We start from the raw sequence: 55,918 nt of genomic DNA, 5'->3' as shown, positions 1-55,918 counted from the left end.
CACCATGCATCGGCTGGGTAAAGTTGTTCCGCCGAAGCGGGAAATCCTGAAAAACATTTCGCTGTCGTTCTTCCCGGGCGCCAAGATTGGCGTACTCGGCCTTAACGGTTCGGGTAAGTCCACGCTGTTGAAAATCATGGCGGGCGTCGACACCGAGTTCGAGGGTGAAGCCCGTCCGATGCCGGAGCTGAACATCGGCTACCTGCCGCAAGAGCCGATCCTGGACCCGACCAAGACCGTGCGTGAAGTGGTCGAGGAAGCGGTCAGCGTGATCAAGAACGCCCAGGCTCGCCTGGACGAGGTCTACGCGGCTTACGCTGATGAAGATGCCGACTTCGACAAACTGGCCGCAGAACAAGCCAAGCTTGAAGCCATCCTGCAGGCCAGCGACGGCCACAACCTGGATCGCCAACTGGAAGTCGCCGCCGATGCGCTGCGTCTGCCGGCGTGGGATGCCAAGGTCGAATTCCTGTCCGGTGGTGAGAAGCGTCGTGTGGCCCTGTGCCGCCTGCTGCTGTCCGCCCCCGACATGCTGCTGCTCGACGAACCGACCAACCACCTGGACGCCGATTCCGTCGCCTGGCTGGAGCACTTCCTGCACGATTTCCCGGGCACCGTGGTTGCGATCACGCACGACCGGTACTTCCTGGACAACGTCGCTGGCTGGATCCTCGAACTCGACCGCGGCGCCGGTATCCCTTACGAGGGCAACTATTCGGGTTGGCTTGAAGCCAAGTCCAATCGTCTGGCTGCCGAATCCAAGCAGCAGTCGGCCCACGAAAAAGCCATGAAGGAAGAACTGGAGTGGGTGCGCCAAGGCGCCAAGGCCCGCCAGTCCAAATCCAAGGCTCGTCTGCAACGCTTCGAAGAAATGCAATCGCAGGAATTCCAGAAGCGCAGCGAAACCAACGAGATCTACATCCCGGCCGGTCCACGCCTGGGCGACAAGGTCATCGAATTCAAAAACGTTTCCAAGGGTTATGGCGATCGCGTGCTGATCGACAACCTGTCGTTCTCCATGCCTAAAGGCGCCATCGTTGGCGTGATCGGCGGTAACGGTGCCGGTAAATCGACCCTGTTCCGCATGCTGATGGGCAAGGAAACACCGGATTCGGGCAGCATCGAAGTCGGCGAAACCGTGCAACTGGCGTGCGTCGATCAGAGCCGCGAAGACCTGGACGGCAGCAAGACTGTGTTCCAGCAAATCTCCGACGGTTCGGATCAGATCCGCATCGGCAACTACGAGATCCCGTCGCGCACCTACGTCGGTCGCTTCAACTTCAAGGGCGGCGATCAGCAGAAGTTCGTCAAGGACCTGTCCGGTGGTGAGCGCGGTCGCTTGCACCTGGCCCTGACCCTGAAAGAGGGCGGCAACGTCCTGCTGCTCGACGAACCGTCCAACGACCTCGACGTTGAAACCCTGCGTTCCCTGGAAGAAGCCCTGCTGGACTTCCCGGGCGCCGCCATTGTGATCTCTCACGATCGGTGGTTCCTTGACCGCGTCGCGACTCACATCCTGGCGTACGAAGACGACTCGCAAGCGGTGTTCTTCGAAGGCAACTACACCGAGTACGAAGCCGATCGCCGCAAACGCCTCGGCGAAGCCGCGACTCAGCCGCACCGTGTACGGCACAAGAAACTGGCCTGATTTCAGGTTGGTTGCATGAAAGAACGGAGCCTTAGGGCTCCGTTTTTTTTGGTCTTTCAGTGGCACCGCGGTGCGACATTCGCGAGCAAGCCCGCTCCCACATTTGATTTTCAGTGGACTTCGGATTCGTGATCACCACAGATCAAATGTGGGAGCGGGCTTGCTCGCGAAGGCGATATCCATGACGGTGCAGCATTCAAATTGTGAATCCCTATTTGAGTGCGAATCTCGTCGAGATCCGTATTAATTTATATCTGACGCACCATTTAATTTCATAATTGCGACATTTTGTTCTGTCATGGTGCGCAATCAGTTTGCTAAAGTCCGGCCCAATCTCTTCCTGCGACAATAAATTTGCCGAGACTTTTCCATGATCGAATCCGTTGAATCCTTCCTTGCCCGCCTGAAAAAACGCGACCCTGACCAGCCGGAATTCCATCAGGCCGTGGAAGAAGTCCTGCGCAGCCTGTGGCCGTTTCTTGAAGCCAATCCGCACTACCTGACTTCCGGCATTCTGGAGCGGATTTGCGAGCCGGAGCGGGCGATCGTTTTCAGGGTTTCCTGGGTCGACGATCAAGGCAACGTGCAGGTCAATCGCGGATTCCGCATCCAGATGAACAGCGCCATTGGTCCGTACAAGGGTGGGTTGCGTTTCCATCCTTCGGTGAACCTCGGCGTGTTGAAGTTCCTTGCCTTCGAACAGACCTTCAAAAACTCGCTGACTTCGTTGCCGATGGGCGGTGGCAAGGGTGGTTCGGATTTCGATCCCAAAGGCAAAAGCGACGCTGAAGTCATGCGGTTCTGCCAGGCCTTCATGAGCGAGTTGTACCGTCACATCGGTGCAGACGTTGACGTTCCGGCCGGTGATATCGGCGTCGGTGCCCGCGAGATCGGTTTCCTGTTCGGCCAATACAAGCGCCTGAGCAACCAGTTCACCAGCGTGTTGACCGGCAAGGGCCCGAGCTATGGCGGCAGCCTGATTCGCCCGGAAGCCACCGGTTTCGGCTGTGTGTACTTCGCTGAAGAAATGCTCAAGCGCAGCGGTGAAACCGTCGAAGGTAAACGTGTGGCCATTTCGGGTTCCGGCAACGTGGCCCAGTACGCGGCGCGCAAGGTCATGGACCTGGGCGGCAAAGTGATTTCCTTGTCCGACTCCGAAGGCACGCTGTACTGCGAAAGCGGTTTGACCGAAGAGCAGTGGCTGGCGGTGCTGGAGCTGAAAAACGTCCAGCGCGGGCGCATCAGTGAACTGGCCGGCCGTTTTGGCCTGGAGTTCAAGGCCGGCCAGCACCCGTGGGCGCTGAGTTGCGACATTGCGCTGCCCTGCGCGACACAAAACGAACTGGACGCCGAGGCGGCGCGCACGTTACTGCGTAACGGCTGCATCTGCGTGGCGGAAGGGGCGAACATGCCGACCACCCTTGAAGCCGTAGACCTGTTTATCGAGGCGGGGATTCTGTTTGCGCCGGGCAAGGCTTCCAATGCCGGTGGTGTCGCGGTGAGCGGGCTGGAGATGTCGCAGAACGCCATGCGCCTGCTGTGGACCGGTGGTGAAGTGGACAGCAAACTCCACGCGATCATGCAGTCGATCCACCACGCTTGCGTGCATTACGGCGAAGAGAATGGCCGGATCAACTATGTCAAAGGCGCGAACATCGCCGGCTTCGTCAAAGTTGCCGACGCGATGCTCGCCCAGGGCGTGGTTTAAGCCGGTTCGATACGGATGATCTCGATCAGATGATCGCCCGCCGGACGTTGCCACAGCACCTCGTCGCCGAGTTGCGCCCCGAGCATCGCCCGGCCCAGCGGTGAACCCCAGTTGATCAGGCCCGCCGCCGCGTTGGCCTGGTCTTCGCCGACCAGTTGCACGGTTTGCTCGGTGCTGTGTTCGTCGGCGAAGGTCACACGGCTGCCGATCTGCACTTTTTGCGTTGAGTTGGCGACGGTCACAACCTGAGCGCTTTGCAGACGCTGGTTGAAATACCGCAAATCCCGTTCAAGGTCCGCCAGGCGCTGCTTGTCGGCGTGCTCACCTTTGGCCGATTGCTCGCTGTGCAGGTGTTGCAATTCGGCGACTTTCACCTGCAACTGGGCCAGCCCCGTGGGCGTGACGTAATTGGGTTGTGTACTGATCTGCCGTTCGACAGGCTGATCGGCTTGCGCGGCGGCGTTATCTTCATTGACGAAGGCGCGACTCATGGTTTTCTCCCGTTATAGGGTTTGGGCCATGGTCGCAGGCTTTTAGTTTCGACAGATGTCTGTGGGCGACTTATTGCGAGCGAAAAGCACGAGCGGCGTCCTGATCCTTCTGCTGCTGCCAGGCTTTGTCCCGGTCGTCCCAATGGTGGCTGCGATAATCCTCACGGTCCTCGCTTTCGCGCATCGCCTGACACTGACGGAAGCCATCGCCCCAGCCCTCGGCGTACTGCTTGTCCTTGAGGTAACGCGGAACGTTTTTACGAAACTCTCCGGTGATTGCCCCCGCCGCTTGCCGGCCACTGCTGCAACCGTCATCGAAGCCATCGGCGAATGCCGGTGGATAACCCTTGGCGATCAGATCCTCGTGGGTCGTCTGGCAACCCGCGATCAACATCAGCAAACCCGCCACACCCACGCAACGCCACATCTCAGACTCCCAGACCGTCAACGGCCTATAGGAGAAGTCTAGGAGTGGATTCGTGAGGTGTTTGTGAAAGGCCTGTGATTAATCTGTTGGCGCTTTGGCCAGGCGCGCGTGTTCAGACAATTCCTGTTCGATGAACGCAGCGATCATGGCGCGGTAAACCTGCTCCGTTACCGCTGGGCTGGCGCCTGCGTCCTCAGCCAGTGCTCGAACTTTGGCGATGACCTGCTCGACCCGCGCCGGGGCTTTCACCGCGTCGGTGTCCTTCTTGAAACGAGCCGCCTGCGCCACGTAAGCGCCGCGCTCGGCCAGCAGGGTGACCATCTGACGGTCCAGTCGATCAATATTTTGGCGAACGTCTTCGAGGGAGTTGCAGGTAACGACCATGTTGTTCGAGCTCCATTTTTCTACGGGGGGGGGCGGATCAATAGTGATACCACTTCAGCTCAAGCATCACTTCGTTCTCGGGCGAAGCCAGATGGCTGAATTCGCGCTGGGCACTCAGGCGTAAGCCCAGGTTGCGCGACAATTCCCACTGCTGATTCAGACTCACGCTACGGCGCACTTCGCCATTGGTGAAAAAATCGCCCTTGGCCTCCAGGCTGAAGTTGCCCAATGGGTTTTTCCACAGCAAGCCGCTGTTGAAGCCCGCCGCCGGTGCGATGAAGCTCGCGAAGTCGTTATTGTGTTCAACGCGCACGGTGCCCAAAGCAAAGCCAAGCATGTCGTCGCCCAGTTGCCAGGTCCCGCCGCCACCGCCATTGACGTGGCTGACCAGGGTTTCGTCGTCATGCTTGCCCGGCACGCGCTCCAGGCCGCCGGTGACTTGCCACGAGAGTGGTTGCAGCAATTCATTGCGCGGGGTCAGGGAGCGGATGGTCGCCAGGTCCAATTGCTGCAACTGCCAGTGATTGCCTTCGTACTGGCGCAGTTTCATTTGCAGGATTTCAATCTGCGCGCCGAGGGGGAAGCTCTCGGCGTTGTCGTTGAGGTCGTGATACGCCATGCGCAGGCCATATTCGCCAAAGGCCTTGTCGCCCCGAGTGCCGATACCGGCCTGCCAGGTGCGCGATTCATGGCCGTCCTCGGGCAAGCCGGGTTGCGGGATGTCCAGTTCCGGTGCCGGGTTCTGGTTGATCGCCCGCAGCAATTCGAAGCTGCGCTGTGCCCGTTGCGGGTCGCGTTCCTGGCCGTTGGCGCGGTAGCGCTCCAGGCGATAGGCCGCGTCGATGATCAGCGCCTGACGATCCTTGGGTTGAGCCTTGAACGCCGGTTCTTGCAGTTGCTTCTGGTCGGCGCTGACTTTCAGCACCCATTCCTGTTCTTCATGGGTCAACGGCTCGGCGCGGCTCAGCAGTTCACGTTCGCGAGAGGGTCGATACTGAATGGATTCCACCAGTCCGGCTTCTTTCACCGCTTTGACGGTGTCCGTAGGAATCGCGGTCAGCGGGAACTGTTCGGTCAATCGCAGGCTCGGGCGGGCGACTTGCAGCAATTCCAACAGACGATAAGAGCAGTTTTCGTCGAAGAAGAAATAGTCGAACTGGATCTGCTTGAGCTCCCAGACGTGCTCGACCATGCGTTCGGTTTCTGCCTGGGTCAGGTTCAGACGGTATTCCCACAGATCGCGGTTCTCGAGACTGCGGTACTCCGAGAGTTTTTCCTGATAAGGCACCAGAGCAAACAGACCAGGATAGCCGCCCATCAAGCCTTTCCAGGCATACAGGATGCTGTTGTCCGAGCCTTCGATATACGCGCCGAAGTTGATCGCATAACTGAGCAGGGCAGTTTGATCGCTCTGCACATTGGCCTGGTCGATGCGCAGCAACGTGTGGCCGAACATCGATGACGGACTGTTCAGATACGCCGCCGGGAAAATCATCACCGCACTGTGGGGCGAAACATCCTTGAACCATTGCTTGAATTCAGTGCAGGGAAGCGTCGGCAGATCGCTCAGGTTGAGCTGCGCCTTCAGCCAGCGGGTGCGGGCGGGATAGACGCATTGCGCATGTTTTTCACCAGCACTGACCGGGGCGTACAGCGCTTGCACGGTCGCCGCCAGCTCGCGGTCAGGATGTTCATTGCCGTCGGCGGCGAGGAAGAATTTCTTGTCGCTGACATAGCTGCGCCAGCCACCGAGTTTGGCGGTTTCGTAGTGGCCCAGGGAAATCCAGAAGGGGTCATTGGCCAATTGCTGCAAACGTTGATTGTCGATTTTGGGCGTGGCAGACAGCGGGGCGCAGACACAGAGCGCCAGCCAGGCAAGGCGTTTGAGCATAGTGAGCAACTTAAGTCGAAAGAAACAAAGACCCAAAGAGGGCCAGGCTCAAAAAATAAAACCCGCTCCCCGAAAGGAGCGGGCGGGTCGAGCTTAAGCTTGAGTGGCGTACTTGGCCAGACGAGGATCGCTCTTCAGAACGGCCAGGGTATTGGTATGCACGTCGTCAGCGGTCACGTCAGCCTTGCTGAAGATCTGCTGGAAGTGCTCATGAGTGACAGCGGCGAAATGCGCACGGTCTTCCGGCGCCACGCCCAGTACCACAGCGTAAGTGGTCAGCGCTTCGCCCTGACCTTTAGCCATGTCTTCAGAGAGCTCGTTCATCATGCCATTCATGGCAATCCAGGATTTGCCGCCATAGGTCAGCGACGCATTGGTCGAGCAACCGTTGGTACCCGAGGTCATACCGAACGTTGCGTTGCCGGAAGTGCCGTTGGTGGTGGATGCCAGGAAGTGCGCCGGGGTGCCACGCTGACCTTCGAACAGCATGTTGCCCCAACCGCAATCCGGGCCGCCTGGGGCCTGTGCCATGGCGTTGATGGATACAGCGGTGAAGAGAGTACCGAGAAGAATCCGTTTCATAGCTATGTTCTCTTTGTGTGCATACCAATGGACAAGGTGCTGGCCCCTAAAGGTGCCAGTGGGCCGGTTATTCGTTCCAGCCGCGCAACAGGAGTTTAAGCATTTTCCGGGCGTTCCGTAATCTTTTGCGAAACATTCCTTGAAAACACTGATTTTGACCCGATCGGCCCGGGGCTGATGCTTTGTCTAAACTTTGGCTTGAGGCGCGCCTTGCCAGTGAGGTACGGGCAGCGCCAGAATGCCGCTATCTGCCCCGCCTGATGTAAGGAAGCCCGATGCCTGATCCTGTTGCTGCCAGCTTGCGTCTAGCGCCCGAAGCGCTGACCCGTCCGTTTTCCGCTGAACAGTTCAGCTTCTCTACCACCAATGATTTGGAGCCCTTCCGCGGTGTGCTTGGCCAGGAACGTGCGGTCGAAGCCTTGCAGTTCGGTGTGGCAATGCCACGCCCCGGTTACAACGTCTTCGTCATGGGCGAGCCCGGCACTGGCCGGTTTTCGTTCGTCAAACGCTACCTGAAAGCCGAAGGCAAACGCCTGCAGACCCCGGCGGACTGGGTCTACGTCAACAATTTCGATGATCCTCGCGAACCTCGCGCCCTGGAGTTGCCGTCGGGCACCGCTGGCGCCTTTATCGATGCCATCAGCGGCTTGATCGACAACCTGCTGGCGACTTTTCCGGCCGTGTTCGAGCACCCGTCCTACCAGCAGAAGAAGAGCGCCATCGACCGCGCCTTCAATCAACGCTATGACCGCGCGCTGGATGTGATCGAGCGCCTGGCGCTGGAGAAGGACGTTGCGCTGTACCGCGACAGCACCAATATCGCCTTCACGCCGATGAGCGAAGGCAAGGCCGTGGACGAAGCCGAATTTGCCCAGTTGCCGGAAGTCGATCGCGAGCGTTTTCACGAGGATATTGCGTGGCTGGAAGAGCGGCTGAACGAAGAACTCGCCAGCTTGCCGCAATGGAAGCGTGAGTCGAGCAATCAACTGCGCCAGCTCAACGAAGAAACCATCACCCTGGCCTTGCAACCCTTGCTCGCGCCGCTGTCGGAAAAGTACGCGGAAAACGCCGGCGTTTGCGGTTACCTGCAAGCAATGCAGGTGTATCTGCTCAAGACCGTGGTCGAGCAACTGGTGGACGACAGCAAGACGGACGCCATCGCCCGCAAGCTGCTGGAAGAGCAATACGCGCCGAGTCTGGTGGTCGGTCATCCGTTCAGCGGCGGTGCGCCAGTGGTCTTTGAGCCGCACCCGACTTACGAAAACCTGTTCGGCCGCATCGAGTACACCACCGATCAGGGCGCGCTCTACACCACGTATCGACAGTTGCGCCCGGGTGCGCTGCACCGCGCCAACGGCGGCTTCCTGATTCTTGAAGCGGAAAAAATGCTCAGTGAGCCGTTCGTGTGGGATGCGCTCAAACGCGCGCTGCAATCGCGCAAATTGAAAATGGAATCGCCGCTGGGCGAGATGGGCCGTTTCGCCACCGTGACCCTGACACCGCAACATATTCCGTTGCAGGTCAAAGTGGTCATCATCGGCGCCCGACAGCTCTACTACACGCTGCAGGACCTCGATCCGGACTTCCAGGAGATGTTCCGTGTCCTGGTGGACTTCGACGAAGACATCCCGATGGTCGACGAGAGCCTGGAGCAGTTCGCCCAGTTGCTCAAGACCCGCACCTCCGAAGAAGGCATGGCGCCGTTGACCGCTGATGCGGTGGCGCGCCTGGCGACTTACAGTGCTCGCCTGGCTGAGCACCAGGGGCGTTTGTCGGCGCGGATCGGTGATCTGTTCCAACTGGTCAGCGAGGCGGATTTCATTCGCCAACTGGCCAGTGATGAAATGACCGACGCCGGGCACATCGAACGTGCGCTCAAGGCCAAGGCCACGCGGACCGGACGCGTCTCGGCGCGAATTCTCGATGACATGCTGGCCGGGATCATCCTGATCGACACCGCAGGTGCGGCGGTTGGCAAGTGCAACGGGCTGACAGTGCTGGAGGTCGGTGACTCGGCCTTCGGTATACCGGCGCGGATTTCCGCCACGGTCTACCCGGGGGGCAGCGGCATCGTCGACATCGAGCGCGAGGTCAACCTCGGTCAGCCCATTCACTCCAAAGGCGTGATGATCCTCACGGGGTATCTGGGCAGCCGTTACGCTCAGGAATTCCCGCTGGCGATTTCCGCGAGTATCGCCCTGGAGCAGTCCTACGGTTACGTCGATGGTGATAGTGCATCGCTGGGCGAGGCTTGCACCTTGATTTCGGCGCTGTCGAAAACCCCGCTCAAGCAGTGTTTTGCGATCACCGGTTCGATCAACCAGTTCGGTGAAGTGCAGGCGGTGGGCGGGGTCAACGAGAAGATCGAAGGCTTCTTCCGACTCTGCGAAGCGCGCGGGCTGACCGGTGAGCAGGGCGCAATCATTCCCCACGCCAACGTTGCCACGCTGATGCTCGACGAGAAAGTGCTGACGGCGGTGCGCGCGGGGCAGTTCCACGTCTACGCCGTGCGCCAGGCTGATGAAGCCCTGAGCCTGTTGGTCGGCGAGCCGGCCGGTGCGCCGGACGCCGATGGCCAGTTCCCTGAAGGCAGCGTTAACGCGCGGGTGGTGGAACGCTTGCGGGTCATCGCAGAAATGATCAGCGAAGAAGACCTCAAGGAAGCTGAGAAAGAGATGGCGCAGGAAGCCTTGGTGGAAACCAAGCCGGCCTGATACAAACTTGAGATCACCTCAACCCCTGTGGGAGCGAGCTTGCTCGCGATGAGGCACTGACATTCAACATCTCTGTTGGCTGACAGTCCGCTATCGCGAGCAGGCTCGCTCCTACATTTGAATTGGGTGAATCATGAAAAAGTGCCATCACTCTGACGTCAATATTCACACAATGACCATTCGGCGCCTTCTGGTCTCACTTGACGTGCTAGTCAAACTTTTCTTCTATTCTCAGGTCAAGGATATCGACAGTAATCACTGGATCGAGACAGCCCTCCCGTGGGGGCTGAATACCGGATCTACCGAGGGTCGCCGCCATGTCGCGCAACCTCTGCCTCACCCGTCAATGCCTGGGCCTTGTGACCCGTATCGAGTGTGCCATCCGCCCATTGGCGGGGGATACGGGCATGTGGACCTTACTCTTCGCCGCCGGAATGGCCGGCGAACAACCTTCTGCAATTAAAGCCCAGGGCCCGTTTCATGGCCCCTTTGTGGCTGAGTCGATCCTCGACACCATTGTTGAAAGTCTCACACTGCACGGCTATGAACTGGCCGATGATCCGCAAATCTGGTGCCTGCACCTGCAAGCTCAGCTGCGGGAAATCAATGGTGGCCGCTGCCGCAACACTGGAGGTTTCGAGTTTCGGCCCGAGCACTGAACAGGCTATTGAGCAAGGTTGGATGTGTCCGCCTTGTCGAGTTTGACCTCGAAGCCATATTGCACGGTGGAGAGATCGGTTCGTTGATAGGTTTCCAGACGGGCAGGCTGCCCGTAGAAGTAATGCACCCTCAATAATGCCGGGCCTTCTGCGCTCGCATCGTGGCTGACCGAAAGAATCTCCTTCAGATAATTGCCGCTGTCGTCCTTGGCGAAGAAACGCCAGTCCTGGGCGGGAAACTGCTTCAGATCAACCACCAGCGCATTGCCCTTGAGTACCAGCCCTTTGGGCAACTGGTGGGCGTCGATGGTTTTCTTTTCGACGGTGGCGAGAAACAGCGGCATGGAACCCACCGCGTAAGCCGGGGTTTCTGGAAACAGGTTCAAGTCGTAGGTGATGGTGCCGCGCAGGGGGTCGACCTGGTAAGCCTCAGGCGGCAATTCGATCGGCTCATCGCGTTTGCCGTTACCGTCCTCGGTAAAGAAACTGACCGGGCTTTCGCCGGGGCTGAAGGAAGTGCCGAGCAGCTCATCATTGAAGCTTTTGGGGTGATCGAACTCGATACGTGCGGCGCTGGGGTCTTCGACCGACTGACTGATGCTGACACTCTTTTTCAGTTGTTCCTCGCCAAGTGTGGCGCCCTTGAGCCAGATCGGGGCCTGGTCGTCGTACACCACCACTGGCAGCGTCAGTGGCTGGATGGTCTTTTGCGTGGTGTGTGGATCGAAGCGAAGTACCGGCAGGTTCAAGTCCTTGCGGGTCACCGTGGCGGTTGAAAAGTCCAGTACGCTGACCTCAAGAGTTTCGATCGGCCCGTTGAAGTACACCTTGGAATAATGGTGGCTCTGTTGCTTCTCGAAGGCGCGCTGCTCTTCATTGATCTGTTTCTCGAAGCTCTCGCTCCAGGCTTTCTGCTTTTGCATTTTCGCCAGTTGCTTTTGATAAAAGGCAATTTGTGCGGCGGTTTCGTTGATCGAGCCTGCGCGCGCGAGAAATTGCCCGGTGCTGTCCTTGGCCTGGACGATCAGCGGGATCAGCGGTGTTTCGCCGACCTCGGGGGCCTGTGGCGCGCTGTTGTTGAATTCGATTTCGGCGTAATTGTTTGCAAGGTTCAGCAGGGTGACGCTGAGGTTGTCGTTGGTGCGAGTCTGGCCAACGTCCTTTTTCGTCAGGTCGAAGCTGTAGAGTCGGCGCGGCGCGATCACTTCTACCTTGCCTTGCAGGCTCACCGGTTGTGGCTGGTTTTTGTTTTCTACACCCAGCCCATCGATGAAGGGGTAGGTCACCGTCAGGTCGTCGGGGTTGGTCAGGTTTGAACTCGATGGGCTCAGTTGAATTCCAGGATCGGTTTCTGACCATTCCGGCTGAAACGGGATGACGCGTTTGTTGCTCAAAGTCACCGATTGCCATTCAAGGCTATAGGGAAAGAGAAACGCGACCGGAATGTTGAAGTTGAAGGGGAACACCGGTTGCAGATCGGTCAGATAGTCGGAACTGGAGTCTTTGTGCAGCACGAACAGACCGTTGATGTACGTGTCGACCAAGGCTTGGGGCGTCGGATAGTGCTTGAGGACGGCGAGGGCGTCTTCGCCATATTCTGTTTCCACCGGTTTGCTGTCGAGCTTGAGTTGCGCACGCTCGAGCAGCAACAGTGAGCCGCCGAGTTCAGCCACGGCATCCTTGAGTTTTGGGTCCTGAATCGCATCCAGAGATTTCTCGAACTGCGCCATCTTTTCCTCGAGGCTGACCTGGCGCTTCTCATCGCTGGGTGAGCAAGCGCTCATCAGCAAAGCCAGGCAAATGCCGGCGCTCGTTAAAGGCAATCGCACATCCATTTCCCGTCTTCCTGTCCGATGTCGCTGAGCTTTCGATGCTTTGGACACTAGCAGAAAAACCTTGTCACACACGCGCAGGTTGCGGATTTCCCGACGGTTTCTGGCTGCTTCTGGGTATAGACAGGCGGCTGGTATACTCGCCGCCATTTTCAACCCCACGTGTGAGAGTCAATGGAACGCTTTATCGAAAATGCAATGTACGCCAGCCGCTGGCTGCTGGCGCCGATCTACTTCGGTCTGTCCCTTGGGCTGCTGGCCCTGGCGCTGAAATTCTTCCAGGAAGTCTTCCACGTCATCCCTAACGTGTTCTCGATGGCCGAGTCGGATCTGATTCTGGTGCTGCTGTCACTGATCGACATGGCGCTGGTAGGCGGTTTGCTGGTGATGGTGATGATTTCCGGTTACGAGAACTTCGTTTCCCAACTGGATATCGACGACGACAAGGAAAAGCTCAACTGGCTGGGCACCATGGATTCCTCTTCATTGAAGATGAAGGTGGCCGCTTCCATCGTGGCCATTTCTTCCATTCACCTGCTGCGGATTTTCATGGACGCCAAGAACGTCGATCCCGAGCATTTGAAGTGGTACGTGGTCATCCACATGACCTTCGTGATTTCGGCGTTTGCCATGGGTTATCTGGATAAGCTGACCAAGCACTGATCGCCTTGTACCGCTATACCAAACCGCCCGTCTGTTGCGAAACAGACGGGCGGTGTCGTTTGTGGCTTGTACTTTGATGCGCCGAGGCCTATGCCTGTAAGGATCTTGGCTCGCCATTGCGTGAGGTGTGTTCATGAACCTGCAAGAGTTGAATGCCTATGCCATCGCCGGGAAGATCGATGAGCTCAACCTGATCTCGATGGAAGGCGGGATCTACCTGCTGGAAGCACGGATGCACGGCGCGGCGTATCCATTGAGTGATGCTCGCGGCGAGACGTTTCATCTGCGATCGGTCGAGCATGCGCGTGAATTGCTTCATTCCTTCCCCAACTTGCCATTCAACCTTGTGCACACTTCGGTTCATGACGAAATGTGCGGGATGGGGGGCAGCACCGAAGAGAGTCTGAAGGTCCCGATCGGGTGTCAGCACTGACGCCCCTCATCAACGCAATGGCATCTGTGCTAGTCTGCTGGCCCTTTTGGTTCCGGGCGCTCCGGGACGCGCTGTGTACGCACGGCAAGTTCCAGGGCCGTCCGCACAGCGGAGCAGTGTCATGTCCGAAGTAAATCTGTCCACCGACGAAACCCGCGTCAGCTACGGTATTGGCCGTCAGCTGGGCGATCAACTGCGCGACAACCCGCCACCGGGCGTTAGCCTGGACGCGATCCTGGCAGGTCTGACCGACGCTTTCGCCGGCAAGGAAAGCCGTGTGGGTCAGGAAGAAATGTCCGCGAGCTTCAAGGTCATTCGCGAAATCATGCAAGCTGAAGCAGCCGCCAAAGCTGAAGCCGCTGCTGGCGAAGGCCTGGCATTCCTGGCTGAAAACGCCAAGCGTGACGGCATCACCACCCTGGCTTCCGGCCTGCAATTCGAAGTACTGACTGCCGGTGAAGGCGCCAAGCCAACCCGTGAAGATCAAGTGCGCACTCACTACCACGGCACCCTGATCGACGGCACTGTGTTCGACAGCTCCTACGATCGTGGTCAGCCTGCAGAATTCCCGGTTGGCGGCGTGATCGCTGGCTGGACCGAAGCCCTGCAACTGATGAATGCCGGCAGCAAATGGCGTCTGTACGTGCCGAGCGAACTGGCTTACGGCGCTCAAGGCGTTGGCAGCATTCCGCCGCACAGCGTACTGGTATTCGACGTCGAACTGCTCGACGTTCTGTAAGACCGTAACCCTGTAGGAGCTCTGCCCCTACAGGGTTTTTCAGCGTTTCTCATATTTCGATCTTGTGGTGCAGTTCGCTTGTCGGGCGCAATGCCCGGGCATAGCAGAACAGAAACAGATTGCGCACCAGTTCCTTGAGCACCACCGGCTCGCTGGAACTCAAGCCGTTGACGTCCAGATCACCCTGATCCTGCAGCTCATTCAAGGCTTCTTCTTCAAGCACCGCACAGACTTCCCCGGTTTCCCGATGCAGGATCTTGAGGTAAGGGTGTGGGCGGTCCAGCCAGGCATCGATCAAATAAGTCATGGGGCTCATCTCCATTGATGGGTTTCAATGAGAATAATTCTTATTCATGAAATAGCAAGGACCTATTGGTGGTTTGTGTTTTTTTAAGGGTAAAGGTTACGTAAGGTCAAAACGTCTGGCGTTTGGCTATTGCGAGGGATTGTTGGGCGAAGCGGGGGAGGGCGAAGCACCATCCCACGCAGGACGCGGGATGGAATACAGCAGATTCAGACTTTTCTGACGAACTCGGATTTGAGCTTCATCGGGCCGATGCCGTCGATCTTGCAGTCGATGTCGTGATCACCATCGCACAGGCGGATGTTCTTGACCTTGGTGCCGACCTTGACCACCAGCGACGTGCCTTTGACCTTGAGGTCCTTGATCACGGTGATGGTGTCGCCGTCCTGCAGGACGTTGCCGACCGAATCCTTTTTCACGTTGTCATCGGACACTGCTTCGGCTTCGCCGCTGGCGGACCACTCGTGTGCGCACTCAGGGCAGATCAGCTGGGCGCCGTCTTCGTAGGTGTATTCGGAATTGCATTTTGGGCAGGGTGGCAACGTGCTCACTAAAGCTCCTTGGATTCAGGATCGCTAAAAAGCGCATATTATATAGGGTTTTATCGGAGGAGGGGCACACAGCAAAAAATCGCAGCCCCATAGGAGCTGCCGTAGGCTGCGATCTTTTGATCTTGCTGTAAAAATCAGTGCGTACGGGCGACCGCAAATTCGCTCAACTCGACCAGAGCATCGCGGTATTCGCTGGCAGGCAGCGCATCGAGGCACTTGATCGCACGGGCCACGTAGTCACGGGCCAGTTGGGCGGTGTAATCCAGCGAACCTGAGGCTTCCACGGCTTCGCGGATGCTTTCCAGGTCTTCAATGCCGCCTTTCTGGATCGCCTTGCGCACCAGTGCAGCCTGCTCCGGCGTGCCTTCGCGCATGGTGTAGATCAGCGGCAGGGTCGGTTTGCCTTCAGCCAGATCGTCACCGACGTTCTTGCCCAGGGTTTCGGCGTCGCCTTTATAGTCCAGCAGGTCGTCGACCAATTGGAACGCCACGCCCAGATGATCGCCGAATGTACGCAGGGCTTCTGACTGTTCCGATGTCGCTTCGCAGAGCGCTGCAGCACTGTGTGTCGAGGCCTCAAAGAGCATCGCGGTTTTGCCGCGGATGACTTCCATGTAGGTTTCTTCAGTGGTGCTGGCGTCGCGGACCTTCGACAGCTGCAACACTTCGCCTTCGGCGATGATGCGCGTGGCTTGCGAAAGGATTTTCATCACCGGCATGGAGCCCAGTTCGACCATCATTTCGAAGGACCGCGAATACAGGAAGTCGCCCACCAGCACGCTAGGAGCGTTGCCCCACATGGCGTTCGCGGTCGAGCGGCCACGGCGCATGCCGGACATGTCGACCACGTCGTCGTGCAGCAAGGTCGCGGTGTGCAGGAATTCGATGGTTGCCGCCAGCAGGCGCAGGTCATCGCCTTCGCGACCCAGAGCCTTGCCACACAGCAACACCAATAGAGGGCGCAGGCGTTTACCGCCAGCCGAGGTAATGTAATCGCCGATTTTCGATACCAGCGGCACTCGGGAAGTCAGCTGCTTCTTGATGATGCCGTCGACGGCGCTAAAATCGTCCGCCACCGCGCGGTAGAAAGCTTGGGGTTGCATCAGCGACAGTTGCTCCAGAAGGGTTGCGCGGCATGCTAGGACCCACGTCGGCGGGTGTCAAGGTACGATGGACGGCCTCTTGCATCGCCCCGGCAGCTTGCGTACAATCGCGCACCCTGAACTTCCTGGGCAGCACCTGCCTTACGCAATTGCAAACAGGCCTTCCAGCCCAATGCAGCCATGCCAGCCAATACCTCTTCTTATAAAGAGCTGGGTGAGCAGGATTATCGGAGAAATACCATGTCGTACGCAGTAATTGTTACTGGTGGCAAGCAGTACAAAGTCGCCCCAGGTGAATACCTGAAGATTGAAAAACTGGAAATCGCTACCGGCGAATCCGTTACTTTTGATCGCGTTCTGTTGGTCGCCAATGGCGATGACGTGAACATCGGCGCTCCAGTTGTTGCTGGCGCTACCGTTGTGGCTGAAGTGATCTCCCAAGGTCGTCACGATAAAGTCCGCATCATCAAGTTCCGTCGTCGTAAGCACCACATGAAGCGTATGGGCCACCGCCAGTGGTACACCGAGATCAAAATCACCGGTATTCAGGCTTAATTTCAGCCTAATTCCTCACTAGGAGAATTGACTCATGGCACACAAAAAAGCTGGTGGTAGTACCCGTAACGGTCGCGACTCAGAAGCCAAACGCCTTGGCGTGAAGATGTATGGCGGCCAGAAAATCATTCCGGGCAACATCATCGTGCGTCAGCGCGGCACCCAATTCCACGCTGGCTACGGCGTTGGCATGGGTAAAGATCACACCCTCTTCGCGAAAATCGAAGGCGTGATCAAGTTTGAAGTAAAGGGCGCGTTCAACCGCCGTTACGTGAGCGTTGTCGCAGCTTAATTGCGAGATCGCTGGAAAAGCCCTGTCTTGCGACGGGGCTTTTTCGTTTGTGGGGTGAGTCTCTTGCAAAGCTGTTTGTGATGGGCTCCGGCGCTGGATTTGCGGTCGTTGATTGAGGTCGCTGCGCTCATTTTTGCAAGAGTCTTATGTCTTAGTGTTTTTCGGCTCGTCCGTATGACGAGAGGCGTTTTGTTATGAAGTTTGTTGATGAAGTATCGATTCGAGTAAAGGCCGGTGATGGCGGCAACGGTTGCATGAGCTTCCGTCGCGAAAAATTCATTGAAAACGGCGGCCCGAACGGCGGTGACGGTGGTGATGGCGGCTCGGTCTACATGATCGCCGACGAAAACCTCAACACCCTGGTGGACTACCGTTACACCCGGCACTTTGATGCCGAGCGTGGTTCCAACGGCGGCAGCACTGACTGCACCGGCAAGAAAGGTGAGGAGCTGGTGCTGCGTGTTCCGGTCGGCACGACTGTTATCGATTCCGCTACTCAGGAAGTGATCGGCGACCTGACCAAGGCTGGCCAGAAACTGCTGGTGGCTCACGGCGGCTGGCACGGTCTGGGTAACACCCGATTCAAGTCCAGTACCAACCGTGCTCCGCGTCAGACCACTCCGGGTAAGCCGGGTGAGGCGCGTGATCTGAAGCTGGAAATGAAGGTGTTGGCTGACGTCGGTCTGCTGGGCTTGCCGAACGCTGGCAAAAGTACTTTCATTCGTTCGGTGTCGGCCGCCAAGCCGAAAGTCGCCGACTACCCGTTCACCACGCTGGTACCGAACCTGGGTGTGGTCAGTGTCGATCGCTGGAAAAGCTTCGTGGTCGCGGACATTCCGGGTCTGATCGAAGGTGCTTCCGATGGCGCAGGTCTGGGGATTCGCTTCCTCAAGCACTTGTCGCGTACCCGTCTGCTGCTGCACCTCGTGGACATGGCGCCGCTGGATGACGCCAGCGCCCCGGATGCTGCGGAAGTGATCGTCAGCGAACTGACCAAGTTCAGCCCGTCCCTGGCAGAGCGTGATCGTTGGTTGGTGCTGAACAAGTGCGACCAGATCCTCGAAGAAGAGCATGACGCTCGCGTCAAGGAGATCGTTGATCGCCTGGAATGGACTGGTCCGGTCTACGTGATCTCGGCCATCTCCAAGCTGGGCACCGAGCGTCTTTGCCACGACATCATGCGTTACATGGAAGACCGTGCTGATCGCCTGGCTAATGACCCGGTTTACAAAGAAGAATTGGCCGAACTCGATCAGCGCATCGAAGACGAGGCCCGTGCTCAGTTGCAGGCCCTGGATGACCAGCGTGCCCTGCGCCGTAGCGGCGTGAAGTCGGTCCACGACATCGGCGACGATGATTGGGACGAAGAAGATGTGGATGACGAAGACGGTCCGGAAATCATTTACGTGCGTGACTGATTCGTTGCGATAAACTAAAACGCCGCTCACTAGAGCGGCGTTTTAGTATCTGGAAATCGGTAGTCACGAATAACGTTACGGGCAGCGCTGGGTCGCGCTGTCCTCAAGCTAAGGTTGAAGATGATGCGGAGCAAGGTGACAGGTGCGCAGCGTTGGGTCGTGAAGATCGGCAGCGCTTTGCTGACGGCGGACGGCAAGGGCCTGGATCGCGCGGCAATGGGTGTTTGGGTTGAGCAGATGGTGGCTTTGCATGAGGCTGGCGTCGAGTTGGTGCTGGTGTCCTCCGGAGCGGTGGCGGCCGGCATGAGTCGCTTGGGCTGGACCGTGCGACCCAGTGCGATGCACGAGTTGCAGGCCGCTGCCGCCATCGGTCAGATGGGGTTGGTGCAGGCCTGGGAGTCGAGCTTTGCCGAGCATGGCCGGCATACCGCGCAGATTCTCCTGACCCACGATGACTTGTCCGACCGCAAGCGCTACCTGAACGCCCGCAGCACCTTGCGCGCGTTGGTCGAGCTGAAGGTTATTCCGGTGATCAACGAGAACGACACCGTGGTCACTGATGAAATCCGTTTCGGTGACAACGACACGCTCGCGGCGCTGGTAGCCAACCTGGTCGAAGCTGACTTGCTGGTGATCCTTACCGATCGCGATGGCATGTTTGACGCCGATCCGCGCAACAACCCTAACGCCAATCTGATTTACGAGGCGCGCGCCGATGATCCGGCGCTGGATGCGGTGGCGGGCGGTACGGGTGGTGCGCTGGGGCGTGGCGGCATGCAGACCAAATTGCGTGCTGCTCGGCTGGCGGCTCGTTCCGGTGCGCATACCATCATCGTTGGTGGGCGTATTGAGCGCGTGCTGGATCGCCTCAAGGCGGGCGAGCGCATCGGCACCTTGCTGTCGCCTGAGCGCGGCCTGTTGGCAGCGCGCAAGCAGTGGCTGGCCGGGCACCTGCAAACCCGCGGCACGCTTGTGCTGGATGCTGGCGCGGTGACGGCGCTGTCCAAAGGCAACAAAAGTTTGCTGCCTGTGGGTGTCAAGCTGGTCCAGGGCAGCTTCCGTCGTGGCGAGATGGTGGTTTGCGTGGCGCCGGACGGTCGTGAGATTGCCCGAGGCCTGGCCAACTACAGCGCGCTGGAAGCACAAAAAATCATCGGTCAGTCGTCTGAGGCGATTGTCGGTCTGTTAGGTTATATGGCGGAGCCGGAACTGGTTCATCGCGATAACCTGATCCTGGTCTGAAGGAATACCTGAATGCGCGTGGCAAAAGGATTGTTGGGTCTGCTGTTGGCGATGCCGCTGCTGGCCTCGGCTGAGGAGATTGGTCAGGTGTCGACGGTGTTCAAGTTTGTCGGTCCGAACGACCGCATCGTCGTTGAGGCGTTTGATGATCCAAAGGTTGAGGGTGTGACCTGCTACCTGTCGCGGGCCAAGACGGGTGGCGTGAAGGGTGGTTTGGGGTTGGCTGAAGATCGTGCAGAAGCGTCTATCGCTTGTCGTCAGGTCGGGCCGATCAGCTTCAAAGGCGAGTTGAAGGATGGTGACGAGGTGTTCAAGGAGCGCACGTCACTGGTGTTCAAGACCATGCAGGTGGTGCGATTCCTCGACAAGAAGCGCAATACGCTGGTGTACCTGGTCTATAGCGATCGTGTGATCGAAGGCAGTCCGCAGAATGCGGTCACCGCCATCCCTATCCTGCCGTGGGCGCAGGCTCAGTAATCCAAAGAAGATCAAAAGTATGGGAAGGGGCTGCCCCTTCCCATTTTTTTTGCGCTGGGTTTACTAAATCGCAGGCAATAAAAAACCGACCCTAGGGTCGGTTTTTTAACAAGCTTATCGCTTATGCGGCAACAGCAAGGTTCAGAGCCTTGACGTGACCGTTCAGGCGGCTCTTATGACGAGCAGCCTTGTTCTTGTGGATGATGCCTTTATCGGCCATACGGTCGATAACTGGCACGGCCAGAACGTAAGCAGCTTGAGCTTTTTCAGCGTCTTTTGCGTCGATGGCCTTAACTACATTCTTGATGTAGGTACGAACCATGGAACGCAGGCTGGCGTTGTGGCTGCGACGCTTCTCAGCCTGTTTTGCACGTTTTTTGGCGGAAGGTGTGTTGGCCACCGTCGAGCTCCTCGAAAGACTTTTTAGGAAATAGCAAACAAAATAGGCCGCGAATCATGCCGATGAGTTGATGTCTTGTCAAGGGCGGTTGAGACGTTCCGCTAAGTGGTAGGTATAAAGAGGCGGGATATTTATTTCCGGCGCTTGACCTGTAAACTCGCGAGCTTTGGCTCTGTGCTGCTGCGGCGCGGAGTATCGCATAAGTAGGCGCTTTGTTCGCCTGCTGTTTATCGACAGGCACAAACTCTTTCAATGAATCTGCTCAAATCGTTGGCCGCCGTCAGCTCTATCACGATGCTTTCCCGGATTCTGGGGTTCGTTCGTGACACTCTCATTGCGCGCACATTTGGCGCCGGGATGGCGACTGACGCCTTCTTTATCGCCTTCAAATTGCCCAATCTGCTGCGGCGGATCTTCGCCGAAGGGGCTTTTTCCCAGGCATTCGTGCCGATTCTTGCTGAATATAAAAGCCAGAAGGGCGAGGAGGCGACGCGAACCTTCATTGCCTACGTCTCGGGCCTGCTGACGCTGGTGCTGGCGTTGGTCACCGCGTTGGGCATGATCGCTGCGCCGTGGGTCATCTGGGTGACCGCGCCGGGCTTCACCGACACGCCGGAAAAATTCGAGCTGACGGCCAGTCTGTTGCGGGTGACCTTTCCTTACATATTGCTGATCTCCCTGTCTTCATTGGCCGGGGCGATCCTCAACACCTATAACCGCTTCTCGGTGCCGGCCTTCGTGCCGACCCTGCTCAACGTCAGCATGATCATCTTTTCGGTGTTCCTGACGCCGTACTTCGATCCGCCGGTCATGGCGCTGGGCTGGGCAGTACTGGCGGGTGGTCTGGCGCAATTGCTCTATCAGCTGCCGCACTTGAAAAAGATCGGCCTGCTGGTGTTGCCACGACTGAACCTGCGTGACAGCGGCGTCTGGCGGGTCATAAAACAAATGCTGCCGGCGATTCTCGGTGTGTCCGTGAGCCAGATTTCGCTGATCATCAACACCATTTTCGCCTCGTTCCTGGTCGCCGGTTCCGTGTCATGGATGTACTACGCCGACCGTTTGATGGAATTACCGTCCGGTGTGCTGGGCGTGGCGCTGGGTACGATTCTCCTGCCGACCCTGGCCAAGACCTACGCAAGCAAGGATCGCCAGGAATACTCGCGGATCCTCGATTGGGGTCTGCGTCTGTGCTTCATGCTGGTGTTGCCGTGCTCCCTGGCACTGGGGATTCTCGCCGAGCCGCTGACGGTTTCTTTGTTCCAGTACGGCCAGTTCAGCGCGTTTGACGCCTCCATGACCCAGCGGGCGCTGATCGCTTATTCGGTCGGTTTGCTCGGGATTATCGTGATCAAAGTGCTGGCGCCGGGCTTTTATGCGCAACAAAACATCCGCACTCCGGTAAAAATCGCGATTTTCACCCTGATCGTTACCCAATTGTTCAACCTGGTGTTGATCGGTCCGCTGGCCCACGCCGGCCTGGCACTGGCCATCAGCATCGGCGCGTGCATTAACGCCAGCCTGCTGTTCTATCAGCTGCGCAAGCAGCAGATGTATGAGCCGCAACCGGGTTGGGCGAAGTTCGGCTTCAAGCTGGTGATAGCAGTGTTGGTGATGTCTGCTGTGTTACTGGTCGGAATGCATTTCATGCCAGCCTGGGATCAGGGGCATATGCTGGAGCGGTTCTTGCGTCTGGGCGCATTGGTCGTTGCCGGTGTGGTGGCTTATTTCGGCATGTTGCTGTTGATGGGCTTCCGTTTGCGAGACTTCAATCGCAAAGCGCTGAGCTGAGGTCACGACCTCGATAAACACGGGCGAATCGACGGTTTTGTCGGCTCGATCACTTTGGGTTACGGTGTTGCCTGTCGTCGGCCGCCGGGTGTGGTTATAATCGACCACTTTATGAGCAAGAAGCGCGTTATGCAGCTGGTTCGAGGCCTCCACAACTTGCGCCCCCAGCATCGGGGCTGTGTCGCCACTATTGGCAACTTTGACGGTGTTCACCGTGGCCACCAGGCTATCCTGGCGAGGCTCCGTGAGCGTGCGCTCGAGTTGGGCGTGCCCAGCTGCGTGGTGATTTTTGAGCCGCAGCCGCGAGAGTTCTTCGCGCCGGACACGGCGCCGGCCCGTCTGGCCCGGCTGCGGGACAAACTGCAGCTGCTGGCCGAGGAAGGTGTCGACCGGGTCCTGTGCCTGGCCTTCAACCAGCGCTTGAGCAAGCTCAGCGCCGCCGAATTCGTCGATACCATTCTGGTGGACGGCCTCGGTGTACAACATCTTGAGGTCGGTGACGACTTCCGTTTCGGCTGCGACCGGGTAGGGGATTTCGATTTCCTGCAACAGGCAGGCGTCCTGCAAGGCTTTACCGTCGAAGCGGCGCAAACCGTGGAGCTGGACGGTATTCGCGTCAGCAGCACCCAGGTCCGCAATGCCCTGGCCGCTGCCGATTTTGCCTTGGCCGAGCGACTGCTCGGGCGTCCGTTCCGGATTGCCGGGAGGGTCCTGCATGGCCAGAAGCTGGCGCGTCAGTTGGGTACGCCCACGGCCAACATACAACTCAAGCGTCGTCGCGTGCCGCTGACCGGGGTTTACCTGGTCAACGTCGACATCGACGGCAAGACCTGGCCAGGCGTCGCCAACATTGGCGTGCGGCCAACCGTTCAAGGTGATGGCAAAGCCCACCTCGAAGTGCATCTTTTAGATTTTGCCGGCGATCTGTATGACCGGCGTTTGACGGTGGTTTTCCACCACAAGCTGCGTGAAGAGCAGCGTTTCGCCTCTCTGGAGGCGCTTAAGACGGCGATCAATGCGGATGTTGCCGCCGCCCGTGCCCTGTCGCACCTAGCGCCAATCGCTAATGAAGAGCCTTAAATGACCGACTATAAAGCCACGCTAAACCTTCCGGACACCGCCTTCCCAATGAAGGCCGGCCTGCCTCAGCGCGAACCGCAGATTCTGCAGCGCTGGGACAGCATTGGCCTGTACGGTAAGTTGCGCGAGATTGGCAAGGATCGTCCGAAGTTCGTACTTCACGACGGTCCTCCGTACGCCAACGGCACGATTCACATCGGTCATGCGCTGAACAAGATTCTCAAGGACATGATCATCCGCTCGAAAACCCTGTCGGGTTTCGATGCGCCTTATGTTCCGGGCTGGGACTGCCACGGTCTGCCGATCGAGCACAAAGTCGAAGTGACCCACGGCAAAAACCTGGGCGCGGACAAAACCCGCGAACTGTGCCGTGCCTACGCCACCGAGCAGATCGAAGGCCAGAAGTCCGAATTCATCCGTCTGGGCGTGTTGGGCGATTTTGCCAACCCGTACAAGACCATGGATTTCAAAAACGAGGCCGGTGAAATCCGCGCCTTGGCAGAAATCGTCAAGGGCGGTTTCGTGTTCAAGGGCCTGAAGCCTGTGAACTGGTGCTTCGACTGCGGTTCGGCCCTGGCTGAAGCGGAAGTCGAGTACGAGAACAAAAAGTCCTCGACCATCGACGTAGCGTTCCCGATTGCCGACGAAGCCAAACTGGCTGCCGCTTTCGGCCTGCCGTCGCTGGGCAAACCCGCTTCGATCGTGATCTGGACCACCACCCCGTGGACCATCCCGGCCAACCAGGCGTTGAACGTTCACCCGGAATTCAACTACGCCCTGGTCGACGTCGGCGACAAACTGCTGGTGCTGGCTGAAGAGCTGGTCGAGTCGTGCCTGGCCCGTTACAGCCTGGAAGGCTCGGTCATTGCGACCACCACCGGTAAAGAGCTGGAACTGATCAACTTCCGTCACCCGTTCTACGACCGTCTGTCGCCGGTATACCTGGCCGAGTACGTTGAACTGGGCGCTGGCACCGGCGTGGTTCACTCCTCGCCAGCCTACGGCGTGGACGACTTCGTGACCTGCAAGAAGTACGGCATGGTCAACGACGACATCCTCAACCCGGTACAGAGCAACGGCGTTTACGCGACGTCGCTGGAGTTCTTTGGCGGCCAGTTCATCTGGAAAGCCAACCCGGCCATCGTCGACAAGTTGACCGAAGTGGGTGCGCTGCTGCACACCAGCATCATCGAACACAGCTACATGCACTGCTGGCGTCACAAGACTCCGCTGATCTACCGCGCCACCGCGCAATGGTTCATCGGCATGGACAAAGAACCTGTGACCGGCGAAACCCTGCGCAAGCGGGCGATCAAAGCCATCGAAGAGACCAAGTTCGTCCCGACCTGGGGCCAGGCGCGCCTGCACTCGATGATTGCCAACCGTCCGGACTGGTGCATCTCCCGTCAGCGCAACTGGGGCGTGCCGATTCCGTTCTTCCTGAACAAGGAAAGCGGCGAGCTGCACCCACGTACTGCCGAATTGATGGAAGAAGTCGCCAAGCGCGTCGAAGTCGAAGGCATCGAGGCCTGGTTCAAGATGGACGCCGCGGAGCTGCTCGGTGACGAAGCGCCGCAATACGACAAGATCAGCGACACCCTGGACGTCTGGTTTGATTCGGGCACCACGCACTGGCACGTTCTGCGCGGTTCGCACCCAATGGGCCACGAGACCGGTCCACGTGCCGACCTGTACCTGGAAGGTTCGGACCAGCACCGTGGCTGGTTCCACTCGTCGCTGCTGACCGGTTGCGCCATCGACAACCACGCGCCATACCGCGAGCTGCTGACTCACGGCTTCACCGTCGATGAGTCCGGCCGCAAGATGTCCAAATCCCTGGGCAACGTGATCGCGCCGCAAAAGGTCAACGACACCCTGGGCGCCGACATCATGCGTCTGTGGGTGGCTTCCACCGATTACTCGGGTGAAATGGCGGTTTCCGAGCAGATCCTGCAGCGCAGTGCGGACGCCTATCGGCGTATCCGTAACACCGCGCGTTTCCTGCTCTCCAACCTGACCGGCTTCAACCCGGCCACCGACATCCTGCCGGCCGAAGACATGCTGGCGCTGGACCGTTGGGCCGTGGACCGCACCCTGTTGCTGCAACGCGAGTTGCAAGAGCACTACGGTGAATACCGCTTCTGGAACGTCTACTCCAAAATCCACAACTTCTGCGTGCAGGAGCTGGGCGGTTTCTACCTCGACATCATCAAGGACCGTCAGTACACCACTGGTGCCAACAGCAAGGCCCGCCGTTCGGCGCAAACCGCGCTGTACCACATCTCCGAAGCGCTGGTGCGCTGGATCGCGCCGATCCTGGCATTCACCGCTGACGAACTGTGGGAATACCTGCCGGGCGAGCGTAACGAATCGGTAATGCTCAACACCTGGTACGAAGGCCTGACCGAGCTGCCGGAAAACGTCGAGCTGGACCGCGCCTACTGGGAGCGGATCATGGCGGTGAAAGTCGCGGTCAACAAGGAAATGGAAATCCAGCGTGCGGCCAAAGCCGTCGGTGGCAACCTGCAAGCCGAAGTGACGCTGTTCGCCGAAGAGGCGCTGAGCGCCGACCTGGCCAAGCTGAGCAACGAACTGCGCTTCGTACTGATCACCTCGACCGCTACCGTTGCACCGTTCGTTCAGGCGCCGGCCGATGCCGTGGTCACCGAAGTCAGCGGTTTGAAACTGCAAGTGGTCAAGTCGAGCCACGCCAAGTGCGCCCGTTGCTGGCACTGCCGTGAAGACGTCGGTGTGAACCCGGAGCATCCGGAAATCTGCGGTCGTTGCGTCGACAACATCAGCGGCGCTGGCGAGGTTCGTCACTATGCCTAATGCGGCTGGCCGTTTCGGACGGCTGAGCTGGCTCTGGTTGAGTTTGCTGGTCCTGGTCATAGACCAGGCCAGCAAGTTCTACTTCGAAGGCAAGCTCGAGATGTACCAGCAAATCGTGGTGATCCCCGATTTGTTCAGCTGGACCCTGGCCTACAACACGGGCGCGGCGTTCAGCTTCCTGGCCGACAGCTCCGGCTGGCAGCGCTGGCTGTTTGCCCTGATCGCGGTCGTGGTCAGTGCGGTGCTGGTAGTGTGGCTCAAGCGTCTGGGGCGCAACGAAACCTGGCTGGCCGTCGCTTTGGCGCTGGTGCTGGGTGGCGCGCTGGGTAATCTGTATGACCGCATTGCCCTGGGCCATGTGATCGATTTCATTCTGGTGCATTGGCAGAACCGCTGGTATTTCCCGGCGTTCAACTTTGCCGACAGTGCAATCACTGTTGGTGCCGTAATGCTTGCGCTGGACATGTTCAAAAGTAAGAAGACCGGAGAAGCCGTTCATGACTGAACAGGTATTGGCTGAGCAACGCATCCGCCAGAACACGGAAGTCACTTTGCACTTTGCACTGCGCCTGGAGAACGGCGACACCGTCGACAGCACCTTCGACAAAGCCCCGGCGACCTTCAAGGTCGGTGATGGCAACCTGTTGCCAGGGTTCGAAGCTGCGCTGTTCGGCTTCAAGGCTGGCGACAAGCGTACGCTGACGATTCAGCCGGAAAACGCTTTTGGCCAACCCAACCCGCAGAACGTACAGATCATCCCGCGCTCGCAGTTCAAGGACATGGAACTGTCGCCGGGCTTGCTGGTGATCTTTAACGATGCGGCCAATACTGAGTTGCCCGGTGTGGTGAAGGTATTCGATGACGAGCAAGTGACCATCGACTTCAACCACCCGCTGGCCGGCAAGACATTGACCTTTGACGTCGAGATCATCAACGTCAAATCGTTGTAACTGACCGAACACGGTCAAAATGTGGGAGTGAGCCTGCTCGCTCCCACAGTAAGAAGTTTTTTACTGTTTTCGCTATTTCTTGCGCGCAAGACACGAGGCACAGCATGCAAATCAAACTCGCCAACCCCCGTGGCTTCTGCGCCGGTGTGGACCGGGCGATCGAAATCGTCAACCGCGCCCTGGAAGTCTTCGGGCCGCCGATCTACGTGCGCCACGAAGTGGTCCACAACAAATTCGTCGTCGAAGACCTGCGTGCTCGCGGGGCGATCTTCGTCGAAGAACTGGATCAGGTACCGGACGACGTCATCGTGATCTTCAGTGCCCACGGTGTTTCCCAGGCCGTGCGTACCGAAGCCGCCGGTCGCGGCCTGAAGGTGTTCGACGCCACCTGCCCGCTGGTGACCAAGGTACACATCGAAGTTGCACGCTACAGCCGCGACGGCCGTGAATGCATCCTCATCGGCCACGCCGGTCACCCGGAAGTCGAAGGCACCATGGGCCAGTACGATGGCAGCAATGGTGGCGCGATCTATCTGGTCGAAGACGAGAAAGACGTCGCCGCCTTGCAGGTGAACAACCCTGAAAAACTGGCGTTCGTGACCCAGACCACCCTGTCCATGGACGATACCAGCCGCGTCATCGATGCCCTGCGTACACGCTTCCCGGCGATCGGTGGCCCGCGCAAGGACGACATCTGCTACGCCACGCAAAACCGTCAGGACGCGGTCAAGCAACTGGCCGACGAGTGCGACGTGGTACTGGTGGTCGGCAGCCCGAACAGCTCCAACTCCAATCGCCTGCGTGAACTGGCCGAGCGCATGGCTACCCCGGCCTATCTGATCGACGGTGCCGAAGACCTGCAAAAGAGCTGGTTCGACGGAGTCGAGCGAATCGGCATCACTGCTGGCGCCTCCGCACCGGAAGTGCTGGTGCGTGGCGTGATCCAGCAGTTGCAGGCGTGGGGTGCTACCGGCGCCGATGAACTGGCCGGTCGCGAGGAGAACATCACCTTCTCCATGCCTAAAGAGTTGCGCGTCCGCTCCCTGCTTTAACGCTTTTGCCTCCAGGGCACAGCGCCTGCTCAGCCTTATGGCTGCGCAGGCTGACGCGGCCGGTCGCGGCCAGCACCACCTGGAGCTGAGTGACCGGTTCGCGGGCTGCGCAAATGTGCAATGTCCCCGCTTGAAAGGCCCGTCCGGGCATCTGTGGCTCGCCAATACTGTTGAAACGTATGTATCGCCTGACCGGCCAATTGCCGACAATCGGCACCCGAGTGCCACTCGCGCGCTCAACCAGCAGCGGATTGCTGTTGTCCTCCGCGCCTTTACCACTGATATCCAGAATGATCCGCCAGCCCTGACTCCAGTCGTCGTTGATTCCGTGAATCACGACGCTCTGGTTGCGTGTGATGGCAACGGTTCTGGCGTTGCGTATACCGCTGATAAGCGACTGTGCCACCTGCTCGCGATGGTTCGATTCAGTCAGTGCAGCAAACGCCGGACTGACCAATAGCAGAACAATACCGACAATTGTCAGTCCCATGAGCAGTTCGATCAGGCTGAAACCTCGCTGATGCATGTCATCTCCCTCCCTGGAGTACTGCGGCTCGCGCGATCCCTGCGCGAGTTATGGCAAAACAACCGAACACCTGCCGGTCGAATGTTCTAGCGTGTAGAAGCAGGTATAGCCGACGGCAACGGAGGGCACCGATGGATCATCGTACAAAAGGTTTCACGCTGATCGAGTTGCTGATCGCGCTCGCGGTGTTTCTGGTCCTGATCACGCTGGCCGTACCGGCGTTTACCCGTTCGGTGCAAATCACCAAGGCCGACACCGAAATCGGCGATCTGCAACGCGGACTCAATTTCGCCCGACTGGAGGCTATCGACCGTGGTGTCACCACCCGGCTGCGCCCGACGGCCGGCGGCAGCGTCTGGACCGGGGAATTAACGGTCTTTGACGGTACTGGCAATCCGGCCAATGTATTGCGGGTTGTTCCAGCGATGAGCAGCGGGGCGACTCTAACGCTAACCTCGGGGGTGACTGCCATCGATTTCAACAATCTGGGTGGGTTGTCGGCACCGTCCACGGCGGTAGTGATCAGCTATGTACTGGGGGCGCAAAGCAGGACGCTGAATGTGTGTTTGAACGGACGAATTCTATTGGGTGGAAATTGCGGATGAGGGGATGGAACAAGCGTGCACAGGAGGGCATGACGCTGATCGAAGTCCTGGTTGCGTTGTTGATTCTGAGCGTGGGGCTGTTAGGGGCTGCGGCGATTCAGCTCAACGCGCTGAAGTACACAGACAGTTCGCGGATGACCAGCCAGGCCAGTTTTATCGCCTACGACATGATGGACCGAATTCGCGCCAACTCCGGTGCCGACTACACCGTCACGCCACCGACCTCAGGCAACCTGAGCGTCGCCCGGGATCAGGACCTCTACGACTTCACCACCAACATTGTCGATTTCGGCGGCGCCACTGCCACCGGAAGCGTTACGCTCAATCAGCGGGTGTACACCATCACCATCACCTGGGATGACTCGCGGGCTGCGAACATCGCCAATTCGCGGCGCAGTTTTGTCCTGACCAGTCGCGCCACAGTCGATCCGGTGTCGACACCATGAACCAGGCCAACAGAGGTTTCGGCCTGATCGAGTTACTGATCGCCCTGGCGTTGAGTTTGGTCGTGGTCCTGGGCGTGGCGCAGATTTTCATCGCGGCCAAGAACACCTATGTCAGCCAGAGCACCGCTGCCGCCATGCAGGAAGATGCGCGTTTCGTACTGAGCAAACTGATTCAGGAAATTCGCATGGTCGGCATGTTCGGATGTCTGGGGGCTATCACCGACTCGAGCTCGGCGGGTGACTTCAATGTCAGCCAGACAACGCCGATCAGTTGGGACAATGCCAACCTCAAACTGACCCTGGTGACTGCGGATGTCGGCGGCGGTGGCGGGGTACCGACCTGGACGGTGGTTTCCGATTGTCGGAACAATGCAACGGCCTACACGGGCACCCGAGTTCCGGCGTCGGGCGAGCTGGCGTTTCCGATCCGGCGCTTGATCTACAGCTTCAGCAACAATCAACTGCTGATGGGTGTCGGCACTGGCACGCCGGCTCAGGCGGTGCTGGTGAACAACGTCAGTGCCTTCAACGTGAGCTTCGGCCTCGCCAGTTCGGCCACTGATGTGGCTGCCTCCAGTTACAGCAGCAACCCCTCTGATCCGGCGCGCATTCGTAGTGTTCGCCTGACATTGACCCTCACCGACCCGAACAATCGGGTACACAACCAAACCTTCAACGTGGTTGCCGCTCTGCGCAACCGCTTGCCATGAGGGGAGGGCCGATGAGTATTTCTCCCGTGACCCCTCACACCCAGCGTGGCATGGCGCTGCTGGTTAGCCTGGTGTTTCTTCTGTTGCTGACACTGATTGGTCTTTCATCGATGCAAAACGCCACGCTGCAGGAAAAAATGGCTGCCAGCGTGACCTTGCGCAATCAGTCGTTCCAGGGCGCCGAATCGGCGTTGCGCGTAGGTGAAAGCGCGGTGCAACTGGAGACCTATTCGTTACCGGTCTGCAGCGGCACCACCCAATGCGCGCCGCCGGCCGAGTCGTCGACAATCATCGGCGCCGGCTTAAATTCCACCTCGGGGGTAACCTGGATCGCCTCCGGCAGCGGTTTTTACGGGGTGCAGAACATCGGCACCACCCTGACCGCCGTGAATGTTCCGAGCAACACCTCAACAACGCTGTACCGGGTGACCGCAGTCGGCATCGCGGGCAACTCGCGCAGTGTGGTGGAGAGTATTTATGCAAAGGATTGAGTGGCGTGGCGATTTGTGGCGGTTGTTTTGCGGCGCGGTGTTGGGGCTTTACCTGTCGGCGCCGGCCTATGCGTTCACGCCCTCGGATTCGCCGCTGTTGAACGCCGCCGCCGTGGCACCCAACGTGATGCTGTTACTAGATGACTCGGGGAGTATGAACAGCATTATCTGGGCGGCAGGCTTCGACCCAGCGATCGCGCGCCCCCCGGTGACTATTTGCCTCTCGAATGGTACGTGCTTGAAAGGCCGGGAACTTGACATGACCGATACCAGTATCGCTTTGTCGAGTTTGAATCACGGAACATGCGTCAAGGACGGATGGTACGGTTTTTATAAGAACAGCGTTTCCGGTCTGGATTCGCTTTGCCTGAAGCTTCCTGATCCGGTAGGGCGCGAGGACACTCGCTATTCGGCGAAATACTTGTCGTATCTGATAAGCCTGGCCAACAATTCCGACCGGGATTTCACCGATGGCTCGATCCCCGATGATTACCGGATGAATGTGGCGCGCAATGTTTCCAAGGCATTGGTGGCCGGTAATCGCTCGCTGCGTATCGGCCTGGCGACGTTCAACCTGGCTGTCGGAAACCATAAGAATGACGGCGGTTACATCGCCCGCGCGGTCAGTGATTTGTCGGCTGTCAGTGGCACCGTGACTCAGACTCAGGCTGATACCAACTACAACGCATTGATTGCCGGAATCGACGAACTGAGCGCGGAGGCCAATACGCCACTGGCTGAAGCCTATTACGAGATCACCCGCTATTTCCGTGGCATGGCGCCGTACAACAACTCGACGCCCACCACCTATACCAGTCCGATTCAGTATCGCTGCCAAAGAAACTACGGGGTGGTGATTACTGACGGCCTGCCAACCTACGACCGAACCTTTCCGACCGACGATCCTCTCGGTGGCAGCCGCTTACCGAACTGGGACGGGATCAGCAATAACGATGGCGCCAACCTCCTGGGCGACGACGATGGCGATACCCTGTATCTGGATGACATCGCCAAGTTCGCCTTCGACATCGACATGCGCTCCACGGGAACCGATTCCGCGGGCAAAAGCTGGGACGCGGTGGATTTTCCCAAACAGAACATGAACACCTACACCGTGGGTTTTACCGCAGCAAACCAAATGCTGGCGGACGCCGCGACCTACGGGCAGGGCAAGTACTACCAGGCGACTGAAGGCGCCGGGCTCAACAGCGCACTGTCTTCGGCCCTGAGCGACATCACCTCCAAGGCTGGTTCAGGTGGCAGTGGCGTCACCAGCGGGACCACTCTGGCCAGCGGTTCGAGTTACTTTCAGACCAGTTACGATCCCAAGGATTGGCGCGGCACGATCAAGTCCTACGGGTTTACCTCCGCTGGCGCGGTCAACACCGCCTCGGTGTTGTGGACAACCGATACCGCCATCGTGCCCGGTGCCACGGCGCCGACCTATCAATCCTGGAACACCCTGACCAATTCGGCTGTGACACTGGCCTACGCCAGTTTTTCCCCTGCCCAGCAAACATCCCTCAGCCAGAGTTTGCCCATCGGCATCACCGGCAGCGATCTGGTGGAGTGGAGCAAGGGCACCAACAAGGTCGGCTTGAAAATGCGCAGTGTGCTGCTTGGCGACATCATCAATTCGCCGTTGGCCCTGGCGTCACCCACGGATAAAACCGCGTCCGATCTGTCAGGCGACACCACTTACAGCACCTATCTGGCAACCAAAGCGGCAAGCATGAACGCCAGCCTCGTGGTGAACGCCAACGACGGCTTTGTAAACGTCATCAACACGTCCAATGGCACGCGGCGTTACGCTTTTATGCCGTCCAGTGTGTTGCCGTCACTGCGCTATATCGCCGACCCCGATTACATAAACGGGGTGAGCCACAAGTTTCTGGTGGACGGCCAAGTGGGCGTGTTCGATGCCCAGCTCAACAGTGCCTGGAAAACCCTCGCGTTGGGTGGGACAGGGGCGGGGGGGCGAACCTTCTATGCGCTGCAACTGTTCGACGCATCGGCCGGTAACGTAACGAAGGCGTTGTGGGAGATCAGCGCACCGGCCACAGCAAATACGGCGAACGTTTTCAATGATCTGGGTTATGCCTATGCACGACCGGAAGTGGCACGCTTGGCCGACGGTCGATGGGCGGCATTCATCTCCAACGGTTATGGCAGCAACTCCGGGGTGGCAGCGTTGTACGTGGTCGACATTCGCGACGGCACGCTGATCAAGAAAATCGTGGTGGACGGCGCGGAGACTACCAACGGTCTGTCATCGGTAAAACTTCGGGTCAATTCGCAGAATGTGGTGCAGGCCGCTTATGGCGGCGATTTGAAGGGGCGGATGTGGAAGTTTGATTTGAGCGCTACCGCCCCGGAATCGTGGGACCTGGCGTTTTCCCGCAATCCGCTGTTTACCACCGCAGGTGGCATCGCCCAGCCGATTACCGCGCAACCATTGCTGGCGGACAATTCGTTGGGGGGGACGGAAGTGTTTTTCGGTACCGGTAAATTCAATGAAATTGCCGACAAGACCAACAAAGACCTTCAGGCTTTCTATGCCGTGTGGGATGCGGAAGGTGGCTCCGGACAAATCACAACGTCCAGTTTGCAGGCACAGTCGGTGACTGGCGTGTTCTCGGGTAGCAGTGGGCAATTCATCACCACCAGCCAGAACGACGTGACCTATCCGGCGAAAAAAGGCTGGTACCTGCCGCTGGTGTACAACAACGTGCTAACCGGTGAGCGGGTGATCAATCAGGCCAGTCTGGCGGCGGGCCGGATCGTGTTCACCACGGCCAGCGTGGACACCACCGATCCTTGCGCCAGTTTCGGTACCGGCAAACTGGTCGAGCTGGATGCATTCAGCGGTAAGATGCTCAATTACGCGGTGCTCGACACCAATGGTGACGGGCTGGTCGACAGCACGGATTCGATATCAAGCGGGGTGATTTTCACCGGTGGTATTCCGACGCTGAACGCGATCGTCAACAATGCGTCCCGCAAGATTGTGAACAACTCCAGCGGTGGCATCAGCTCCCTGGTGGAAAAGCCCGGCAGCGGCGGCAGCCGTCGCATCATGTGGCGACAAATACAGTAAGTGAGAGTTTGAGGCATGCGCAGATCCAGCCGAGGTTTTACCCTGATCGAAATCATGATCGTGATTGCGATCATCGGGATCGTCATCACCATTGGCTACCCGAGCCTCACCGAGTACGTGAATAAGGGCCGCCGCACTGAAGTCGCCGGCCTGCTCTCCGAACAAGCGCAGATCCTTGAACGCTACTATTCGAAGAATAATGTCTACACCAATGCCACCGGCCTGAACGCCGGTAATGACTTCTACACCATCACCCCGACCCTGACCGATCAGACCTTCCTGCTGACGGCAGTGCGCAAGGCCGGCAAGGCCATGGCGGCTGACAAGTGCGGTGATTTCACTATCACCAACACAGGCGTCAGAAGCATGGTCAATGCGACGGCCACGACCAAGGATTGCTGGGGTCGCTGAGTTCCTTTTGCGGGCGCCTTTTGTGCCCTCTGTTTATTTAACGGTTGGATCAGAACATGACCAGGCAACAGCAAGTGGTGATTGTCGGCGGCGGCGTGATTGGCCTGCTGACGGCGTTCAATCTCGCGTCCGAAGTGCAAAGTGTTGTGCTGCTGGATCGCTCGAACGTCGGTCAGGAGTCGTCCTGGGCGGGTGGCGGTATCGTTTCGCCGCTTTACCCGTGGCGCTACAGCCCAGCGGTCACCGCGTTGGCGCATTGGTCCCAGGATTTTTATCCACAGCTGGGTGAGCGACTGTTTGCCGCCACTGGTGTCGATCCCGAGGTGCATACCACCGGGTTGTACTGGCTGGATCTGGATGATGAAGCCGAGGCGCTGGCATGGGCCGAGCGTGAAAACCGGCCGTTGCGGGCTGTGGATATCTCGGCGGCTCACGACGCAGTGCCTGTGCTGGGCAGCGGTTTTTCCCGGGCGATCTACATGGCCGATGTGGCCAATGTGCGTAATCCGCGGCTGGTGAAGTCCCTCAAGGCTGCGTTGCTGGCGCTGCCGAACGTGACGATTCATGAGCAGTGTGAAGTCAGCGGGTTTATCCGTGAAGGCGCTACGGTGGTCGGGGTGCAGACCTCGGCGGGAGCGATTCATGGCGATCAGGTGGTGCTGACTGCGGGTGCCTGGAGCGGTGATTTACTCAAGAGCCTGGATCTGGAGCTGCCGGTCGAGCCGGTGAAAGGGCAGATGATTCTCTACAAATGCGCAGCGGATTTCCTGCCGAGCATGGTTCTGGCCAAGGGGCGTTATGCGATTCCCCGGCGCGACGGGCACATTCTGATCGGCAGTACACTGGAGCATGAAGGCTTCGACAAAACACCGACCGAATCTGCCCTGGAGAGCCTGAAGGCATCGGCGGTGGAGTTGATTCCTGCACTGGCGGGTGCCGAGGTCGTGGGCCACTGGGCCGGGTTGCGACCGGGCTCGCCGGAAGGCATTCCCTACATCGGTCGGGTGCCAGGGTTCGAAGGGCTTTGGCTCAATTGCGGGCATTACCGTAATGGCTTGGTGCTGGCGCCGGCATCGTGTCAGTTGTTTGCGGATGTGATGCTGGGGCGTGAGCCGATCATTGATCCGGCGCCGTATGCACCGGCGGGACGGATCTGAGACTCAATCGAGTCCCAGTTTCTTGAGCCTGTAGCGCATCGACCTGAATGAAAGATTTAACCGCTGAGCCGCCGCCGTGCGGTTCCAGCGGGTTTCTTCCAGGGCCTGGAGGATAAGGTTGCGTTCGACGTTTTCCAGGTAGTTTTCCAGGTTATCGATCTGCGTCAGGTCCGGCATACCACCTTCCGGGTTGCAGTTGCCTTCGGCCAGTCGCAGGTCGCTGGTTTCAATTTGTTTGTTTTCGCACAACGTGTGCGCCCGTTCGAGCACGTTCTCGAGTTCCCGCACGTTGCCGGGGAAGCGATAGCTTTTCAGCGCGTCGAGGGCATGGGGGTGGAGTTTTGCGGCGGGTTGGCCGGTGCTGATGGCCAGGCGTTTGAGCACATGGCTGGCGAGGGATTCGATGTCTTCACGGCGTTCGCGCAAGGGCGGCACCCGTAGTTCGATCACGTTCAACCGGTAATACAAATCCTGGCGAAAGCGTTCGGCGGCAACTTCGGTGTCGAGGTCTTTGTGGGTGGCGCAAAGGATACGCACATCGACCACGGTTTCCTGCTGTTCCCCGACACCGCGAACGGCTTTTTCCTGTATTGCCCGTAGCAGTTTGACCTGCATCGCCAGCGGCAAATCAGCCACTTCGTCGAGGAACAAGGTGCCGCCATGGGCGGCCTGGAACAGTCCGGGTTTGTCTTCGATGGCACCGCTGAAACTGCCTTTGCGATGACCGAAAAATTCGCTCTCCATCAATTCCGACGGAATCGCCCCGCAATTGACCGGGATAAAGGGTTGGCTGGCGCGCGGCCCTTGTTCATGGATCAGTCGCGCGACCAATTCCTTGCCGCTGCCGGATTCGCCGCTGATGTACACCGGGGCCTGACTGCGGGCCAGTTTGTCGATGTGTTTGCGCAGGGCGCGCATGGGCGGTGAATCACCCAGTAGCCGGCGATCGATGGCGATGCCGGTACCGCCCGGCGCAGGCAACCGAAGTGCGCTGCTGACCAGTTCCCGCAGGCGAGTGAGGTCCACCGGTTTGGTCAGGAAGTCGAAGGCGCCGGCCTTGAGGGCGTTGATCGCCGTTTCCAGGCTGCCATAAGCGGTGATCATTGCCACTGGTAATTGTGAGTGGCGTTGCTGGATGTGTTGCACCAGCTCAAGGCCGGTGCCGTCCGGCAAGCGCATGTCGGTCAGGCACAAATCGAACGTCTCTCGCGACAGCAGGGCCTGGGCTTCGCCGAGGTTGCGGGCACTGAAAGTGTCGAGTTTCATCCGGCCGAGGGTGATTTCCAGGAGTTCGCGGATATCCGGTTCGTCGTCGACGATCAGGACTTTTTGCCGTGGGCTCATGTTCAACTTTGTTTCCGTCCGTGAGCAAAAGTGATGCGAAAGCAGCCGCCGCCTTGGCGTGGTTTGAAGTCTAGGCGGGCCTGGTTGCTTTCGCACAGCTCACGGGACAGATAAAGCCCCAGGCCAGTGCCTTGGGGGCTGGTGGTGAAGAACGGTTCGAACAAGTGCACATGATGCTCCGGTGCCACGCCAGGGCCATCGTCGAGGATCTCGAGTACCGGCAGCTGGCTGTCCGGGTCGACGAACAACTTGAGCCAGACCTGCGCCAGGTCGTGATTCAAGGCGCTATGGCGCCAGGCATTGCGCAACAGATTGTCGAGAATCTGGGTCAGCTGGACTGGATCCATCAGGGTTTTGAAGTCCCCTGAGCCGATGCGCAAATGAATCTGCTGATGCTCGGTCGCCCCCTCGCGGGTTTCGTTGACGAACTGTTCCAGCCACGGCTTCAGGTCAAGCCGTTGCGCTACGGTTTGTTGGCGGCGGGACAGTTGCAGGACGTTTTCGATTACCCGATTCATTCGCTGAGAGTGGTCTTGAATAATCTGTGTCAGACGTCGATCCGCGCGGTTCAGTTCCTCTGACTCCTGCAATAGTTGTGCGGCATGACTAACGGCGCCCAGTGGATTGCGGATTTCATGGGCGATACCGGCGGTCAGGCGACCGAGGGCGGCGAGCTTCAATTGCTGGGCTTGTTGAGCGATCTGCGCCAGGTCTTCGAGAAAGACCAGGGTCTGGTGGTGCGGGCTTTGGTCCAGGGCAATGAAGCTCGGTTGCAGCTCCAGACCACTACTGGCGACTTTCAGGCTCTGGGGGCGCAGCGTCGGATTGTTGAACCACAGTTGCAGGCGTTCGACCAGGCTGGGTAAGTAGTCATCGATCAGCTGGCCTGCAAGATTTTCCCGGCCTAACAGGTTCAAGGCGCTGTGGTTGGCCAGTTGAACCCGCCGCTTGTCGTCGAGTACCAGGATGCCGGTACGCATGCGTTGCAGGATCAGTGCGTTGAGGGCTTCGAGGCCGACGACTTCGCTGGCCCGTTGTTCGGCGAGGGTTTCGCTGACCTCCAGGCGTCGGCTCAGCCCTTGCACCAGCAATGCCGCCGCAAAACACAGGGCGCCGAGCGTGCCGACTTGCAGGTAATCGTTGGGGGTAGCGGGATGGCTGAAACTCAGGAGGAAGCTCAACCCGACGATGCCAAGTGCGCCGACGGCGGCAATCAGCAGTCCGATGCGCCCTCGCAACAAGGTGTTACTGATGGCTACCGATACGATCAGCAAGTTGCCGATGGCGCTGGCCACACCGCCGGCGGCGTAGAACAGAGCGCACAGCAGCAGGACGTCGGTCAGCGCCAGGCTGAACAGTTGCGCCGGGCGCCGGGTGTTCCCGAGGAATACCACCAGCAGGATATTCAGCACCAGGTAAAACCAGCTGCCACTGCGCAGCAGGTCGTCATTGCTGAACGTCAGCAGCTGGTTGTCCATGTTGCTGGAGATCAACAGCACCAGGGTGATGCCGATGCTCAAACGGTAAAGGTGATAGAGGCGCAGCAGTCGCTGGGCCTGTTTGCTGCCGGGACTGGAGGTCTCAGCGATCACTGGAGCCCGGGCCTTGCTCAAGATGAGCCTGGCTGCAATACCACTGTTGTTGAAGGCTCAGCGCGCGGTCGCGTGGCAGGTGTACGCCGCAATGGGCGCAGCGGACCATCGGGGCCGCTTCCAGCTCGGCAGAGGACTTGGGCACGGAAGCCTGGCCCTTGAACTTGCGCCAGAACCATACCGCAGCGGCAATCAGGGCGATCCAGAACAGTAAACGAAGCATGATGAGCAGCTATTCGACGAGTGATGAGCCAGTTTAGCCAAGGACATGACCAGCGCACAGCGTAATCATCGAGCCCATAAAAAAGGAGCCTCGAAAGGCTCCTTTTTGTACAACCCGATGCGTCAGTCAAACACGCCGAAGGTCATGTAGCTGAACCACGAGCGGTCGCTGTTATTGGCTTCGGACTCGTGTTGCTCTTCTTCGATCACGTCGCCATTTTCATCTTTAGGCTTGAGATCGTTCGGAATCGCGTCCTTGGCGTCCTGGAATTGCTTCTGGACGTCCTGGTTGGCGCGGGTTTCGCCCGGCGGCAGCGGTGGACGGGATTCGATCAGGCCCAGGGTGGCCTTGCTCAACCACGACCGGTTGTCGGCTTCGGCCACCGAAGGCTGGAACTGACCGTCGACCAGGCTTGGATGGTTCGGGTAGTTGAGCTTCAGGGTTTCGAGGCTGGTGGCGGCCAGGTCGTCCAGGTGCAGACGCTGGTAAGCCTCTGTCATCACCGCCAGGCCGTCACCGACCGAAGGGGTTTCCTGGAAGTTTTCCACCACGTAGCGACCACGGTTCGCGGCGGCGACATAGGCCTGACGGGTCAGGTAGTAGTCGGCAACGTGAATCTCGTAGGCCGCCAGCAGGTTGCGCAGGTAGATCATGCGCTGCTTGGCGTCCGGCGAGTAGCGGCTGTTGGGGAAGCGGCTGGTCAGCTGGGCGAACTCGTTGTAGGAGTCGCGAGCGGCGCCCGGGTCACGCTTGGTCATGTCCAACGGCAGGAAGCGCGACAAGAGGCCGACGTCCTGGTCGAAAGAAGTCAGACCCTTGAGGTAATACGCGTAATCCACGTTCGGGTGCTGCGGGTGCAGGCGAATGAAGCGCTCGGCGGCGGACTTCGCAGCTTCAGGCTCGGTGTTCTTGTAGTTGGCGTAGATGAGCTCGAGTTGAGCCTGATCAGCGTAGCGACCGAACGGATAACGCGACTCCAGCGCCTTCAGCTTGGCTGTGGCGGCGGTGTAGCTATTGTTGTCCAGATCGTGCTGAGCCTGCTGGTACAGCTCGACCTCGCTCAGGTTTTCGTCTACGACTTCCTTCGATGAGCAAGCAGCGGTCAATGCGAGGATGGCGATCAGCAGCAGGTGTTTCACTTGCATGGCGGCTTGCGTCCCTATGACGGCCGCTGTCTTGGGCGGGGCCGTCCTGTTATGATGAGCGCCCCGTTGATAAGCCTCGGGGCAAAAGACGCCGTATTTAACCACAAGCGCGCAGCCGAAACCAAAGGCTGTGCCGACGCCTAGTCTGAGCATGTCCGATAAAATTGAACTTCGCGCAGAGGTGCCGTCCGAATTGGGCGGCCAACGCCTCGATCAAGTCGCCGCACAATTATTCGCTGAGCACTCGCGCTCGCGCCTTTCCGCCTGGATCAAAGACGGCCGCCTGACTGTGGATGGGGCGGTTATCCGCCCGCGAGACATTGTTCACGGTGGTGCCATTCTTGAACTCACTGCCGAGCAGGAAGCTCAGGGCGAATGGATCGCTCAAGACATAGAGCTGGACATCGTCTATGAAGACGACGACATCCTGGTGATCAACAAACCCGCGGGTCTGGTGGTGCATCCTGCCGCCGGTCACGCTGATGGCACCTTGCTCAACGCCTTGCTGCACCACGTGCCGGACATCATCAATGTGCCCCGCGCCGGTATCGTGCATCGCCTGGACAAGGACACCACCGGTCTGATGGTGGTGGCCAAGACCATTCAGGCGCAGACACAGCTTGTCACGCAATTGCAGAGCCGCAGCGTAAGCCGGATCTACGAGTGCATCGTGATCGGTGTGGTAACTGCCGGCGGCAAGATCAACGCGCCAATCGGTCGTCATGGTCAGCAACGCCAGCGCATGGCCGTGATGGAAGGTGGCAAGCAAGCCGTCAGCCATTACCGCGTGCTCGAGCGTTTCCGCTCCCACACTCACGTTCGGGTGAAGCTGGAAACCGGTCGTACGCACCAGATTCGTGTGCATATGGCTCACATCAACTTCCCGTTGGTCGGAGATCCTGCCTACGGCGGTCGTTTCCGTATTCCGCCGGCAGCCAGTGTGACCATGATCGAATCGTTGAAGGCATTCCCGCGTCAGGCGCTGCATGCGCGGTTCCTGGAGCTGGATCACCCGACTACCGGTAAACGCATGAGCTGGGAATCGCCACTGCCGGACGATTTCGTCTGGTTGCTGACGCTGCTCAAGCAAGACCGCGAAGCGTTCATCGGATGAGTGACTGGCTGATTCCCGACTGGCCTGCGCCTGCCGGGGTGAAAGCCTGTGTGACCACCCGTGCGGGCGGCGTCAGTCTGGCGCCGTTCGACAGCCTCAACCTCGGCGATCACGTCGATGACAGCCCCGAAGCTGTTGCCGAAAACCGCCGTCGCCTCACCGATCATTTTTCTATTCAGCCGGCCTGGTTAAAGCAGGTTCACGGCATTGCTGTGGCCCACGCAGACCCAAGCCTTACGGCCACTGCCGATGCCAGCTGGACGGCAACGCCCGGTATCGCCTGCACGGCGATGACCGCGGATTGCCTGCCGGCATTGTTTTGCGACCGTGCCGGCACTCGCGTAGCAGCGGCTCATGCCGGATGGCGCGGGTTGGCGGCAGGTGTGCTGGAAGCGACTCTAGACACGCTGGCCGTGCCACCAGAAGAAGTGCTGGTCTGGCTCGGTCCGGCCATTGGCCCGCAAGCCTTTGAAGTCGGTCCGGAAGTGCGCGAAACCTTCGTCGAGCAATTGCCCGAAGCCGCCAAAGCCTTTGTGCCGAGTGCCAATGCTGGCAAATTCATGGCTGATATCTATGAGTTGGCGCGTTTGCGTCTGGCGGCTCGAGGTGTCACCGCTGTTTATGGTGGCGGTTTCTGCACCGTGACCGATCCTCGCTTCTTTTCTTACCGCCGCAGCCCACGCACCGGCCGGTTTGCCTCTCTTGTCTGGCTCGAGCGCTAGACTTCGCTGATCTGCATCAACTGTTTGACGCTTGAATCTTCCAGAATCGACCGCATCTATAACGGTATCTGGCAGGTTTCTTCATTCAGGATGTTTTATAGGTCCGGCCTGCTCAAAAGGAAGGTGACCCATGCGTATAGACCGTTTAACCAGCAAATTGCAGTTAGCCTTGTCCGACGCCCAATCCCTGGCCGTCGGCCTCGATCATCCGGGCATTGAACCGGCGCACTTGATGCAAGCCATGCTCGAGCAGCAGGGTGGTTCGATCAAACCCCTGTTGATGCAGGTGGGCTTCGACGTCAACAGCCTGCGTAAAGAGCTGACCAAAGAGCTCGACCAACTACCAAAAATCCAGAACCCGACCGGCGACGTCAACATGTCGCAGGATTTGGCGCGCCTGCTCAATCAGGCCGATCGTCTGGCCCAGCAGAAGGGCGACCAGTTCATCTCCAGCGAGCTGGTGTTACTCGCCGCCATGGACGAGAACAGCAAGCTCGGCAAATTGTTGCTCGGTCAGGGCGTCAGCAAGAAAGCCCTGGAAAACGCGATCAACAACCTGCGCGGTGGTGAGGCCGTCAATGACGCCAACCACGAAGAGTCGCGTCAGGCGCTGGATAAATACACCGTCGACCTGACCAAGCGTGCCGAAGAAGGCAAGCTCGATCCGGTGATCGGCCGTGACGACGAAATTCGCCGGACCATTCAGGTCCTGCAACGCCGTACCAAGAACAACCCGGTGCTGATCGGTGAGCCGGGTGTGGGTAAAACCGCCATCGCTGAAGGCCTGGCCCAGCGCATCATCAACGGCGAAGTGCCGGATGGACTGAAAGGCAAACGCCTGCTGTCCCTGGACATGGGGTCGCTGATTGCCGGTGCCAAGTACCGCGGCGAGTTCGAAGAGCGCCTCAAATCCCTGCTCAACGAGCTGTCGAAGCAGGAAGGGCAGATCATTCTGTTCATCGACGAACTGCACACCATGGTCGGCGCCGGTAAAGGCGAAGGCTCGATGGACGCGGGCAACATGCTCAAGCCGGCGTTGGCGCGCGGTGAGCTGCACTGCGTTGGCGCGACCACGCTCAACGAGTACCGCCAATATATAGAGAAGGACGCAGCCCTCGAACGGCGCTTCCAGAAAGTGCTGGTGGACGAGCCGAGCGAAGAAGACACCATCGCGATTCTGCGTGGCCTGAAAGAGCGCTACGAGGTTCACCACAAGGTGGCGATCACCGACGGCGCGATCATCGCTGCGGCCAAGCTCAGTCATCGCTATATCACTGACCGTCAGCTGCCGGACAAAGCCATCGACCTGATCGATGAAGCGGCCAGCCGCATCCGCATGGAGATCGACTCCAAGCCCGAAGTGCTCGATCGTCTGGAGCGTCGTCTGATTCAGCTGAAGGTGGAATCCCAGGCGCTGAAGAAAGAAAGCGACGAAGCCGCGATAAAACGTCTGGAAAAACTCCAGGAAGAAATCGTCCGCCTCGAACGTGAGTACTCGGACCTGGAGGAAATCTGGAACGCGGAAAAAGCCGAAGTTCAGGGTTCTGCGCAGATCCAGCAGAAAATCGAACAGTCCCGTCAGGAACTGGAAGCTGCCCGCCGCAAAGGCGACTTGAACCGCATGGCCGAGTTGCAGTACGGGATCATCCCGGACCTGGAGCGCAGCCTGCAAATGGTCGACCAGCACGGCAAAACTGAAAACCAGTTGCTGCGTAGCAAGGTGACCGAAGAAGAGATCGCTGAAGTCGTTTCGAAGTGGACCGGTATTCCGGTGTCGAAAATGCTCGAAGGCGAGCGCGACAAGCTGATGAAGATGGAAAGCCTGTTGCACCAACGTGTAATCGGCCAGGACGAAGCGGTGATTGCCGTTTCCAACGCGGTGCGGCGGTCCCGTGCCGGGTTGTCCGATCCGAATCGCCCGAGCGGCTCGTTCATGTTTCTCGGCCCGACCGGTGTCGGTAAAACCGAGCTGTGCAAGGCGCTGGCCGAGTTCCTCTTTGATACGGAAGAGGCGATGGTGCGGATCGACATGTCCGAATTCATGGAGAAACATTCCGTGGCGCGTCTGATCGGTGCGCCACCAGGCTACGTAGGCTATGAAGAGGGCGGTTACCTGACCGAGGCGGTGCGTCGCAAGCCTTATTCGGTGATTCTCCTGGACGAGGTCGAGAAGGCCCACCCGGACGTCTTCAACATCTTGCTGCAAGTGCTGGAGGATGGCCGACTGACCGACAGTCATGGCCGCACGGTGGATTTCAAAAATACTGTGATTGTCATGACCTCCAACCTCGGCTCCGTGCAGATCCAGGAACTGGTCGGTGATCGTGAGGCCCAGCGTGCGGCGGTGATGGATGCGATTTCCACGCACTTCCGGCCGGAGTTCATCAACCGGGTCGATGAAGTGGTGATCTTCGAGCCGTTGGCTCGGGATCAGATCGCGGGCATTACCGAGATCCAGTTGGGTCGTCTGCGCAGTCGCCTGACCGAGCGCGAGCTGAAGCTTGATCTCAGCCCTGAGGCCATGGATAAGCTGATCGCTGTCGGTTACGACCCGGTTTACGGCGCACGGCCGCTCAAACGAGCGATTCAGCGCTGGATCGAGAACCCGCTGGCTCAGTTGATTCTGTCGGGTCGTTTCATGCCCGGCGATACCGCCCAAGGTGTAGTGGAAAACGACGAAATCGTATTCGTCTGATCCGCCCAGGCAACAAAACTGATGAGGCCTCGCATTGCGAGGCCTTTTTTTCGCCAGGCTGTTGAACTCTAAGGAAAAGGCTTGTAAAGTGCGCCCCGCAGTAAGTCGCCCTGAAGGGTTCCAGCTCCCCAAGCAGGAATCTGAAATAAGTTGCAAATCATTAACTTGAAAGCAATTTAGGGGGTTGACAGAGGTGCTTAAGATTGTAGAATAGCGCGCCTCAGACACACGAACGCAGCGATGCGAACGGGTCGAAGAGAACGCAAAAAAGCTTCATCGTTGTAAATTGAAATATGTAGTTCCGTGATAGCTCAGTCGGTAGAGCAAATGACTGTTAATCATTGGGTCCCAGGTTCGAGTCCTGGTCACGGAGCCAATTTCAAACCGGGGTATAGCGCAGTCCGGTAGCGCGCCTGCTTTGGGAGCAGGATGTCAGGAGTTCGAATCCCCTTACCCCGACCATTTTTGGGTCGTTAGCTCAGTTGGTAGAGCAGTTGGCTTTTAACCAATTGGTCGTAGGTTCGAATCCCACACGACCCACCATTTTTGAAACCAGTTAACGCTGGGATCAGATCTTAAGATCAGAGGCCAAAAGCACTGATCGAAGAAGGCGACTTTTAAAAGGTCGCCTTTTTATTACCGGGGTATAGCGCAGTCCGGTAGCGCGCCTGCTTTGGGAGCAGGATGTCAGGAGTTCGAATCCCCTTACCCCGACCATATTAAAAATCCTCGTATCGAAAGATACGGGGATTTTTTTTGTCTTCGATTTTTTGTCTTCGAGAAATAACACTTCAGTCATCGTACAACTTGCCGATAACGAGGCGACGGGGTACTGCCGAAACAACACCCCTTATCCAAGCCACTACAAGAAAAGGGCGTTCGTTATGGTGCTTCGTCAGTTAAATATCGCTCCTCGGGCAGCCTTGGGGTTTGCCCTGATTGCCGTATTGGTCGCTTTGCTCGGGATTTTTGCCTTGGGGCAGATGTCGAGCATTCGCGACAGCGAGGTGGCGGTGGAGAAACAATGGCTGCCGAGCATTCGCGGTGGTGACGAGATCCGCGAAATCATGCTGCGCATCCGCACTATTTCCCTGCGCATGGCCCTGGATCAGGACCCGAAGAACATCCCTGTCTACCGCGGCCAGATGGACACCCGCGACAAAGAGTTGAGCCAGAAGATTGCGGCTTATGATCAGTTGGTCAACACCGCAGAAGGCAAGGCCTTGTATGACCAATTCAAAACCACCTTTGCGGCATATCGTTCCGGCATTGCTCAGTCTTTCTCTCTGGCCGAACAGGGTCGCCGCGACGAACTGACCAAACTGCTGCTGATCGACATGAAAACCGTGGTCGATGGCTCGGGCAAACAGCTCAATGACCTGGCGGACCTGTTCGCCAAACAAGTCGCCGCCGAGAGCCAGAAATCCGCAGCGCATTATGAAACGTCGCGAATGATCGTCAGCCTGTTCATCGCGTTGGCGGCATTGGCCACCGTCGGTCTGGCCATGTTGCTGACCCGCAGCATCGTCAAACCGTTGAGCGAAGCGCTGCATGCCGCGGAAAACGTGGCACGAGGCGACCTGACGCGCCCCATCGAAACCCATGGCAACGATGAAGTGAGTCGCTTGCTCAAGGCGTTGGCGACCATGCAGCGCAATCTGCGTGAAACCTTGCAAGGTATCAGCGGCTCGGCGGCGCAATTGGCGACAGCGGCTGACGAGTTGAATGCGGTCACGCTCGACAGCACGCAGAACCTGCAACAGCAGAACAACGAGATCGAACAAGCGGCGACGGCTGTCACTGAAATGACCACCGCTGTGGAGGAGGTCGCGCGAAACGCGGTGTCTACCTCCGACGCCACGCGCCAATCCAGTGAGTCCGCGCACGCCGGCCAGGAGCGGGTCAGCGAAACAGTCACGGCCATTGAAGCCCTGGCCAGTGATGTGCAAATTACCGGCGGATTGGTGCAGTCCCTGGCCAACCAGTCTCAGGACATCGGCAAGGTACTGGATGTGATTCGTGCGATTGCGGAGCAAACCAACTTGCTGGCCCTCAACGCTGCCATTGAAGCGGCGCGCGCCGGGGAAAGCGGTCGAGGTTTCGCGGTGGTTGCCGACGAAGTTCGCGCCTTGGCTTATCGCACGCAGCAATCGACTCAGGAAATCGAGCAAATGGTTCAGGGCATGCGCAACGGCTCAACCCAGGCGCTGGATTCCATGCACGCCAGCTCAACCCGTGCGGCCAGCACATTGGCCCTGGCCGAGCGTGCTGGCGAAGCGTTGCAGACCATCACCGCGTCGGTGCATCAGATCCATGAACGCAATCTGGTGATCGCCAGCGCTGCCGAAGAACAGGCGCAGGTGGCGCGGGAAGTGGATCGCAATCTGGTGAATATTCGTGACCTTTCGGTGCGATCTGCCGCCGGGGCGGATCAGACCAGCGCGTCCAGCCAAGAACTTTCACAGCTGGCCAATTCGTTGCGAACCATGGTGCAGCGCTTTCAGGTGTAAAACTGTGAAATGAAAAAAAGCCCCGCTTCTCGATGAAGAAGCAGTGCTTGGACTACAGCAACTTAGCTATTGTCTTTCAGGTGCTCGAACAAGCCCTTCGGCATTTTTTTGCCATTGGCTTCGTAGTTGGCTTTCACGTTATCAAAAGCCTCTTGTTCGTCGATTTGGCCGTCATGATTGGTGTCGATCTTGTCGAAGTTGGCCTTGGGCGCCACTTTCAGGAATTCCGCACGGGAGACCTTGCCGTCACCATCGGTGTCAGTTTTTGCCATCGACGCATCGCCACACTTGCCTTCGCCACATTTACCTTCAGGCGTCTTCACGACCTGTTCGGCCGAGGCCAGCAGGTAGCCCTGAGTCAGAGGTTGCGAGGCGAAAACAGCGCCGGACAACATCATGCCACCGGCCAAAACAGCGCCGAGCAGACCGATAGTGTTTTTGGTGGTACGGGACATTTCAATACTCCTGGGTTGCACGACACAACCGTTCGATAAAGGACGCCACGTAAGTGCGGCGATAACCGTAGCGGGCGGGGTGCCTTGCTCGGGTGTGGCCATTTAGCGGGTGTGGTGTATCGCTACTGTGTCGCGCAAGGGGGGAGTTTGTAAGCGAAGGGGGAAAATCGCGGGGGGAGATACAGTGAGACACACATCTCCAAATCAATGGAGATCAACTGTGGGAGCGGGCTTGCTCGCGAAAGCGGTGGGTCAGGCAACATTTACGTCGACTGACACGCCCTCTTCGCGAGCAAGCCCGCTCCCACACTAGATCGCGTTAGTGCAGTTTGAGACGTGGCTCAGTCCCGCGCCCGATTTTGCTGCCCAACATCAACATCGCCGTGCGAAACGCGCCATACAGCGCCATCTGGTGCATGCGGTACAGCGACACGTAAAACATCCGCGCCAGCCAGCCTTCAAGCATCACGCTGCCGGTGAGGTTGCCCATCAAGTTACCCACAGCCGAAAAACGCGACAGCGAGATCAGCGAGCCGTAGTCGGTGTATTTGTACGCAGGCAGAGGTTTGCCTTCGATCCTCAGTTTCAGCGATTTGGCCAGCAACGAAGCTTGCTGATGGGCAGCCTGGGCGCGTGGCGGTACATTGCGATCGGTGCCCGGCTGCGGGCAGGCCGCGCAGTCACCGAAGGCGAAGATGTTCTCGTCGCGGGTGGTTTGCAGGGTCGGCAGCACTTGCAGCTGATTGATCCGGTTGGTCTCCAGGCCATCGATGTCCTTGAGGAAACCCGGTGCACGAATCCCGGCGGCCCAGACTTTCAGGCTGGCGTTGATGACTTTGCCATCGGCGGTAATCAGGCTGTCGGCCGTCACTTCACTGACCGCGGCATTGGTCATGACGTTGACCCCGAGTTTCTCCAGGGTTTTATGCACAGGCCCGCCGATACGTTCCGGCAGGGCGGGCAGCACCCGTGGCCCGGCTTCGATCAGCGTGATGTGCATGTTTTCCGGTTTGATCCGGTCAAGACCATAGGCGGCCAATTCATGCGCGGCGTTGTGCAATTCGGCGGCCAGCTCAACGCCGGTGGCACCGGCGCCGACGATGGCGACGCTGATCTGCTCGACCTTGTCGGTCTGCCCGGCATGGGCGCGCAGGTAGTGATTGAGCAATTGCTGGTGGAAACGCTCGGCCTGTTTGCGGGTGTCGAGGAACAGGCAGTGTTGCGCCGCGCCCTGCGTGCCGAAATCGTTGGTGGTGCTGCCGACCGCGATCACCAACGAGTCGTAACCCAGTTCGCGCGCGGGGACCAGTTCCACGCCGGCTTCGTCATAGGTGGCGGCCAGCTGGATTTTCTTCTGTGCGCGATCAAGCCCGCTCATGCGCCCCAGCTGGAACTCGAAGTGGTTCCATTTCGCCTGGGCAACATAGTTGAGTTCGTCTTCGGAAGAGTTCAGGGAACCTGCCGCCACTTCATGCAACAGCGGTTTCCAGATGTGGGTCAGGTTCGCGTCGACCAGCATCACACTGGCCGTGCCGCGCTTGCCCAGAGTCTTACCCAGACGGGTAGCCAACTCCAGACCGCCGGCGCCGCCGCCAACGATGACAATACGATGAGTCATGGGGATATCTCGCAAGGCTAAAAGAAATCGGTGCAATTACCCGAGCGAGCGCGATGCAGCTCATAGCGTCAGGTAACTGATAAGTCGGCTCAACAGGCCTAAACCAATGGTCACTGCCAACACCACCACCAGGAGCATCCACGGCCGAAAAGGCCGGCGCTCGACTTGGTGCTGGGACAGTTGCAGGTACTCTTCGACATGCTTTTGGTCGTCGGGGTTCAGGCGGCTGGTCATATTGGGCCTCGTCAGGGGTAGACGTTGCTAAATGTGTAGAAGCTACAGCAGGTTTTAGCCCACATTGAACGGAGCATAGCCGCTGGCAGGAATGGGCTCGACGCTCACCGTATCGTCCAGGCGAATGATTCCACTTTGTAACACTCGGGCGGTGATTCCGCCATGTCCGCGAACGGCCTGAAAGGTCCCCGGGCCGAGGTTGTTCTCGAGACGGGCGCAGGGTTGGCACCAGCCCGTAGTTTCGAAAATCGCCTGTCCGATCCTGAAGCGACGGCCCTTGAGGCTAAACAGGTTGATACCGCTGATAACGAGGTTGCGTCGCAAATCATTAGGTAATACCGGTTTATCTTCCGGCCGGCCCATCAGCGAATTGATCACCGCCAGATGCTCCCATTGCATCAGCGTGACCTGACGCGCATTGCGTATGCCGGGACGCGTGTGATCACCGGTCAAACCGGCTTCAAGCCGCGCCTCCACGGCATCGAGTTCGATCATTTGAGAACGTGACTGCGGCCGCACGCCGATCCAGCGAACGCAACCCGTTTGCGGCACTTCGGCAATCAGCTCCTGCAATGGACTCACAGGCTGATCCCGACGTCGAAAACAATGCTGCGACCCAGGTTGCTGCGCAGAAAATCCGGCGCATCCGGGTGCGCGAACAGCACACGGGCGAAGGTCGGACCGACCAGCGACAACGAGCGCCAGCCCTGGCGCAGGTATTCGGTCGGTGGCGGGAAATGGCTGTTGAGGTCCAGCACTTCGCGCTTGAGGCTGGCGAAGGCGATGATGTCCAGTTCGCCCAGGTCCATGCCGCGTTCTTTGTAGTTGTGCGCTTTTTTGCGCAAGGTCGGCGCCAGTCTCAGCAAGAATTCATTGGCCGGAATGCGCCGGGGCTTGGCCTCGCGGCGCACCAGCGAACTGAGGGAAAACGCGCTGCGCCGGCGTTGCAGTTCATCGCGCCATTCGTCGTTGAGGCGTCGGCCTTCATCGAGCACGAAAAACACTTCGAAACTGGCGTCACGAAACAGCACGTCCGGCGGCTCCCCGGCCGGGGCGAATTCGTCGGCGCGATAGGGAATGTTCAGGCCTTGCAGCAGGCGCTGACAAACCCAACGCTCACGCTCCCATTTGCGGGCATTGGACAGGAACGCGTTGGCTTGCTCGGCCGCGATGGTCAGCAGGCGTAAATAATCTGAGTCATCCATAAGCCCAAGCTTAGCGTTCAAATGCGATCGCAAAGAAGACAGTTTATCGGAGAGGGTCAGATCTGCCGGATCTGCGGCGCGCCATGCCCGCAACAATCCTCATCCCGCGCCCGGTTCAGGGCATTGCACAAAACGGATAGCGATCTGCGCAAAGCGGATATTGCCTCGTGCCTGGCGTCTTTACCCTCGGCTGTACGGACGTTAGCCGTGTTGCCGACGCTTTTAAAAAAATAACAACAAGAGATAAATGCCATGCGCAAGATCGACGTACATGAGGTTATCGACAACGCACGATTCAACCGCTTTCACTGGATGGTGCTGTTCTGGTGTGCCCTGATCATCATTTTCGACGGTTACGATTTGGTGATCTACGGCGTTGTGCTGCCGATGCTGATGAAAGAGTGGGGGCTCAGTCCCCTGCAAGCGGGCGCACTGGGCAGCTATGCACTGTTCGGGATGATGTTCGGCGCGCTGTTCTTCGGCCCGCTGTCGGACAGGATCGGCCGCAAAAAAGCCATCACGATCTGCGTGATGCTGTTCAGCGGTTTTACCGTGCTCAATGGTTTTGCCCGCAACCCCACCGAGTTTGGCCTCTGCCGGTTCATTGCTGGCCTGGGCATTGGCGGGGTGATGCCTAACGTCGTGGCGCTGATGAACGAGTACGCGCCAAAGAAAATCCGCAGCACGCTGGTGGCGATCATGTTCAGCGGCTACTCGGTGGGCGGCATGCTCTCGGCGGGGCTCGGTATCGTGCTGATCCCGAGTTTTGGCTGGCAATCGGTGTTTTACGTGGCCGTGCTGCCGCTGCTGTTGTTGCCGTTGATCATGTACTTCCTGCCCGAGTCGGTGGGTTTCATGCTGCGTCAGGGGCGCAATCAAGAGGCGCGCAACATCCTGCAGCGGGTTGACCCGGCTTACGTCGCGCAAACCGGCGATCAGTTGCACATGAGCGAAGTGAAGGGCGCTGGCACCCCGGTGTTGCAACTGTTTCGCGAAGGTCGTGCGCTGCGCACGCTGATGTTGTGGCTGGCGTTTTTCTGCTGCTTGCTGATGGTCTACGCCTTGAGTTCCTGGCTGCCAAAACTGATGGCCAACGCCGGTTACAGCCTGGGCTCGAGTCTGTCGTTCCTGCTGGTGCTCAACTTCGGTGCCATTTTCGGCGCGGTCGGCGGCGGTGTGCTGGGGGACAAACTCAACTTGCCACGGGTGTTGGCGGTGTTCTTCGCCGTGGCTGCCGTGTCGATCACCTTGCTGGGTTTCAACAGCCCGATGCCGCTGTTGTACCTGCTGATCGCCATTGCCGGCGCCACCACCATTGGCTCGCAGATTCTTTTGTACGCCTGCGCCGCGCAGTTCTACTCCATGACCATTCGCTCCACCGGTTTGGGCTGGGCCTCGGGTATCGGGCGCAACGGCGCCATCGTCGGACCGCTGCTGGGCGGTGCGTTGCTCGGGATCAGCCTGCCGCTGCAACTGAACTTCATGGCCTTTGCCTTGCCCGGTGCGGTGGCCGCCATCGCCATGACCGTGTTCGCCATCAGCAGTCGGCGCAGTAACAAGCAAGTGCTGTCGGGCCTGAGCCATGGTTCGCCCGACGGGTCTGTTGGCGAAGCTTCATGAAAACGTTCGTCCGGGATTTTTCCCTGTCTGCGGCAGTCGCCGGTTTTATCGCCACGGTGATTTCCTACGCAGGTCCGTTGGTGATCATCTTTCAGGCCGCCGAGACCGCACACCTCTCGCGGGAGGTGTTGTCTTCCTGGGTCTGGGCGATTTCCATCGGCAGCGCCGTGCTTGGCATCGGTCTGAGCCTGCGTTACCGCGTCCCGGTGATCATCGCGTGGTCGGCGCCGGGTTCGGCCTTGCTGGTGGCGCTGTTGCCGGGGATCTCCATGCCGGAAGCAGTAGGCGCGTATCTGGTCAGCAGCCTGATTATCTTTCTGGTCGGGGTGTCGGGGGCGTTTGACCGGATCATCAGCAAACTGCCGGCGGCGATTGCGGCAGCGATGCTGGCGGGGATTCTGTTCAGCTTCGGTACTGGGTTGTTCGTCTCGTTGCAGGGCAAACCGGCGCTGGTGCTGGCGATGTTTGTCACGTACCTGATCTGCAAACGGCTGATGCCGCGTTATGCGGTGTTGATGGTGCTGCTGGTGGGCTGCTCGATGGCTTTTCTCGCCGGTGATTTGCACAGCGAGGCGTTGGTGATCGGCTTGGCCACGCCGGTGTGGATCACGCCCGCGTTCAGCCTGAGCGCGACCCTGAATATCGCCTTGCCGCTGGTGATGGTGGCGCTGACCGGCCAGTTCGTTCCCGGCATGGCGGTGTTGCGCGCCAGCGGTTACGCAACACCGGCCGGCCCGATCATCGCCAGCAGTGCGGTGGGCACGGCGCTGTTGGCGCCGTTCGGTTGCCATGGCCTGAATCTGGCAGCCATCACCGCGGCGATTTGTACCGGGCGCGAGGCCCATGAAGATCCCGGCAAACGCTATGTGACCGGGGTTGTGGGCGGGCTGTGTTACCTGGTGCTGGGGATCTTCGGCGCCACCCTGGTTTCACTGTTTTCGGCGTTCCCCAAAGAGCTGATCGCAGCCTTGGCCGGGCTGGCGCTGTTCGCCGCGATTGCCGGGGCGTTGGCCGGCGCTATGGCCGTGCCTAGTGATCGCGAAGCCGCGTTGGTGACTTTTCTGACCACCGCGTCGGGCATGTCGTTGTTGGGTTTGTCCGCCGCTTTTTGGGGGCTGATTTTCGGCATGGTCACGCACTTGTTGTTAAACGCCCGTCGTCCCGTTCCCCGCCGCGAGTCCGCTACGGCTGAAGCACTTCAACCTGTCGATCAATAAAAATAAGAGAAAAAACGATGAAACCAATTCTTCCAACAACCGGTTCAGTGTTGTCCATGGCGATCGTCTCGAGTTTCTCCGCCGGTGCGATGGCGGCCGAGGGCGGCTTCATCGAAGACGCCACGGCGACCTTGCAAGCACGCAACTACTACTTCAGCCGGGACTTTTCCGACATCGTCGGGGCCAACCAACAATCGAAGGCCGAAGAGTGGGCGCAGGGCTTCATCCTCAACGTCAAATCCGGTTATACCCAGGGCCCCGTCGGTTTTGGTGTGGATGTCATTGGCCTGCTCGGCCTCAAACTCGACAGCAGCCCGGACCGGGTCAATACCGGTTTGCTGCCGGTGCAGGGTGACGGGCGCGCGGCGAATGATTACAGCCGACTGGAAGGCGCGTTGAAGGTGCGTGTCTCCAAAACCGAACTGAAGGTGGGTGAGCTGCAACCCAACCTGCCGGTGCTGGCCTTCAGCGATATCCGTTTGCTGCCACCCAGCTATCAGGGCGCGAGCATCAGCTCGAACGAGATCAACGGCCTGACGTTGCAAGGTGGTCACTTGAACTCGACCAGCCTGCGCAACGAGGCAGGCGACGAAAAGATGCAAGCCATGCTCGGTCATGTACCGCAGCGTCAGGTCAGCAGTGATGGCTTCAACTTTGCCGGCGCCGATTACGCCTTCAACGATAAACGCAGCTCGGTCAGCGCCTGGTTCGGGCAACTGGAAGATATCTACAACCAGCGTTTTCTCGGCCTCAAGCACAGCGAGCCACTCGGTAACTGGATCCTGGGCGCCAACCTCGGGTATTACGATTCGCGCGAAGACGGCAAAAAGCTGCTGGGCAACATCGACAACCAGGCGTTCTTCTCCTTGCTGTCGGCCAAGCGTGGCGGCCACACGTTCTATGTCGGCTATCAGGGCATGTTCGGCGACAGCGCCTTCCCGCGAGTGTTTGCCAACATCAGCCCACTGGGTAACGAGGTGCCGACCTACGAGTTCGCCTACACCGATGAGCGCTCCTGGCAGGCGCGTTACGACTACGATTTTGCGGCCCTCGGCGTGCCGGGGCTGACCAGCACGGTGCGCTACATCACCGGCAACAATGTCGATACCGGCAAAGGGTTCGAGGGCAAGGACCGCGAGCGTGATCTAGACATCGGCTATGTGCTGCAGAGCGGCAGCCTCAAAGGCCTCGGGATTCGCGTGCGCAACGCGATGGCTCGCTCCAACTACCGCAGTGATATCGACGAAAACCGCTTGATCCTCAGCTACACATGGACGCTGCTATGAACCCTGAAAAAGAACAACCCACTTACAAAATCGGCTTGCAGGTCAAGCTGGAGCAGTTGACCGAGTCCGTGCTGCAAACCGAGGAAGACATGCGCTTTGCCAATCAACTGGCGCGCACGGCAGGTGAGCGGGTGAAGGCGAGTGCGCTGAGCATGCAGTCTTCGGCCAGTGTGCTGGAAGACCTGAACCTCTACATGCAGCGTCTGGATCAAGTGTTCGACGAGCTCGGCAGTCAGTCGATGCGCATCGGCGCGATTGTCGGCAGCATCCAGGACATTTCCCGTCAGACCAACTTGTTGGCGTTGAACGCAGCCATTGAGGCGGCGAGGGCGGGCAGCCATGGCCGAGGGTTTGCGGTGGTGGCCGATGAGGTGCGCAATCTCTCGCGTCAGGCAGCGGACTCCAGTGCGCAGATCCGGCAAATCGCTACGGGGCTGGAACAGTCCGCTGAACAGGCACGCCAAGGTCTTCAGCAGTTGTCCGGCTCTACCCGTCTGGGCCTGGAAAAGGCCGGAGTGGCCTTGCACTCGATGGGCGAACTGCAAAGCGGTGCGGTTGCCAGGGTCGAGGTGGTCGAACGCATCATGGCGCGCCTGGCCAGCCTGCATGATCTGGCCTTGCAGGCGAAACGAATGATCGTGTGAGTCGTGCAATGTTCCAGTGATTACAGGTTGCTGGTGCAGTCACCCATGACTTCGTACGTCACGCGATGGGTCTGGCCTTGATGATCGACATACTCCATGGCCGCCGGCACAACCCCGCAGGCGGTTGCGGTGTTCGACACTGAAACCACTTCGGCGATGTCCAGCGGCTGTGCCGGGTTGTAAAGGGTGGCAGCTGGCTCGTTGCCGGCGGCCATGGCCGAGGTGGCGACAACGGTCAGAAACAGGCTGATCAGGGTTTTCATTTTTCTGTGCTCCGTGTGGGTTCCGATGTCTGAATTCTAGTCTTTGCCCGCGATCGATAAAGGGGCCTGGGTTTGATTCAGCCTTACAGAAAACGTAACAATCGCTGGGTCTTTGATCGGGTACATATCCGTTTTTTCGGTAAGGGCGGCTGGCGGTTTCGCTTTTACAGCGAGTCACTTTGGAAAAGCCCCAAAGTAACCAAAGGGCTCTTGCCCCTGTCGTTCGGTGCCTCGCTTAGGCTCGGCATGCCCTCGCTCCGGTCCTGCTCCGTGGGCCCGCCGCCATCGGCCATCCATGGCCGGGGGCGGCTAACCCGGCATCCATGCCGGGTTGCCCACTGCGCAGAACCTCCACTCGGCCTCTCGAGGG

Annotated in this window: 54 protein-coding genes, 4 tRNA genes and 1 pseudogene (1 of these 59 cut by a window edge); 38 read left to right on the top strand and 21 right to left on the bottom strand. The window is 58.8% G+C overall.

What is annotated here, in order from left to right; genetic code table 11:
* Positions 1-1,648, top strand: the 3' portion of a protein-coding gene (gene ettA, locus KGB23_RS15125) for an energy-dependent translational throttle protein EttA (protein ID WP_056742850.1). The gene continues 17 nt to the left of window position 1, outside the view; the window shows 1,648 of its 1,665 coding nt (coding positions 18-1,665); its start codon lies off the left edge, out of view; it ends in the stop codon at positions 1,646-1,648.
* Between the two features lie 370 nt (positions 1,649-2,018).
* The gene (gene gdhA, locus KGB23_RS15120) at positions 2,019-3,356 is read left to right on the top strand and encodes an NADP-specific glutamate dehydrogenase (RefSeq protein ID WP_223431659.1); all 1,338 of its coding nucleotides are present in this window, start codon (positions 2,019-2,021) and stop codon (positions 3,354-3,356) included.
* On the opposite strand, the gene KGB23_RS15115 is transcribed toward gdhA, so the two are convergent.
* The 5 genes from KGB23_RS15115 to KGB23_RS15095 form a co-directional block, all read right to left on the bottom strand.
* Positions 3,353-3,847: a GreA/GreB family elongation factor gene (locus KGB23_RS15115; protein ID WP_223431658.1), complete on the bottom strand. Its 495-nt coding sequence runs from the start codon at positions 3,845-3,847 to the stop codon at positions 3,353-3,355. The genes gdhA and KGB23_RS15115 overlap by 4 nt on opposite strands.
* Positions 3,848-3,917: 70 nt before the next feature.
* Entirely contained in the window at positions 3,918-4,274 is a 357-nt protein-coding gene (locus tag KGB23_RS15110) for a hypothetical protein (protein ID WP_223431657.1), read from the bottom strand.
* Positions 4,275-4,352: 78 nt separating this feature from the next.
* On the bottom strand, positions 4,353-4,658 hold the full coding sequence (locus tag KGB23_RS15105) for a chorismate mutase (protein WP_223431656.1): 306 nt from the start codon (positions 4,656-4,658) through the stop codon (positions 4,353-4,355).
* Positions 4,659-4,695: 37 nt separating this feature from the next.
* A complete protein-coding gene (locus KGB23_RS15100) occupies positions 4,696-6,549 on the bottom strand; it encodes a DUF4105 domain-containing protein (RefSeq protein WP_223431655.1) in 1,854 nt (617 codons plus the stop codon).
* 93 nt (positions 6,550-6,642) lie between these two features.
* Positions 6,643-7,131 carry a DUF3015 domain-containing protein gene (locus tag KGB23_RS15095; RefSeq protein WP_008154254.1) on the bottom strand — a complete coding sequence of 163 codons (489 nt, stop codon included), beginning with the start codon at positions 7,129-7,131 and terminating at the stop codon, positions 6,643-6,645.
* Between the two features lie 275 nt (positions 7,132-7,406).
* Here KGB23_RS15095 and KGB23_RS15090 point away from each other — a divergent pair, with 275 nt between their 5' ends.
* Together KGB23_RS15090 and KGB23_RS15085 are read left to right on the top strand one after the other, a co-directional pair.
* Positions 7,407-9,845 (top strand): Lon protease family protein, encoded by a 2,439-nt coding sequence (locus KGB23_RS15090; RefSeq protein ID WP_223431654.1) that lies wholly within the window; start codon positions 7,407-7,409, stop codon positions 9,843-9,845.
* Positions 9,846-10,162: 317 nt separating this feature from the next.
* A complete protein-coding gene (locus tag KGB23_RS15085; protein WP_008154258.1) occupies positions 10,163-10,504 on the top strand; it encodes a hypothetical protein in 342 nt (113 codons plus the stop codon).
* A 5-nt stretch (positions 10,505-10,509) separates the two neighbouring features.
* On the opposite strand, the gene KGB23_RS15080 is transcribed toward KGB23_RS15085, so the two are convergent.
* Positions 10,510-12,339 carry a hypothetical protein gene (locus KGB23_RS15080; RefSeq protein ID WP_223431653.1) on the bottom strand — a complete coding sequence of 610 codons (1,830 nt, stop codon included), beginning with the start codon at positions 12,337-12,339 and terminating at the stop codon, positions 10,510-10,512.
* Positions 12,340-12,510: 171 nt separating this feature from the next.
* On the opposite strand from KGB23_RS15080, the gene KGB23_RS15075 reads away from it, so the two are divergent.
* From KGB23_RS15075 to KGB23_RS15065, 3 genes are all read left to right on the top strand, one after another.
* On the top strand, positions 12,511-12,999 hold the full coding sequence (locus tag KGB23_RS15075; RefSeq protein ID WP_056742836.1) for a TIGR00645 family protein: 489 nt from the start codon (positions 12,511-12,513) through the stop codon (positions 12,997-12,999).
* Positions 13,000-13,132: 133 nt separating this feature from the next.
* Positions 13,133-13,432, top strand: coding sequence for a DUF6482 family protein (locus KGB23_RS15070; RefSeq protein ID WP_150658204.1), 300 nt, complete (start codon positions 13,133-13,135; stop codon positions 13,430-13,432).
* A gap of 121 nt (positions 13,433-13,553) precedes the next feature.
* On the top strand, positions 13,554-14,171 hold the full coding sequence (locus KGB23_RS15065; RefSeq protein ID WP_149418390.1) for an FKBP-type peptidyl-prolyl cis-trans isomerase: 618 nt from the start codon (positions 13,554-13,556) through the stop codon (positions 14,169-14,171).
* A gap of 49 nt (positions 14,172-14,220) precedes the next feature.
* Here KGB23_RS15065 and KGB23_RS15060 read toward each other — a convergent pair whose 3' ends face one another.
* From KGB23_RS15060 to KGB23_RS15050, 3 genes are all read right to left on the bottom strand, one after another.
* Positions 14,221-14,478 (bottom strand): hypothetical protein, encoded by a 258-nt coding sequence (locus KGB23_RS15060; protein ID WP_223431652.1) that lies wholly within the window; start codon positions 14,476-14,478, stop codon positions 14,221-14,223.
* A gap of 206 nt (positions 14,479-14,684) precedes the next feature.
* Entirely contained in the window at positions 14,685-15,026 is a 342-nt protein-coding gene (locus tag KGB23_RS15055) for a zinc ribbon domain-containing protein YjdM (protein WP_150658202.1), read from the bottom strand.
* 134 nt (positions 15,027-15,160) lie between these two features.
* Entirely contained in the window at positions 15,161-16,129 is a 969-nt protein-coding gene (locus tag KGB23_RS15050; RefSeq protein WP_033054288.1) for a polyprenyl synthetase family protein, read from the bottom strand.
* A gap of 240 nt (positions 16,130-16,369) precedes the next feature.
* On the opposite strand from KGB23_RS15050, the gene rplU reads away from it, so the two are divergent.
* The 5 genes from rplU to KGB23_RS15025 all read left to right on the top strand — a co-directional run bounded on the left by rplU (position 16,370) and on the right by KGB23_RS15025 (position 20,113).
* Positions 16,370-16,684, top strand: coding sequence for a 50S ribosomal protein L21 (rplU, locus tag KGB23_RS15045; protein ID WP_003176051.1), 315 nt, complete (start codon positions 16,370-16,372; stop codon positions 16,682-16,684).
* Positions 16,685-16,718: 34 nt separating this feature from the next.
* Positions 16,719-16,976, top strand: a complete 258-nt coding sequence (rpmA, locus tag KGB23_RS15040) for a 50S ribosomal protein L27 (protein ID WP_003176049.1) — start codon at positions 16,719-16,721, stop codon at positions 16,974-16,976.
* A gap of 194 nt (positions 16,977-17,170) precedes the next feature.
* On the top strand, positions 17,171-18,394 hold the full coding sequence (gene cgtA, locus KGB23_RS15035; protein ID WP_010467530.1) for an Obg family GTPase CgtA: 1,224 nt from the start codon (positions 17,171-17,173) through the stop codon (positions 18,392-18,394).
* A gap of 123 nt (positions 18,395-18,517) precedes the next feature.
* The gene (gene proB, locus KGB23_RS15030) at positions 18,518-19,636 is read left to right on the top strand and encodes a glutamate 5-kinase (RefSeq protein ID WP_059402007.1); all 1,119 of its coding nucleotides are present in this window, start codon (positions 18,518-18,520) and stop codon (positions 19,634-19,636) included.
* Positions 19,637-19,648: 12 nt separating this feature from the next.
* Entirely contained in the window at positions 19,649-20,113 is a 465-nt protein-coding gene (locus tag KGB23_RS15025) for a CreA family protein (RefSeq protein WP_033054290.1), read from the top strand.
* 121 nt (positions 20,114-20,234) lie between these two features.
* Here KGB23_RS15025 and rpsT read toward each other — a convergent pair whose 3' ends face one another.
* Positions 20,235-20,513 carry a 30S ribosomal protein S20 gene (rpsT, locus tag KGB23_RS15020; RefSeq protein ID WP_008154937.1) on the bottom strand — a complete coding sequence of 93 codons (279 nt, stop codon included), beginning with the start codon at positions 20,511-20,513 and terminating at the stop codon, positions 20,235-20,237.
* A gap of 252 nt (positions 20,514-20,765) precedes the next feature.
* Between rpsT and murJ the strand changes: the two genes are divergently transcribed.
* The 6 genes from murJ (at position 20,766) to ispH (ending at position 28,218) form a co-directional block, all read left to right on the top strand.
* Positions 20,766-22,304, top strand: coding sequence for a murein biosynthesis integral membrane protein MurJ (gene murJ / locus KGB23_RS15015; protein ID WP_223431651.1), 1,539 nt, complete (start codon positions 20,766-20,768; stop codon positions 22,302-22,304).
* 129 nt (positions 22,305-22,433) lie between these two features.
* Entirely contained in the window at positions 22,434-23,384 is a 951-nt protein-coding gene (ribF, locus tag KGB23_RS15010; protein ID WP_008154932.1) for a bifunctional riboflavin kinase/FAD synthetase, read from the top strand.
* Positions 23,385-26,216 (top strand): isoleucine--tRNA ligase, encoded by a 2,832-nt coding sequence (gene ileS, locus KGB23_RS15005; protein WP_223431650.1) that lies wholly within the window; start codon positions 23,385-23,387, stop codon positions 26,214-26,216.
* A complete protein-coding gene (gene lspA, locus KGB23_RS15000; RefSeq protein WP_033054294.1) occupies positions 26,209-26,721 on the top strand; it encodes a signal peptidase II in 513 nt (170 codons plus the stop codon). Before ileS ends, lspA begins: the two co-directional genes overlap by 8 nt.
* 7 nt (positions 26,722-26,728) lie before the next feature.
* Positions 26,729-27,166 (top strand): FKBP-type peptidyl-prolyl cis-trans isomerase, encoded by a 438-nt coding sequence (gene fkpB, locus KGB23_RS14995; RefSeq protein WP_176471593.1) that lies wholly within the window; start codon positions 26,729-26,731, stop codon positions 27,164-27,166.
* Positions 27,167-27,270: 104 nt separating this feature from the next.
* Complete coding sequence (gene ispH / locus KGB23_RS14990) at positions 27,271-28,218, top strand: 4-hydroxy-3-methylbut-2-enyl diphosphate reductase (protein ID WP_033054296.1); 948 nt, start codon at positions 27,271-27,273, stop codon at positions 28,216-28,218.
* Here ispH and KGB23_RS14985 read toward each other — a convergent pair.
* Entirely contained in the window at positions 28,187-28,744 is a 558-nt protein-coding gene (locus KGB23_RS14985; RefSeq protein WP_223431649.1) for a GspH/FimT family pseudopilin, read from the bottom strand. The genes ispH and KGB23_RS14985 overlap by 32 nt on opposite strands.
* A 131-nt stretch (positions 28,745-28,875) precedes the next feature.
* On the opposite strand from KGB23_RS14985, the gene KGB23_RS14980 reads away from it, so the two are divergent.
* From KGB23_RS14980 to thiO, 7 genes are read left to right on the top strand one after another with little or no spacing between them, the layout of a single operon-like run.
* A complete protein-coding gene (locus tag KGB23_RS14980) occupies positions 28,876-29,349 on the top strand; it encodes a GspH/FimT family pseudopilin (protein WP_150658195.1) in 474 nt (157 codons plus the stop codon).
* Positions 29,346-29,795: a type IV pilus modification protein PilV gene (gene pilV, locus KGB23_RS14975; RefSeq protein WP_150658194.1), complete on the top strand. Its 450-nt coding sequence runs from the start codon at positions 29,346-29,348 to the stop codon at positions 29,793-29,795. The genes KGB23_RS14980 and pilV overlap by 4 nt, the downstream gene beginning before the upstream one ends.
* Positions 29,792-30,505 (top strand): PilW family protein, encoded by a 714-nt coding sequence (locus KGB23_RS14970; RefSeq protein WP_223431648.1) that lies wholly within the window; start codon positions 29,792-29,794, stop codon positions 30,503-30,505. The genes pilV and KGB23_RS14970 overlap by 4 nt, the downstream gene beginning before the upstream one ends.
* Before the next feature lie 11 nt (positions 30,506-30,516).
* Positions 30,517-30,996: a PilX N-terminal domain-containing pilus assembly protein gene (locus KGB23_RS14965; RefSeq protein WP_223431647.1), complete on the top strand. Its 480-nt coding sequence runs from the start codon at positions 30,517-30,519 to the stop codon at positions 30,994-30,996.
* A complete protein-coding gene (locus KGB23_RS14960; RefSeq protein WP_223431646.1) occupies positions 30,983-34,093 on the top strand; it encodes a pilus assembly protein in 3,111 nt (1,036 codons plus the stop codon). The genes KGB23_RS14965 and KGB23_RS14960 overlap by 14 nt, the downstream gene beginning before the upstream one ends.
* Before the next feature lie 15 nt (positions 34,094-34,108).
* A complete protein-coding gene (locus KGB23_RS14955) occupies positions 34,109-34,504 on the top strand; it encodes a type IV pilin protein (RefSeq protein ID WP_223431645.1) in 396 nt (131 codons plus the stop codon).
* A 56-nt stretch (positions 34,505-34,560) separates the two neighbouring features.
* A complete protein-coding gene (gene thiO / locus KGB23_RS14950) occupies positions 34,561-35,661 on the top strand; it encodes a glycine oxidase ThiO (RefSeq protein ID WP_223431644.1) in 1,101 nt (366 codons plus the stop codon).
* Positions 35,662-35,664: 3 nt separating this feature from the next.
* Here thiO and KGB23_RS14945 read toward each other — a convergent pair whose 3' ends face one another.
* The 4 genes from KGB23_RS14945 to KGB23_RS14930 form a co-directional block, all read right to left on the bottom strand.
* Complete coding sequence (locus KGB23_RS14945) at positions 35,665-37,005, bottom strand: sigma-54-dependent transcriptional regulator (protein ID WP_223431643.1); 1,341 nt, start codon at positions 37,003-37,005, stop codon at positions 35,665-35,667.
* A 2-nt stretch (positions 37,006-37,007) separates the two neighbouring features.
* A complete protein-coding gene (locus KGB23_RS14940; protein ID WP_223431642.1) occupies positions 37,008-38,597 on the bottom strand; it encodes a sensor histidine kinase in 1,590 nt (529 codons plus the stop codon).
* On the bottom strand, positions 38,587-38,820 hold the full coding sequence (locus KGB23_RS14935; protein ID WP_008154904.1) for a PP0621 family protein: 234 nt from the start codon (positions 38,818-38,820) through the stop codon (positions 38,587-38,589). Before KGB23_RS14935 ends, KGB23_RS14940 begins: the two co-directional genes overlap by 11 nt.
* 122 nt (positions 38,821-38,942) lie before the next feature.
* Positions 38,943-39,965: an outer membrane protein assembly factor BamD gene (locus KGB23_RS14930; protein WP_056742801.1), complete on the bottom strand. Its 1,023-nt coding sequence runs from the start codon at positions 39,963-39,965 to the stop codon at positions 38,943-38,945.
* 151 nt (positions 39,966-40,116) lie between these two features.
* Here KGB23_RS14930 and rluD point away from each other — a divergent pair, with 151 nt between their 5' ends.
* The 9 genes and pseudogenes from rluD to KGB23_RS30430 all read left to right on the top strand — a co-directional run bounded on the left by rluD (position 40,117) and on the right by KGB23_RS30430 (position 47,006).
* The gene (gene rluD, locus KGB23_RS14925; protein ID WP_046048807.1) at positions 40,117-41,079 is read left to right on the top strand and encodes a 23S rRNA pseudouridine(1911/1915/1917) synthase RluD; all 963 of its coding nucleotides are present in this window, start codon (positions 40,117-40,119) and stop codon (positions 41,077-41,079) included.
* Positions 41,076-41,801, top strand: a complete 726-nt coding sequence (pgeF, locus tag KGB23_RS14920) for a peptidoglycan editing factor PgeF (protein WP_223431641.1) — start codon at positions 41,076-41,078, stop codon at positions 41,799-41,801. The genes rluD and pgeF overlap by 4 nt, the downstream gene beginning before the upstream one ends.
* 130 nt (positions 41,802-41,931) lie before the next feature.
* On the top strand, positions 41,932-44,496 hold the full coding sequence (clpB, locus tag KGB23_RS14915; RefSeq protein ID WP_223431640.1) for an ATP-dependent chaperone ClpB: 2,565 nt from the start codon (positions 41,932-41,934) through the stop codon (positions 44,494-44,496).
* 300 nt (positions 44,497-44,796) lie between these two features.
* A tRNA-Asn gene (locus KGB23_RS14910) sits at positions 44,797-44,872 on the top strand.
* 9 nt (positions 44,873-44,881) lie between these two features.
* Positions 44,882-44,958 (top strand) — tRNA-Pro (locus KGB23_RS14905).
* 5 nt (positions 44,959-44,963) lie between these two features.
* Positions 44,964-45,039, top strand: a tRNA-Lys gene (locus KGB23_RS14900).
* A 97-nt stretch (positions 45,040-45,136) separates the two neighbouring features.
* Positions 45,137-45,213: transfer RNA gene (locus KGB23_RS14895), tRNA-Pro, on the top strand.
* Between the two features lie 167 nt (positions 45,214-45,380).
* Positions 45,381-46,151: pseudogene (locus KGB23_RS30435) on the top strand (MCP four helix bundle domain-containing protein); the annotation flags it as partial.
* Positions 46,143-47,006: a methyl-accepting chemotaxis protein gene (locus KGB23_RS30430; protein ID WP_411741501.1), complete on the top strand. Its 864-nt coding sequence runs from the start codon at positions 46,143-46,145 to the stop codon at positions 47,004-47,006. The pseudogene KGB23_RS30435 and the gene KGB23_RS30430, both read left to right, overlap by 9 nt.
* Before the next feature lie 62 nt (positions 47,007-47,068).
* On the opposite strand, the gene KGB23_RS14885 is transcribed toward KGB23_RS30430, so the two are convergent.
* From KGB23_RS14885 to KGB23_RS14865, 5 genes are all read right to left on the bottom strand, one after another.
* Positions 47,069-47,461, bottom strand: coding sequence for an EF-hand domain-containing protein (locus KGB23_RS14885; RefSeq protein ID WP_223431638.1), 393 nt, complete (start codon positions 47,459-47,461; stop codon positions 47,069-47,071).
* 319 nt (positions 47,462-47,780) lie between these two features.
* Positions 47,781-49,079 (bottom strand): NAD(P)/FAD-dependent oxidoreductase, encoded by a 1,299-nt coding sequence (locus tag KGB23_RS14880; protein WP_095130590.1) that lies wholly within the window; start codon positions 49,077-49,079, stop codon positions 47,781-47,783.
* Between the two features lie 60 nt (positions 49,080-49,139).
* Complete coding sequence (locus KGB23_RS14875) at positions 49,140-49,313, bottom strand: DUF3094 domain-containing protein (protein ID WP_008154890.1); 174 nt, start codon at positions 49,311-49,313, stop codon at positions 49,140-49,142.
* Between the two features lie 54 nt (positions 49,314-49,367).
* A complete protein-coding gene (locus tag KGB23_RS14870) occupies positions 49,368-49,895 on the bottom strand; it encodes an MOSC domain-containing protein (protein WP_223431637.1) in 528 nt (175 codons plus the stop codon).
* Positions 49,892-50,518: a DUF1780 domain-containing protein gene (locus KGB23_RS14865; RefSeq protein ID WP_008154887.1), complete on the bottom strand. Its 627-nt coding sequence runs from the start codon at positions 50,516-50,518 to the stop codon at positions 49,892-49,894. Before KGB23_RS14865 ends, KGB23_RS14870 begins: the two co-directional genes overlap by 4 nt.
* Before the next feature lie 252 nt (positions 50,519-50,770).
* Here KGB23_RS14865 and KGB23_RS14860 point away from each other — a divergent pair, with 252 nt between their 5' ends.
* From KGB23_RS14860 to KGB23_RS14845, 4 genes are read left to right on the top strand one after another with little or no spacing between them, the layout of a single operon-like run.
* Positions 50,771-52,138, top strand: coding sequence for an aromatic acid/H+ symport family MFS transporter (locus tag KGB23_RS14860; RefSeq protein WP_223431636.1), 1,368 nt, complete (start codon positions 50,771-50,773; stop codon positions 52,136-52,138).
* Positions 52,135-53,355, top strand: a complete 1,221-nt coding sequence (locus KGB23_RS14855; protein WP_223431635.1) for a benzoate/H(+) symporter BenE family transporter — start codon at positions 52,135-52,137, stop codon at positions 53,353-53,355. The genes KGB23_RS14860 and KGB23_RS14855 overlap by 4 nt, the downstream gene beginning before the upstream one ends.
* Before the next feature lie 17 nt (positions 53,356-53,372).
* The gene (locus tag KGB23_RS14850; RefSeq protein WP_223431634.1) at positions 53,373-54,641 is read left to right on the top strand and encodes an OprD family porin; all 1,269 of its coding nucleotides are present in this window, start codon (positions 53,373-53,375) and stop codon (positions 54,639-54,641) included.
* Entirely contained in the window at positions 54,626-55,285 is a 660-nt protein-coding gene (locus tag KGB23_RS14845; RefSeq protein WP_411741500.1) for a methyl-accepting chemotaxis protein, read from the top strand. Before KGB23_RS14850 ends, KGB23_RS14845 begins: the two co-directional genes overlap by 16 nt.
* A 20-nt stretch (positions 55,286-55,305) precedes the next feature.
* On the opposite strand, the gene KGB23_RS14840 is transcribed toward KGB23_RS14845, so the two are convergent.
* Positions 55,306-55,548, bottom strand: coding sequence for a DUF2790 domain-containing protein (locus tag KGB23_RS14840; RefSeq protein WP_223431633.1), 243 nt, complete (start codon positions 55,546-55,548; stop codon positions 55,306-55,308).
* Positions 55,549-55,918: the final 370 nt, after the last annotated feature.

This window comes from Pseudomonas sp. GL-B-26 (assembly GCF_019947405.1).
In the GTDB taxonomy this organism is placed as follows: domain Bacteria; phylum Pseudomonadota; class Gammaproteobacteria; order Pseudomonadales; family Pseudomonadaceae; genus Aquipseudomonas.
The sequence above is the reverse complement of the archived record's forward strand: the minus strand, read 5'-3'. Positions and strand labels throughout refer to the sequence as shown.

What these genes read in the sequence shown, in the direction of transcription:
- gdhA (WP_223431659.1), top strand. Translation starts at nt 2,019, where the DNA reads ATGATCGAATCCGTTGAATCCTTCCTTGCCCGCCTGAAAAAACGCGAC.
- KGB23_RS15115 (WP_223431658.1), bottom strand. Translation starts at nt 3,847, where the DNA reads ATGAGTCGCGCCTTCGTCAATGAAGATAACGCCGCCGCGCAAGCCGAT.
- KGB23_RS15110 (WP_223431657.1), bottom strand. Translation starts at nt 4,274, where the DNA reads ATGTGGCGTTGCGTGGGTGTGGCGGGTTTGCTGATGTTGATCGCGGGT.
- KGB23_RS15105 (WP_223431656.1), bottom strand. Translation starts at nt 4,658, where the DNA reads ATGGTCGTTACCTGCAACTCCCTCGAAGACGTTCGCCAAAATATTGAT.
- KGB23_RS15100 (WP_223431655.1), bottom strand. Translation starts at nt 6,549, where the DNA reads ATGCTCAAACGCCTTGCCTGGCTGGCGCTCTGTGTCTGCGCCCCGCTG.
- KGB23_RS15095 (WP_008154254.1), bottom strand. Translation starts at nt 7,131, where the DNA reads ATGAAACGGATTCTTCTCGGTACTCTCTTCACCGCTGTATCCATCAAC.
- KGB23_RS15090 (WP_223431654.1), top strand. Translation starts at nt 7,407, where the DNA reads ATGCCTGATCCTGTTGCTGCCAGCTTGCGTCTAGCGCCCGAAGCGCTG.
- KGB23_RS15085 (WP_008154258.1), top strand. Translation starts at nt 10,163, where the DNA reads ATGTCGCGCAACCTCTGCCTCACCCGTCAATGCCTGGGCCTTGTGACC.
- KGB23_RS15080 (WP_223431653.1), bottom strand. Translation starts at nt 12,339, where the DNA reads ATGGATGTGCGATTGCCTTTAACGAGCGCCGGCATTTGCCTGGCTTTG.
- KGB23_RS15075 (WP_056742836.1), top strand. Translation starts at nt 12,511, where the DNA reads ATGGAACGCTTTATCGAAAATGCAATGTACGCCAGCCGCTGGCTGCTG.
- KGB23_RS15070 (WP_150658204.1), top strand. Translation starts at nt 13,133, where the DNA reads ATGAACCTGCAAGAGTTGAATGCCTATGCCATCGCCGGGAAGATCGAT.
- KGB23_RS15065 (WP_149418390.1), top strand. Translation starts at nt 13,554, where the DNA reads ATGTCCGAAGTAAATCTGTCCACCGACGAAACCCGCGTCAGCTACGGT.
- KGB23_RS15060 (WP_223431652.1), bottom strand. Translation starts at nt 14,478, where the DNA reads ATGACTTATTTGATCGATGCCTGGCTGGACCGCCCACACCCTTACCTC.
- KGB23_RS15050 (WP_033054288.1), bottom strand. Translation starts at nt 16,129, where the DNA reads ATGCAACCCCAAGCTTTCTACCGCGCGGTGGCGGACGATTTTAGCGCC.
- rplU (WP_003176051.1), top strand. Translation starts at nt 16,370, where the DNA reads ATGTCGTACGCAGTAATTGTTACTGGTGGCAAGCAGTACAAAGTCGCC.
- rpmA (WP_003176049.1), top strand. Translation starts at nt 16,719, where the DNA reads ATGGCACACAAAAAAGCTGGTGGTAGTACCCGTAACGGTCGCGACTCA.
- cgtA (WP_010467530.1), top strand. Translation starts at nt 17,171, where the DNA reads ATGAAGTTTGTTGATGAAGTATCGATTCGAGTAAAGGCCGGTGATGGC.
- proB (WP_059402007.1), top strand. Translation starts at nt 18,518, where the DNA reads ATGCGGAGCAAGGTGACAGGTGCGCAGCGTTGGGTCGTGAAGATCGGC.
- KGB23_RS15025 (WP_033054290.1), top strand. Translation starts at nt 19,649, where the DNA reads ATGCGCGTGGCAAAAGGATTGTTGGGTCTGCTGTTGGCGATGCCGCTG.
- murJ (WP_223431651.1), top strand. Translation starts at nt 20,766, where the DNA reads ATGAATCTGCTCAAATCGTTGGCCGCCGTCAGCTCTATCACGATGCTT.
- ribF (WP_008154932.1), top strand. Translation starts at nt 22,434, where the DNA reads ATGCAGCTGGTTCGAGGCCTCCACAACTTGCGCCCCCAGCATCGGGGC.
- ileS (WP_223431650.1), top strand. Translation starts at nt 23,385, where the DNA reads ATGACCGACTATAAAGCCACGCTAAACCTTCCGGACACCGCCTTCCCA.
- lspA (WP_033054294.1), top strand. Translation starts at nt 26,209, where the DNA reads ATGCCTAATGCGGCTGGCCGTTTCGGACGGCTGAGCTGGCTCTGGTTG.
- ispH (WP_033054296.1), top strand. Translation starts at nt 27,271, where the DNA reads ATGCAAATCAAACTCGCCAACCCCCGTGGCTTCTGCGCCGGTGTGGAC.
- KGB23_RS14985 (WP_223431649.1), bottom strand. Translation starts at nt 28,744, where the DNA reads ATGCATCAGCGAGGTTTCAGCCTGATCGAACTGCTCATGGGACTGACA.
- KGB23_RS14980 (WP_150658195.1), top strand. Translation starts at nt 28,876, where the DNA reads ATGGATCATCGTACAAAAGGTTTCACGCTGATCGAGTTGCTGATCGCG.
- pilV (WP_150658194.1), top strand. Translation starts at nt 29,346, where the DNA reads ATGAGGGGATGGAACAAGCGTGCACAGGAGGGCATGACGCTGATCGAA.
- KGB23_RS14970 (WP_223431648.1), top strand. Translation starts at nt 29,792, where the DNA reads ATGAACCAGGCCAACAGAGGTTTCGGCCTGATCGAGTTACTGATCGCC.
- KGB23_RS14965 (WP_223431647.1), top strand. Translation starts at nt 30,517, where the DNA reads ATGAGTATTTCTCCCGTGACCCCTCACACCCAGCGTGGCATGGCGCTG.
- KGB23_RS14960 (WP_223431646.1), top strand. Translation starts at nt 30,983, where the DNA reads ATGCAAAGGATTGAGTGGCGTGGCGATTTGTGGCGGTTGTTTTGCGGC.
- KGB23_RS14955 (WP_223431645.1), top strand. Translation starts at nt 34,109, where the DNA reads ATGCGCAGATCCAGCCGAGGTTTTACCCTGATCGAAATCATGATCGTG.
- thiO (WP_223431644.1), top strand. Translation starts at nt 34,561, where the DNA reads ATGACCAGGCAACAGCAAGTGGTGATTGTCGGCGGCGGCGTGATTGGC.
- KGB23_RS14945 (WP_223431643.1), bottom strand. Translation starts at nt 37,005, where the DNA reads ATGAGCCCACGGCAAAAAGTCCTGATCGTCGACGACGAACCGGATATC.
- KGB23_RS14935 (WP_008154904.1), bottom strand. Translation starts at nt 38,820, where the DNA reads ATGCTTCGTTTACTGTTCTGGATCGCCCTGATTGCCGCTGCGGTATGG.
- KGB23_RS14930 (WP_056742801.1), bottom strand. Translation starts at nt 39,965, where the DNA reads ATGCAAGTGAAACACCTGCTGCTGATCGCCATCCTCGCATTGACCGCT.
- rluD (WP_046048807.1), top strand. Translation starts at nt 40,117, where the DNA reads ATGTCCGATAAAATTGAACTTCGCGCAGAGGTGCCGTCCGAATTGGGC.
- pgeF (WP_223431641.1), top strand. Translation starts at nt 41,076, where the DNA reads ATGAGTGACTGGCTGATTCCCGACTGGCCTGCGCCTGCCGGGGTGAAA.
- clpB (WP_223431640.1), top strand. Translation starts at nt 41,932, where the DNA reads ATGCGTATAGACCGTTTAACCAGCAAATTGCAGTTAGCCTTGTCCGAC.
- KGB23_RS30430 (WP_411741501.1), top strand. Translation starts at nt 46,143, where the DNA reads ATGCAGCGCAATCTGCGTGAAACCTTGCAAGGTATCAGCGGCTCGGCG.
- KGB23_RS14885 (WP_223431638.1), bottom strand. Translation starts at nt 47,461, where the DNA reads ATGTCCCGTACCACCAAAAACACTATCGGTCTGCTCGGCGCTGTTTTG.
- KGB23_RS14880 (WP_095130590.1), bottom strand. Translation starts at nt 49,079, where the DNA reads ATGACTCATCGTATTGTCATCGTTGGCGGCGGCGCCGGCGGTCTGGAG.
- KGB23_RS14875 (WP_008154890.1), bottom strand. Translation starts at nt 49,313, where the DNA reads ATGACCAGCCGCCTGAACCCCGACGACCAAAAGCATGTCGAAGAGTAC.
- KGB23_RS14865 (WP_008154887.1), bottom strand. Translation starts at nt 50,518, where the DNA reads ATGGATGACTCAGATTATTTACGCCTGCTGACCATCGCGGCCGAGCAA.
- KGB23_RS14860 (WP_223431636.1), top strand. Translation starts at nt 50,771, where the DNA reads ATGCGCAAGATCGACGTACATGAGGTTATCGACAACGCACGATTCAAC.
- KGB23_RS14855 (WP_223431635.1), top strand. Translation starts at nt 52,135, where the DNA reads ATGAAAACGTTCGTCCGGGATTTTTCCCTGTCTGCGGCAGTCGCCGGT.
- KGB23_RS14850 (WP_223431634.1), top strand. Translation starts at nt 53,373, where the DNA reads ATGAAACCAATTCTTCCAACAACCGGTTCAGTGTTGTCCATGGCGATC.
- KGB23_RS14845 (WP_411741500.1), top strand. Translation starts at nt 54,626, where the DNA reads ATGGACGCTGCTATGAACCCTGAAAAAGAACAACCCACTTACAAAATC.
- KGB23_RS14840 (WP_223431633.1), bottom strand. Translation starts at nt 55,548, where the DNA reads ATGAAAACCCTGATCAGCCTGTTTCTGACCGTTGTCGCCACCTCGGCC.